This window comes from Blastopirellula marina, assembly GCF_002967765.1.
In the GTDB taxonomy this organism is placed as follows: domain Bacteria; phylum Planctomycetota; class Planctomycetia; order Pirellulales; family Pirellulaceae; genus Bremerella; species Bremerella marina_A.
Genome location: NZ_PUHY01000006.1, coordinates 1 through 56,607, shown reverse-complemented (window position 1 = coordinate 56,607; position 56,607 = coordinate 1). Strand labels below are relative to the sequence as shown.

The 56,607-nt window shown below is 54.3% G+C and carries 60 protein-coding genes and 1 tRNA gene (1 of these 61 only partly in view); 13 read left to right on the top strand and 48 right to left on the bottom strand.

Features of this window, described 5'->3' with window-relative positions:
• The 3 genes in view from C5Y83_RS08215 to mddA are tightly spaced (at most 43 nt apart) and all read right to left on the bottom strand, a layout consistent with a single transcriptional unit that may run on beyond the window.
• Positions 1–970 carry the 5' portion of a hypothetical protein gene (locus C5Y83_RS08215; RefSeq protein WP_105329200.1) on the bottom strand. It extends 191 nt beyond the left edge of the window, so the window shows 970 of its 1,161 coding nt (coding positions 1–970); its start codon is at positions 968–970; its stop codon lies off the left edge, out of view.
• 10 nt (positions 971–980) lie between these two features.
• On the bottom strand, positions 981–1,448 hold the full coding sequence (locus tag C5Y83_RS08210; protein WP_233207157.1) for a GNAT family N-acetyltransferase: 468 nt from the start codon (positions 1,446–1,448) through the stop codon (positions 981–983).
• A gap of 43 nt (positions 1,449–1,491) precedes the next feature.
• The gene (gene mddA / locus C5Y83_RS08205; RefSeq protein WP_105329686.1) at positions 1,492–2,244 is read right to left on the bottom strand and encodes a methanethiol S-methyltransferase; all 753 of its coding nucleotides are present in this window, start codon (positions 2,242–2,244) and stop codon (positions 1,492–1,494) included.
• 203 nt (positions 2,245–2,447) lie between these two features.
• On the opposite strand from mddA, the gene C5Y83_RS08200 reads away from it, so the two are divergent.
• A complete protein-coding gene (locus tag C5Y83_RS08200) occupies positions 2,448–3,035 on the top strand; it encodes a TetR/AcrR family transcriptional regulator (protein WP_158262287.1) in 588 nt (195 codons plus the stop codon).
• On the opposite strand, the gene C5Y83_RS08195 is transcribed toward C5Y83_RS08200, so the two are convergent.
• From C5Y83_RS08195 to C5Y83_RS08155, 9 genes are all read right to left on the bottom strand, one after another.
• Positions 3,032–3,997, bottom strand: coding sequence for an alpha/beta hydrolase (locus tag C5Y83_RS08195; protein ID WP_105329198.1), 966 nt, complete (start codon positions 3,995–3,997; stop codon positions 3,032–3,034). The genes C5Y83_RS08200 and C5Y83_RS08195 overlap by 4 nt on opposite strands.
• Positions 3,998–4,642 carry a hypothetical protein gene (locus C5Y83_RS08190; RefSeq protein ID WP_105329197.1) on the bottom strand — a complete coding sequence of 215 codons (645 nt, stop codon included), beginning with the start codon at positions 4,640–4,642 and terminating at the stop codon, positions 3,998–4,000.
• Between the two features lie 41 nt (positions 4,643–4,683).
• Complete coding sequence (mscL, locus tag C5Y83_RS08185; RefSeq protein WP_105329196.1) at positions 4,684–5,190, bottom strand: large conductance mechanosensitive channel protein MscL; 507 nt, start codon at positions 5,188–5,190, stop codon at positions 4,684–4,686.
• Between the two features lie 109 nt (positions 5,191–5,299).
• Positions 5,300–5,755: a hypothetical protein gene (locus C5Y83_RS08180; protein ID WP_105329195.1), complete on the bottom strand. Its 456-nt coding sequence runs from the start codon at positions 5,753–5,755 to the stop codon at positions 5,300–5,302.
• Between the two features lie 23 nt (positions 5,756–5,778).
• Complete coding sequence (locus C5Y83_RS08175; protein ID WP_105329194.1) at positions 5,779–6,207, bottom strand: hypothetical protein; 429 nt, start codon at positions 6,205–6,207, stop codon at positions 5,779–5,781.
• A complete protein-coding gene (locus C5Y83_RS08170) occupies positions 6,207–7,145 on the bottom strand; it encodes a glucosamine-6-phosphate isomerase (protein ID WP_105329193.1) in 939 nt (312 codons plus the stop codon). Before C5Y83_RS08170 ends, C5Y83_RS08175 begins: the two co-directional genes overlap by 1 nt.
• 47 nt (positions 7,146–7,192) lie before the next feature.
• Complete coding sequence (locus tag C5Y83_RS08165) at positions 7,193–7,942, bottom strand: PIG-L family deacetylase (RefSeq protein ID WP_315850487.1); 750 nt, start codon at positions 7,940–7,942, stop codon at positions 7,193–7,195.
• 132 nt (positions 7,943–8,074) lie between these two features.
• Positions 8,075–8,461 (bottom strand): zinc ribbon domain-containing protein, encoded by a 387-nt coding sequence (locus C5Y83_RS08160; RefSeq protein ID WP_105329191.1) that lies wholly within the window; start codon positions 8,459–8,461, stop codon positions 8,075–8,077.
• 160 nt (positions 8,462–8,621) lie between these two features.
• A complete protein-coding gene (locus tag C5Y83_RS08155) occupies positions 8,622–10,757 on the bottom strand; it encodes a carboxy terminal-processing peptidase (protein WP_105329190.1) in 2,136 nt (711 codons plus the stop codon).
• A gap of 356 nt (positions 10,758–11,113) precedes the next feature.
• Here C5Y83_RS08155 and C5Y83_RS08150 point away from each other — a divergent pair, with 356 nt between their 5' ends.
• Both C5Y83_RS08150 and C5Y83_RS08145 read left to right on the top strand, forming a co-directional pair.
• Positions 11,114–12,952, top strand: a complete 1,839-nt coding sequence (locus C5Y83_RS08150; RefSeq protein ID WP_199195008.1) for a sigma 54-interacting transcriptional regulator — start codon at positions 11,114–11,116, stop codon at positions 12,950–12,952.
• A gap of 308 nt (positions 12,953–13,260) precedes the next feature.
• Positions 13,261–14,100, top strand: a complete 840-nt coding sequence (locus tag C5Y83_RS08145) for a YheT family hydrolase (protein ID WP_158262286.1) — start codon at positions 13,261–13,263, stop codon at positions 14,098–14,100.
• Between the two features lie 29 nt (positions 14,101–14,129).
• Here C5Y83_RS08145 and C5Y83_RS08140 read toward each other — a convergent pair whose 3' ends face one another.
• The 6 genes from C5Y83_RS08140 to C5Y83_RS08115 all read right to left on the bottom strand — a co-directional run bounded on the left by C5Y83_RS08140 (position 14,130) and on the right by C5Y83_RS08115 (position 18,673).
• Positions 14,130–15,191 carry a hypothetical protein gene (locus tag C5Y83_RS08140; protein WP_105329188.1) on the bottom strand — a complete coding sequence of 354 codons (1,062 nt, stop codon included), beginning with the start codon at positions 15,189–15,191 and terminating at the stop codon, positions 14,130–14,132.
• A gap of 215 nt (positions 15,192–15,406) precedes the next feature.
• Complete coding sequence (gene mtnC / locus C5Y83_RS08135) at positions 15,407–16,138, bottom strand: acireductone synthase (RefSeq protein ID WP_105329187.1); 732 nt, start codon at positions 16,136–16,138, stop codon at positions 15,407–15,409.
• Complete coding sequence (locus tag C5Y83_RS08130; RefSeq protein WP_105329186.1) at positions 16,138–16,719, bottom strand: 1,2-dihydroxy-3-keto-5-methylthiopentene dioxygenase; 582 nt, start codon at positions 16,717–16,719, stop codon at positions 16,138–16,140. The genes mtnC and C5Y83_RS08130 overlap by 1 nt, the downstream gene beginning before the upstream one ends.
• A gap of 79 nt (positions 16,720–16,798) precedes the next feature.
• A complete protein-coding gene (gene mtnB, locus C5Y83_RS08125; protein ID WP_105329185.1) occupies positions 16,799–17,509 on the bottom strand; it encodes a methylthioribulose 1-phosphate dehydratase in 711 nt (236 codons plus the stop codon).
• Between the two features lie 133 nt (positions 17,510–17,642).
• Positions 17,643–18,218 carry a tRNA-(ms[2]io[6]A)-hydroxylase gene (locus C5Y83_RS08120; RefSeq protein ID WP_105329184.1) on the bottom strand — a complete coding sequence of 192 codons (576 nt, stop codon included), beginning with the start codon at positions 18,216–18,218 and terminating at the stop codon, positions 17,643–17,645.
• Between the two features lie 155 nt (positions 18,219–18,373).
• On the bottom strand, positions 18,374–18,673 hold the full coding sequence (locus tag C5Y83_RS08115) for a hypothetical protein (protein WP_105329183.1): 300 nt from the start codon (positions 18,671–18,673) through the stop codon (positions 18,374–18,376).
• Positions 18,674–19,274: 601 nt separating this feature from the next.
• On the opposite strand from C5Y83_RS08115, the gene C5Y83_RS08110 reads away from it, so the two are divergent.
• The 5 genes from C5Y83_RS08110 to C5Y83_RS08090 are packed head-to-tail and all read left to right on the top strand — an operon-like array spanning position 19,275 to position 23,822.
• Positions 19,275–20,249 (top strand): glycosyltransferase, encoded by a 975-nt coding sequence (locus C5Y83_RS08110; RefSeq protein ID WP_158262285.1) that lies wholly within the window; start codon positions 19,275–19,277, stop codon positions 20,247–20,249.
• A gap of 13 nt (positions 20,250–20,262) precedes the next feature.
• Entirely contained in the window at positions 20,263–21,063 is an 801-nt protein-coding gene (locus tag C5Y83_RS08105) for a hypothetical protein (protein ID WP_105329181.1), read from the top strand.
• A gap of 60 nt (positions 21,064–21,123) precedes the next feature.
• On the top strand, positions 21,124–21,951 hold the full coding sequence (locus C5Y83_RS08100; RefSeq protein WP_105329180.1) for a hypothetical protein: 828 nt from the start codon (positions 21,124–21,126) through the stop codon (positions 21,949–21,951).
• A complete protein-coding gene (locus C5Y83_RS08095; protein ID WP_105329179.1) occupies positions 21,948–22,913 on the top strand; it encodes a polysaccharide deacetylase family protein in 966 nt (321 codons plus the stop codon). Before C5Y83_RS08100 ends, C5Y83_RS08095 begins: the two co-directional genes overlap by 4 nt.
• 18 nt (positions 22,914–22,931) lie before the next feature.
• The gene (locus C5Y83_RS08090; protein WP_105329178.1) at positions 22,932–23,822 is read left to right on the top strand and encodes a glycosyltransferase; all 891 of its coding nucleotides are present in this window, start codon (positions 22,932–22,934) and stop codon (positions 23,820–23,822) included.
• Between the two features lie 5 nt (positions 23,823–23,827).
• On the opposite strand, the gene C5Y83_RS08085 is transcribed toward C5Y83_RS08090, so the two are convergent.
• From C5Y83_RS08085 to C5Y83_RS08045, 9 genes are all read right to left on the bottom strand, one after another.
• Complete coding sequence (locus C5Y83_RS08085; protein ID WP_105329177.1) at positions 23,828–25,321, bottom strand: pilus assembly protein TadG-related protein; 1,494 nt, start codon at positions 25,319–25,321, stop codon at positions 23,828–23,830.
• A 28-nt stretch (positions 25,322–25,349) separates the two neighbouring features.
• Entirely contained in the window at positions 25,350–25,604 is a 255-nt protein-coding gene (locus tag C5Y83_RS08080; RefSeq protein ID WP_105329176.1) for a hypothetical protein, read from the bottom strand.
• Between the two features lie 35 nt (positions 25,605–25,639).
• Complete coding sequence (locus tag C5Y83_RS08075) at positions 25,640–25,792, bottom strand: TadE/TadG family type IV pilus assembly protein (RefSeq protein ID WP_105329175.1); 153 nt, start codon at positions 25,790–25,792, stop codon at positions 25,640–25,642.
• A complete protein-coding gene (locus tag C5Y83_RS08070) occupies positions 25,789–26,199 on the bottom strand; it encodes a TadE/TadG family type IV pilus assembly protein (protein ID WP_105329174.1) in 411 nt (136 codons plus the stop codon). Before C5Y83_RS08070 ends, C5Y83_RS08075 begins: the two co-directional genes overlap by 4 nt.
• The gene (locus tag C5Y83_RS08065) at positions 26,196–27,173 is read right to left on the bottom strand and encodes a type II secretion system F family protein (protein WP_105329173.1); all 978 of its coding nucleotides are present in this window, start codon (positions 27,171–27,173) and stop codon (positions 26,196–26,198) included. Before C5Y83_RS08065 ends, C5Y83_RS08070 begins: the two co-directional genes overlap by 4 nt.
• A 31-nt stretch (positions 27,174–27,204) precedes the next feature.
• Positions 27,205–28,164, bottom strand: a complete 960-nt coding sequence (locus C5Y83_RS08060; RefSeq protein ID WP_105329172.1) for a type II secretion system F family protein — start codon at positions 28,162–28,164, stop codon at positions 27,205–27,207.
• A gap of 56 nt (positions 28,165–28,220) precedes the next feature.
• On the bottom strand, positions 28,221–29,492 hold the full coding sequence (locus tag C5Y83_RS08055; RefSeq protein WP_105329171.1) for a CpaF family protein: 1,272 nt from the start codon (positions 29,490–29,492) through the stop codon (positions 28,221–28,223).
• Positions 29,470–30,612: a CpaE family protein gene (locus C5Y83_RS08050; RefSeq protein ID WP_105329170.1), complete on the bottom strand. Its 1,143-nt coding sequence runs from the start codon at positions 30,610–30,612 to the stop codon at positions 29,470–29,472. Before C5Y83_RS08050 ends, C5Y83_RS08055 begins: the two co-directional genes overlap by 23 nt.
• Positions 30,613–31,117: 505 nt before the next feature.
• Positions 31,118–31,191, bottom strand: a tRNA-Asp gene (locus tag C5Y83_RS08045).
• 320 nt (positions 31,192–31,511) lie between these two features.
• Between C5Y83_RS08045 and C5Y83_RS30150 the strand changes: the two genes are divergently transcribed.
• The 5 genes from C5Y83_RS30150 (at position 31,512) to C5Y83_RS08020 (ending at position 37,870) form a co-directional block, all read left to right on the top strand.
• Positions 31,512–32,648, top strand: a complete 1,137-nt coding sequence (locus C5Y83_RS30150) for a DNA cytosine methyltransferase (RefSeq protein ID WP_105329169.1) — start codon at positions 31,512–31,514, stop codon at positions 32,646–32,648.
• Between the two features lie 12 nt (positions 32,649–32,660).
• Positions 32,661–34,139 (top strand): ATP-binding protein, encoded by a 1,479-nt coding sequence (locus C5Y83_RS08035; protein WP_105329168.1) that lies wholly within the window; start codon positions 32,661–32,663, stop codon positions 34,137–34,139.
• Positions 34,136–35,278: an O-methyltransferase gene (locus tag C5Y83_RS08030; RefSeq protein WP_105329167.1), complete on the top strand. Its 1,143-nt coding sequence runs from the start codon at positions 34,136–34,138 to the stop codon at positions 35,276–35,278. The genes C5Y83_RS08035 and C5Y83_RS08030 overlap by 4 nt, the downstream gene beginning before the upstream one ends.
• Positions 35,279–35,728: 450 nt before the next feature.
• A complete protein-coding gene (locus C5Y83_RS08025; RefSeq protein ID WP_146117707.1) occupies positions 35,729–36,127 on the top strand; it encodes a hypothetical protein in 399 nt (132 codons plus the stop codon).
• Between the two features lie 813 nt (positions 36,128–36,940).
• Complete coding sequence (locus C5Y83_RS08020; RefSeq protein WP_105329165.1) at positions 36,941–37,870, top strand: hypothetical protein; 930 nt, start codon at positions 36,941–36,943, stop codon at positions 37,868–37,870.
• 279 nt (positions 37,871–38,149) lie between these two features.
• On the opposite strand, the gene C5Y83_RS08015 is transcribed toward C5Y83_RS08020, so the two are convergent.
• The 21 genes from C5Y83_RS08015 to C5Y83_RS07920 all read right to left on the bottom strand — a co-directional run bounded on the left by C5Y83_RS08015 (position 38,150) and on the right by C5Y83_RS07920 (position 56,122).
• Positions 38,150–38,515, bottom strand: a complete 366-nt coding sequence (locus tag C5Y83_RS08015) for a hypothetical protein (protein WP_105329164.1) — start codon at positions 38,513–38,515, stop codon at positions 38,150–38,152.
• A gap of 13 nt (positions 38,516–38,528) precedes the next feature.
• Positions 38,529–38,765, bottom strand: coding sequence for a hypothetical protein (locus C5Y83_RS08010; RefSeq protein ID WP_105329163.1), 237 nt, complete (start codon positions 38,763–38,765; stop codon positions 38,529–38,531).
• Complete coding sequence (locus C5Y83_RS08005; protein WP_105329162.1) at positions 38,765–39,352, bottom strand: hypothetical protein; 588 nt, start codon at positions 39,350–39,352, stop codon at positions 38,765–38,767. The genes C5Y83_RS08010 and C5Y83_RS08005 overlap by 1 nt, the downstream gene beginning before the upstream one ends.
• Positions 39,353–42,208 (bottom strand): PKD domain-containing protein, encoded by a 2,856-nt coding sequence (locus C5Y83_RS08000; RefSeq protein WP_158262284.1) that lies wholly within the window; start codon positions 42,206–42,208, stop codon positions 39,353–39,355.
• On the bottom strand, positions 42,189–42,521 hold the full coding sequence (locus C5Y83_RS07995) for a hypothetical protein (protein ID WP_146117706.1): 333 nt from the start codon (positions 42,519–42,521) through the stop codon (positions 42,189–42,191). Before C5Y83_RS07995 ends, C5Y83_RS08000 begins: the two co-directional genes overlap by 20 nt.
• Positions 42,518–43,600 carry a hypothetical protein gene (locus C5Y83_RS07990; protein WP_146117705.1) on the bottom strand — a complete coding sequence of 361 codons (1,083 nt, stop codon included), beginning with the start codon at positions 43,598–43,600 and terminating at the stop codon, positions 42,518–42,520. The genes C5Y83_RS07995 and C5Y83_RS07990 overlap by 4 nt, the downstream gene beginning before the upstream one ends.
• A gap of 67 nt (positions 43,601–43,667) precedes the next feature.
• On the bottom strand, positions 43,668–44,486 hold the full coding sequence (locus C5Y83_RS07985; protein ID WP_105329158.1) for a hypothetical protein: 819 nt from the start codon (positions 44,484–44,486) through the stop codon (positions 43,668–43,670).
• A 10-nt stretch (positions 44,487–44,496) separates the two neighbouring features.
• Entirely contained in the window at positions 44,497–45,162 is a 666-nt protein-coding gene (locus C5Y83_RS07980) for a hypothetical protein (protein ID WP_105329157.1), read from the bottom strand.
• A gap of 130 nt (positions 45,163–45,292) precedes the next feature.
• On the bottom strand, positions 45,293–46,138 hold the full coding sequence (locus C5Y83_RS07975; RefSeq protein WP_105329156.1) for a hypothetical protein: 846 nt from the start codon (positions 46,136–46,138) through the stop codon (positions 45,293–45,295).
• Positions 46,139–46,217: 79 nt separating this feature from the next.
• Positions 46,218–48,200: a phage tail tape measure protein gene (locus C5Y83_RS07970; protein ID WP_105329155.1), complete on the bottom strand. Its 1,983-nt coding sequence runs from the start codon at positions 48,198–48,200 to the stop codon at positions 46,218–46,220.
• 85 nt (positions 48,201–48,285) lie between these two features.
• Positions 48,286–48,834 (bottom strand): hypothetical protein, encoded by a 549-nt coding sequence (locus tag C5Y83_RS07965; protein WP_105329154.1) that lies wholly within the window; start codon positions 48,832–48,834, stop codon positions 48,286–48,288.
• Positions 48,815–48,997, bottom strand: a complete 183-nt coding sequence (locus C5Y83_RS07960) for a hypothetical protein (RefSeq protein WP_146117704.1) — start codon at positions 48,995–48,997, stop codon at positions 48,815–48,817. Before C5Y83_RS07960 ends, C5Y83_RS07965 begins: the two co-directional genes overlap by 20 nt.
• A 104-nt stretch (positions 48,998–49,101) precedes the next feature.
• Positions 49,102–49,617, bottom strand: coding sequence for a hypothetical protein (locus C5Y83_RS07955; RefSeq protein WP_105329152.1), 516 nt, complete (start codon positions 49,615–49,617; stop codon positions 49,102–49,104).
• A gap of 103 nt (positions 49,618–49,720) precedes the next feature.
• The gene (locus C5Y83_RS29380; protein ID WP_158262283.1) at positions 49,721–49,888 is read right to left on the bottom strand and encodes a hypothetical protein; all 168 of its coding nucleotides are present in this window, start codon (positions 49,886–49,888) and stop codon (positions 49,721–49,723) included.
• Between the two features lie 104 nt (positions 49,889–49,992).
• Positions 49,993–50,472 carry a hypothetical protein gene (locus tag C5Y83_RS07950; protein WP_105329151.1) on the bottom strand — a complete coding sequence of 160 codons (480 nt, stop codon included), beginning with the start codon at positions 50,470–50,472 and terminating at the stop codon, positions 49,993–49,995.
• Between the two features lie 151 nt (positions 50,473–50,623).
• Positions 50,624–51,103, bottom strand: coding sequence for a hypothetical protein (locus C5Y83_RS07945; RefSeq protein WP_105329150.1), 480 nt, complete (start codon positions 51,101–51,103; stop codon positions 50,624–50,626).
• A complete protein-coding gene (locus C5Y83_RS07940) occupies positions 51,096–51,464 on the bottom strand; it encodes a hypothetical protein (protein ID WP_105329149.1) in 369 nt (122 codons plus the stop codon). The genes C5Y83_RS07945 and C5Y83_RS07940 overlap by 8 nt, the downstream gene beginning before the upstream one ends.
• Positions 51,465–51,588: 124 nt before the next feature.
• Positions 51,589–52,038, bottom strand: coding sequence for a DUF2190 family protein (locus C5Y83_RS07935; RefSeq protein ID WP_105329148.1), 450 nt, complete (start codon positions 52,036–52,038; stop codon positions 51,589–51,591).
• Positions 52,039–52,111: 73 nt separating this feature from the next.
• Positions 52,112–54,409: a hypothetical protein gene (locus tag C5Y83_RS07930; RefSeq protein ID WP_105329147.1), complete on the bottom strand. Its 2,298-nt coding sequence runs from the start codon at positions 54,407–54,409 to the stop codon at positions 52,112–52,114.
• Entirely contained in the window at positions 54,396–55,910 is a 1,515-nt protein-coding gene (locus tag C5Y83_RS07925) for a phage portal protein (RefSeq protein WP_105329146.1), read from the bottom strand. The genes C5Y83_RS07930 and C5Y83_RS07925 overlap by 14 nt, the downstream gene beginning before the upstream one ends.
• An 11-nt stretch (positions 55,911–55,921) precedes the next feature.
• Entirely contained in the window at positions 55,922–56,122 is a 201-nt protein-coding gene (locus tag C5Y83_RS07920; protein ID WP_105329145.1) for a hypothetical protein, read from the bottom strand.
• Positions 56,123–56,607: the final 485 nt, after the last annotated feature.

Sequence of the window (56,607 nt, the reverse complement as noted above, 5' to 3'; positions counted from 1 at the left end):
GATGGCGAAGTCCATCGTCAGTGACGTTGGTATCGTTGAACGCCAATCGTCGCACAGGATGGCTGACCGTGCCAAGCAGCTCTAGCGTGTCGTCTGAAATGTTGGTTCCGCTTAGGTCTAGATCATAATAGTTGTCCTGGAATAGCATCTTAGCGACGAATTGATCGCCGACGTTGGTATTTGCTAATCCGTAATCATGCGCACAGAATCTTGGTAGGTCTTCACGCCGCATTGATTCAGCGAGATGCGGTTTTAAGACGGACATGTATTGTGTGTACTGGTTGTTTGGAGGTAACTCTTCCAATCGGCCCAAGTCGATGTGGGAGTTGGACAAGTCGATTCGATACCACATTCCGTCTGTAAGTGTTTGAAGCTGTGCATGGCTTATGACGTAATGGTTAAAGTAGATTTTCCGAACGCGGCTCACGAAGCAGAGTTGATCGAGCCATCGGAAGGGTTCGTCGTTACATCCGTCGAATCGGAGATCTTGTAGGTTATCGAGCTGAGCGATTTCACCCATTTGAGCAGCGGTAACATTCGTGCGGCGAAGATGAATTCGCCATAGCCGAGGCATCCGTGAGAATGTTGGGCCTGACGTCGTAATCTGACAATCTTCCAAGACAAGTATCATGGGATCATCTAACTTGCCCATGGTTTCCCAAGCTTCGTCTCCGAGCTTGGCATTCTTAATCTCAATAGTCCGAATGGGCATGAAAAGCCGGCCAAACGAATAGGCCCAAGGACCAGTAATCGGCATGGACGGTCGGACGACAAAATCACGGTCGCCATACAAGCTTGTCGAGACGGTGGCTTTATAGTTTTCAATTAGTGCCTGGGCGTTCCTCACTTCGCGGCGATAGCCGTGCGTAAGCATGGAGGTTACCGCGAAGACGAACGATAGAACGACCAGCGAGATAAATGCCGTGCGGAGCGTAAATCGAGGAATGTTTTTCTTGATTTGATCGAACAAAACCGCCTGCCTAACTTCGCGGAATAATCCAGCACGAGTCGTGCTTCTCCAAGCCGACGTGCGGGTAGTAGCTGGCGGCCGCCGGAGCGGCGAGAAGTAGGAGGATCGTGTGCTTGCCGGCTGCTTCGTGGCTGCGGGCGATTAGTTCGCGACCGATGCCTTGTTTCTGGAAGTCGCGATCGACCGCCAAATCGGCCAGGTACGTGGCGTGAGCGAAATCGGTCATGCAACGTGAGATTCCGACCAGCTTGCCTGCACTGCGAGCCGTAAGCACGATGTCGGCGTTGCCAATCATTTTGGATAGCTTTTCTCGATCGTCGGCTGGGCGTCGTTCAGCCAGGCCGGAGCGGACGAGGATTTCATGGTATTCATCGACCGAGAGATCAGGTTCAAGTTGGTAGTCGATCATTCGCCGTACCGAAGGGAGTGCAAGAAACGGAGCCGCCGACTTGGACACGCGTTCCAGTCGGCGGTTCATGATAATCGCCAGGGACCTTGGCGAAAATGATCGAATTGTGGACTTAGCTCGTCCCCTCCGCTTCGAGGCGGCTTCCGAGACGAGGTACGAACATGGGAACGTCCTTCTGATACTTGCGGTATTGATCGCCATATACGCCAACCAAGTCACGTTCTTCGATGACGGCGGCGACGCCCATATAGATGGTCATTCCGACCGCCAAGAGCAGGTGCCCGGCGGTCATGGTGGGCGTAATCCAGAACGCAGCTCCCCAGGCCAGGTACAGCGGGTGACGAACAATCGCGTACAGCAAAGGAGTGCGAAACGGCAGCGGTTGGTATTCGCGATCTTTCAAGTGCAGCCAGGCCTGACGCAAGCCGAACAGGTCGAAATGATTGATCATTAAGCTCACGACCGGGACCATCAGAAAACCGAATACGTATAAAACCCAGATCGCAGTTCGTACGATCGGCTGTTGGATATCCCATAGCTTAATATCGATTCCCTGCCAGAAGACAATCAACACGATCAGGACCACATTCGATGCGTGAACATAGGTGGCTCGTTCCATTGACGGTGGGACAATCTTGGTCCACATCCGCTTAAACGCGGGACGGGCCATAACCGAATGTTGAACCGCAAAGAGCAGGATTAACGCGATGTCGATCGCAATTGCCACGGTCAAGGAATGTTGCGACGGCGAATCGACCGTGATCGGAACGACAGCGCCAGCCAAGAAGAACAAAAAATAGCCCATCGTCGCCAAGAAGATTAGGTAGGCGAGAAGTGCGTAAGGAAGCGTTAGAATACGTGTCATGTTCGATGCCGACTCTAAATTCAGAGAAATGGACGATGGGTCAAGTGGCTGCCCCGGCCATTCGACCACAAGACGATCCACGCTGATTTTCAATACGCTACGGATTATCGTGCCCCTTTGAAATTGGTTGCGTTGACTTTCGGTAAACTTTAGGTGTACTGTCGGTCAACAAGCCAAAACGCGTGAAAAACAAGGAGATAACTGTGGGCAAGACTCCAACGAAAGATCGCCTCGTCCAAGCAGCGATCACGCGTTTCTACAAAGAAGGCTTCCGCAACGTCGGTTTGGATCAGATTATCGCGGACGTCGGAATTAGTAAGACCGCGTTCTATAAGCACTTCGCATCGAAAGACGAATTGCTACTGGCCGCACTCGACGAGAAAGCACAGTGGCTTTCTGGTATTTGTCGTGAGATCGTTTGGCAGAAGGGTGGTCCAACCGCGGAAGGGCAACTACGAGCTGTGTTCGACTTGGTCGAGTTCATCCTTTCCCAGGACGAATTTCAAGGATGTATTTTCGTGCGAGCCGTCATGGAGTTTCCCAATCCGAACGAACCAATCTTCCAGGCGGCTGCCGCTAATCGTCATATTGTAGAGACCTTCGTCCTGCAGCTGGCGGAAAACTGCCGCATTGCTGATCCGCAGACATTGGCTCGCAAGTTGTGCCTGATCGCCGAAGGCGCGTACGTTATGCAACATGTGACTGGCAACAAGCAAACGATTGACTATGCACGCTCGCTCGCAAATCTCGCAATCGACGACGCGCTTGGTCAATCAAGGACCGCGGCCTAATCTGCAGTCGATAAGCTCGCCGACTTACTGGGATCGGACGAAGTTGGGTAAATGACTTCCGGTGGATTATCGGAGAATACCATCTCCCAAAATTCGAGCGCCCGTCGCTCGTATTCGTCGGGCAGCACATGCCAGCAGTTAGCATGGGCAGCGCCATGAACCTTCCAAAATTGCTTAGGCTCTTTCGCGGCGTCGTAAACCGTTCGGGCTGTTTCTGCTGGGAACAGCTGGTCATGCTCGGCGTCGATGATGTAAAGAGGCCGAGGAGAGATCTTCTCGACGGCGGCATACGGCTCAACGATTTGCAGTTTCGTGCCGATCGACCAGTCGATGACTCGCTGGACGATACCGCCAATTAGGAACGTTGGCAGTCGCGTTAACTTGTTGCCAATATGTCCCAGCATGAGCGGCATGCTGACAAATGGACTTTCGGCAAGTACGCCTCGAATAGACTGATCTTCAGCCGCAGCCATGATTACGCTGGCAGCACCCAGCGAAAGACCGTGCAAGCCAATGTTTTCGGGGGCGACATCAGGCCTGTCGCGCATCCACTTCACCGCATGCAACACGTCGCGCCATTCCAAAAATCCGAGCGTCGAGAATCCTCCACCACTTCGGCCGCGACCACGGTTGTCATACAAGAGCACGTGGTAACCAGCTCGGTAGAGGTAAGCCACATGCGGGAGCATTTCAATCGACGGACCGTCGATTCCATGCACGACCACGATGGCATAGTCACTCGATCCACGCCAATAGCGGCCACGCAATATCGTGCCCTGTTCGCCAACGAATTCGACCGGCGCTGGATCAGGTACATCAAAATTCCGCGGGCGGTAAGGATCGACAACCTCGCCAGCTTTGTAGGTGCCGGAAAGGAAGTAGCGGACCAACCACCGCGCGACCATTGCCAGTGCAATGATCGCGATCGTTGTGACGATCACGATTTGCCAAGTGATGCTCATTTATTTGATTTGCACCGGGGCTTTGCTGCCATCGGTTCGTTGGACGGGTTCAAATAACTCGTCGCATTCAAACAGTTCCTGTGGAGTGATCATGCCAGGACGATTCTCTAGCACTCCAATCCCGTCGTATTCTTTCTGCGACTTGAGGCAGTAGGCTCCCAGCGCGCTGCAAAGCCAACGGCTGTCGCTTTCAACCAAATAGTCGCCAGCGCGATTGACTTCGTCCGAAGTCAACCAATTGGTGATCCAGCCGAGGAAGTTTTTCTGGATCGCTAGGTTGGCCGTCGTTGCATAGTCGAAATCGGTTCCCAACTGCTCTTCGGCCGTTTCCGCAATGCGATCCGCCAGTTCAGGCGTCAGGCCCTTAGGCTTACGGAAGATCACATAACGGTCTTCCTTCGGCCAATATTCGTAACTTAACTTCGAGCGGACGACTCCCTTGGGGTAAGCGGCCTCGACGACTTCGTCTTCGCCAGTAACGACGAAAACGTGTGAAACGGTCACGTCGGAAACCTGTTTCCACTGTTCTACCTGGGCGATTCCCTTGGAAAACCAACTATCAGCGTGGTTGAAGCCAATCCACCCACGTTGGTAGTCCTCGCCATACTTAGCCGGAGTTGTGTTGAAAATCTTAATGGGTGCCATGATCCTAGGTTAAAGCTCAAACGAGGAAGTGATGTGGTTGTTTAGTTCGTTGTGCTGCCCTTCGTATCGACCGAAGGAAGTTCAGCCGTGCAGGAGGCGCACCGCGTGGCGCGAAAAGGAATAGTCGACAAACAGTACGGACACTTCTTGTTCTCGGGATCGCCCGGCTGTGGTTTGTCTCCACCGAAAGCATCCTCAAGACTTCTGTCCAACTGATTCACCATGCGGATGATGAGAAACATCGCCAAGGCAACGAGCAGAAACGAAATGATGTTGTTGATGAACAACCCATAGTTGATCGTTGTCAGCCCATCGGCTTGGGCCTGGGCGAGCGTGGCGTAGGTTTTGTCTGCTTCTTTCTTATTCAGAATGAAAAACAAATCCGAGAAGTCACTCTTCCCCAGGAGGAATCCTAAGGGGGGCATGATGATGTCTGTGACGAGTGACTTTGCCACTGAAGTAAATGCAGCGCCAACCGTGAAGCCAACGGCCATATCCAACAGGTTGCCGCGCAGCGCAAACTTCTTGAAATCCCCGATAAATCCCATCGAGCGCATCCTTATCCGCCAAGTGGTTGTTGTGAGTTACACTAGTGCAACTCTCATGCCATTTTGGCGCAAGATGCGAACGCAATTCCAGAGCAATCGGCGTTCGAGCTTATATTTTCGGGCGTTGGAAGATTCTCTTGACGCTTGGTCGAACGAGCACGAAAAACGTGGCAACACCCACGATGCCTGCGAGAGAACCAGATAGGCAACCAACCGCTGCCACCACAAGACAGAACATGTAGTTGTGGCGGTTTTTCAAAGAGTTTGCTGTTCCGAACTGGACGATGCCAAGAGCAATCGTCAATCCTAATGATAAAATTGCCACGACGGATATGTTTTCAATTTGCGGAGCCTGATAATTCGGTAGCAAGTTTTGGGATTGAATGCCTGTAAGCAAATTGGATATCTGTCGTTGAGCGACCTGAAGCTGATAAAGCTGGTACATCTTAACTAAGCCAGCCAAAAAACTGAGGACCGCGAGGATGTAGTAAAAGATTTCGAGGACGTACAAATAAGGTGAGTCGTTTTCGTTCTCGTATTGGATTTCGTTCTCTGCGATTGCCATGCGGTGTTTACATTCCTTGTTTGCTACTTTGCTCCGAACAAACTTCTCACTTCTGGGCGAATCAAGACTAAGAGCGTGAAGATCCCTAGTACCGTTCCGACGGGAAACGAAAAACAAATCATGACCGCCACTACTAGGCAGTACGTATGGTGCTTATGGGCTTGCAGGAATTTCCCCGAAAGAAACAAGCAAACTGCCATCGCTTGAAAGACCACAAACACCAGGCCACCGATTAAGGTGAATAACAGGCCACCGAGGATCGGCATCGGGCCAGCCCTTCCATCGGCGGCTCCGATGACGATCATGATAAAACCGACCACCACGTGAAGAATCGGAAAGCACCCGATGACTGCGGTCAGGCCGGCGAGGACGTAATGAAAGATCCCCAATAGTTTGAGGTTGTACTCATCGTCTCGCAGGCTCTCGGGGATTTCCGCCATGGGGGTTGTCATTAATGCATCTCGGTTTCGACGGTGCCGATCCCGCCGCGATAGTAACTAAACGTCACGCTGGGGTGATCGGCGAGCAGTGACATCGGAACGCTTGTGTCGGCAATGCCTTTACTAATCATCAATGCCGACAAACGCATACCGAAAGGATTGTCGTGGTGGCCTGGATGCCAGATCGAAACACGTTCCGCCTTCCAGGTCTCTTTCGGCCCGACAGTGCACGCCCGGACCGGAACTTGTGGCACGTAGCCACCGCCGCTGGTCCGTGCGTTTTGGATGACCGTCATCGGATGCAAGTCGGTGACGCGAGTTGCTAATTCCCGATAAACTTCCGGCGGTGGAGGCGCATCGACGTAATCTCCTTCGCGCTTCGGTGGATCGTTGAATGCCCAATGTTTGACTTCCCCCTGGCCACCTTGCATGACGACACAGCGAATATCGCTAAACGATTGCGAGAACGCGGCCAGGTCGCCAGTTGGAAAGTGCAAGTTCGTGGGAGTCATTGCCAGTTTCGGATCGATCCGATCAAAACACAGATCTTTGTCGGCCTTGGCGAACGACAGTGGAAACTCGACTGGCACCGGCTTATCATCCGCATCGACCCATTCGTCCATGCCCCAGAAGTGTGCATCATGTTTCTTCAAGTCGATTCCCAGTGCGTTCACCATGCGTGCGACCAACGGAAGTTGTTCGGTCGGACCAATCGGCCCGCAAATGCCACATGGGTTGTCTGGGGTGCTTTGCTGCCAAGCATTGATGTATTCGAGTGCTTCTGCACAATACAGTTCCTCCAGGGTGTCAAAGATGCGGACCTCGAAACCTGGGCGAGAAAGTTGCAACAAGTCTTCTGGCGTCAGCTTGGCGGCGTCCGCCAATAACTCTTCATCGAGCGTCGTGTAATCCCACCAGCCGGGTGCTACTTTGCTAATCGGTCGTGCCACGGTTTGTTTCCTTGCTACACGGTAAGTTGTTCGTCGTTGGAAGGTTTTTATTTGAGGAGTTCTGCCAGAAGGTCGTTCTCGGGGAACGCATGTCCCAGGTGTTGACGAAACGCTTCGGCATACTCGACGCCAATGAGCGAGCCTCGATGTGCACTGAATCGCGTCATTGCTTCGAGGTACTCGTCCATTCCATGGTGGGCTCGCAACCAATCTCGCTGCGAGGCATGACAGGCCAGCATTTCCGCCTTTTGATCGATCTGCTTGGAAATATCGATCACCGTTGTCGGAGTCACCATCTGACCCGAGTAGGGATCTTTGCCTTCCACGGGATCGGCATAGTACAAGTGCGGAATATGTGCGTCGGGATGACGCGCGATGCTGGATGCATTGGGGATGGGGAAACTGAATGCGGCGCTGCGCGCGAGGAGGTGGGTTTGCTCGTGATCGAGCATGTAGTCTTCGCGAGGATGCGTGATGACCAGCGTGGGATTAATCTGCCGGAATAGATCGATCGCTTTGCGGTTGGTCGCTTGATTGAAGACCACGTTCACATCGGGCTCAGCCAAGGTATGGTACGTGCCGCCAATGCTTTTAGCGGCTGCGATCCCTTCTTGTTTGCGAATTGTGGCAATCTCTTCACGGCTGAGTTTTTCTGATCCGCAATCTCCGTTGGCCGCCGTCGCGATGTGAACATCCCAGCCAAGTTGCCCAAGCCGAATTAACACACCACCACATAAGATCTCGGCATCGTCCGGATGAGCCATGAAACAAAGAACGACATTCTTCGTGTCAGACAAGGAACACTCCTGGCTAGTCGAATAGGGGAGGGGACCCGCAAAGCAGGCCGGAAGCGGGAGGGAATTCCGAAGAGTGTACCAGAAGAAAGCCCAACTGGCGAAAAGGTTTTTGGCGAGAATTCAACGGGCGAGCTAAAGATCGAAGAAGAAATCGGCAAGCGTCAATGCCCTAGCTTCCTGGTCGACAATGCTGGGGTCAAATTGTTGGATCAAGCCGCAATAGAGGCAACTGGCGACGATGAATTCGTGAACTTGCCAATCCATCATACGTGTAAGGCCTTTCCCCGTGGTGGCAATGCGCCGGACTTTCGCTCCATACGATCGGCATCGATCACAGCGATAAAGACGCGAGAGTTTTGCATCGTAGGACTCCACTACTTTGCCGTCACAACGTTCGCCTAAGTAACGAGGCTTGCCTTTATAAGGCTGCGGTTCAGGAGCAGGGGCTAAGCCATAGTTGCACCCAGGGCATCTGAATTGGGTTTCGGTGACCTCTGTCTTGCAGGCCGGGCATGGCATCACTGGCTCCTTAACACGAAGTTTTTTTGGATGTTATTCGTCACTGCGTGCCAAGTATGACGGAAGTTACGGTGAGCTTCCAGCAAAGTCACGGCAATAAAAAAGGGTCTGCCGAAGCAGACCCTTTCCTGTGATTTTTGAATGTGGTCACAATGCAAACTTAGTTGTTCGCCGCAACTTTCTGCTGTTCCAGCAGACGGACATAGTCCTTGGTGATGTCGATCACTTCATCGAAGTAGTAATCGTGTTCGACGATCTCGTTTGGATCTTCCTTGTCCTCGCTGACCAAGCTTTCAATCTCTTTTTCGCGTTCGCTCAGGGCTTCATAATCGGCCATGAACTTTCCTTTGTTGAGATTGACCTGCTTCTTGTCCTTTTGTTCAAGGTAGGTCGTGATCATCTTGTCCATCTTGGCGAACCCTTCCGAGGATTCACGACGTTTGGTCGACAAGCGATTCAGTTCCGCCACAATCGGAGCAGCGTTGGCGTTGCTCACAGGGAACTCAGTCGTTTTCACCGTATCGAACGGAACGGCATAGTCGAGGTCACCCTCGGCGATGTCCATGTTCGTGGTTAACGATGGCAACGAGACATCCGCTTCGACACCGTTGAGCTGCGTGCTCTTTCCACTAGGACGATAGAACTTTTGCAGCGTGATCTTCAACGCACCCAGCGACGGTGGATTGATCGGGTTCGCACCCATCAATTCTTCTCGGCCCAGGTCGAGAAGCGTTTGCACGGTTCCCTTACCATGAGTCTGCTTGTCGCCGACGATGATGCCGCGGCCGTAGTCTTGAATCGCACCTGCCAGAATTTCGCTGGCACTTGCGCTCATCTTGCTGGTCAGCACGACCAGTGGACCGTCCCACAGCATTGCTTTGTTGACGTCTTCGTACGCGTTCACATTGTTGTCAGAGTCTTTTACTTGAACAACCGGACCATGATCGATGAACAAACCGGTCAGGTCGATGGCTTCGGTGAGGCTGCCACCGCCGTTACGACGGAGGTCGAGCACGACCGCTTCGACGCCACTCTTCTGGAAATCGATCAGCAACTTCGCGACGTCAATCGTGCTTCGCTTGAAGTCACGCTTGCCGGCACGAGCTCCTTCCATGTCCATGTAGAACGAAGGAAGATCAATCCAACCGATCTTCAGGCTCTTACCGCTGCCGTCATTAAGCGGCTGGTCGATGATCTCGCCACGAGCTTCACTGTCGGAAAGTTCGACCTTGGCACGTGTGACATTGTAGATCTTCGTTTCGCCTTTACCCTTTTTCTTGACGCCCAGGCGGACAATCGTGTTGGCCTTACCTCGGATCATGTCGACGACATCGTTCAGCTTCATGTCGACCACGTCGACCATTTCACCATCGGTGCCTTGACCGACGCTAACGATCACGTCTTCTGGTTCGAGCTTTTCTTCCGGGTTCTTCTTGCCGAGCTTGTCGGCAGCACCACCAGGAATCACTTTGGAGACCTTGCAGAAGCCATCTTCCGATTGCAGGGCCGCCCCAATGCCTTCCAGGTTCAAACGCATCTGGATGTTGAAGTTCTCCAGCGTGCCTGGCGACATGTAGGTGGTGTGCGGATCGTACGAGGAAGTAATCGAAGTCAGGTAAACTTCGAGCAATTCGTCTTCACTGGTCTGACTGATTCGGCGAGCGTAGCTGTGGTAACGCTTGCGAATTCGTTCCTTGGCTTCGTCCAAGGTCTTGTCGTCGGCCATCTGAGTCAGAAGGTCGTATTTGATTCGCTTTCGCCAGCGATCGGTGGCTTCGGCCGCATTGGATGGGTAGTCAACCTTGTCGCCGTCGGTTACGAACACTTCGTCTTCATCAAAGTTGAATTCGTGATTTGCTAGCAGATCGTCCACGGTCTGCACGCGTTCGACAGTTCGTTTGACGAAACGATCGAACACTTTGTGCGCGAATTCCGTGTTACCGCTGCGGACCTGATCGTCCAGCAATTTACGATTGGCAGCGAATTCGTTGACGTCTTGCTGCGTGAAATACAGTTTCAGCGGATCCCAGAACTTCAGAAACTTGTCGAAAGCCCGTTCTGAGATGGTGTCATCCAAGGGATTGTTGGAGAGGTGGTCGCGAAGTAACAATCGCGAAACCATCCGCGAGATGTGACGCTCTGGTAAGGCATTCGCCTGGGGGCCGATCGGGGCTTGAGCAGGGGCAACCTGAGGAAGCAACGAGGCACCGACCAACGCCGCGAAGGTCGCAATTACCGTAAACAGAAAAATCGCCGGATGGCGCAAGTTAGTCCACTTCCGTCGAACGTTTGCCATGATGATTCCTTATCGCAAGGAGTATGCGTCGATTGTGAGATTAGTGGATTGGGGGTAGCAGGAAGGGTTTAGCCTTATCGTATCTGGGTCGGCAACTCCACTCAAGGCGAATGCATTCAAGCAGATACAGCGATCAAACCTGATTAATCCATGTAAACACCGATTCCTTACGCTGGCATCGGTATTAAGGTTGTTACCGCAGCGGCTTATTTCCTGTGTTTTCATCGCCGAATTTTGTGACCCGACTGGAAATTCCCTGCGTAAATTCCGTAAGATAAGGCAGTTCTTGAGTTTAGCGAATTCACTGATTAGGATTCGTACTAAGTAGGGAACCTGGGGGATACTCGATCGAGCTAATGGCGATCTATAGCTACCTAAAGATGCTTTCCGGCAACGGACCGGGGAAGACTTTCCCGTTAGATGCATCTCACGATAATCTCATTGGACGAGGACTGGAGTGTGATATCACCCTCACAGACCCCCTCTGTTCGCGCGTGCATGCGGCTATTTTTTCCAAAGAAGGAAAATGGTTCGTCCAGGATCGAGATAGCCGAAACGGCAGCTATTTGAACGATTCTCAGATCAAAGAAGCTGAACTTAAAGACGGTTATCGCTTGAGGTTAGGTGATACCGAGTTCACCTTTAACCACAGCGCACAGCCCCCAACATCGCACGACGAGCTGCCGCTAAGTATTACGCAGACGATTGTCCGGAATATGCCGGTCAATCCGCAAGATACGAACCTGATTGCACTTAGGGAACTCAAAGACTACCAACAAGCTCAGCGACTTTTGCTGCTGCACCAGTTTGCGATCCGTCTTTTAGGCGAAGACGATCCGAACACAATCATCCAGGTCACTTTGGAGATGGTCAAAGAACAGACCAAGGCCGTTGTGGTTGGATTCTTGTGGCTGAGCGACGATGGACAGTTGAAAGCGAAGCGAATCTATCCAGAAGACACAGAAGGGCCAGCTCCACTTAGCGAAGCCCTGACCGAGATCGTCACCAAAAAGGGAAACGCCGTTTGGATTGCTAACGAGACCCCCGGTGAGACTAGTCAAAAGTTGACACATTTTGCAGATGCGATCTGCGTTCCCCTGATCCACGCGAAAAAGACATTTGGGGCTTTGCATCTCTACCGCGAACGCGAGCGGTTCTGGCACAACGAGCTCGATTTCGCGATCTCGGTGGGGAACATCCTCACGATTGCCCTGCTGCGGGCCTGGCGAGTTACCCAACTGCAAGCCGGATACCAGCGACTGGTCGACAAATCAGCTGCATTTGACGAGTTGATCGGCAACAGCCCGGCAATGGGCGAGCTAAAGCAGAAAATCACGCGTATTTCCAAAGCGGCTGGCTGTGTGTTGGTGCGGGGCGAAAGCGGTTCGGGTAAAGAGCTTGTCGCTCGGGCCCTTCACAAGGCTTCAAATCGATCCGATCGGCCGATGCTCAGTGTGAACTGTGCCGCTTTGCCTGAAAACTTGATGGAAAGCCAGCTGTTTGGTCATAAGAAAGGCGCCTTCACCGGCGCCGATTCCGACCACATTGGATTCTTCCAGCAAGCCGATACCGGAACTTTGTTTTTGGACGAAGTTGGCGAACTAACGCTCGATGGCCAGGCAAAGCTACTGCGTATCTTGGAAGGGCATCCATTCTTGCCTTTGGGGGCGACTAAGGAGGTCAGCGTCGATGTTCGCGTGATAGCAGCCACGAATCGCGATCTGGCCGAATTTGTCCGAGAGAAGCGTTTTCGCGAAGATCTCTATTATCGCTTGAGTGTCTTTGAGTTATATATTCCTCCGCTGCGAGAACGGGGGGACGATATTTTTCTCCTGGCTGAACACTTCCTTGAGCATTTCCGCAAGTCGCACGGCAGGCCCCTGTTGACTCTTTCGGAAGGGGCGAAAAAGAAGCTGGCCGACTATGCTTGGCCCGGCAACGTGCGACAACTTCGCAATGTGATCGACAGCAGTGTGGTGCTCGCCGATGGCGAATCGATCCAGGCCCATGATTTAGGCCTGCGGGATGCTGGCCTGAACGGACCAGAGTCGTTAAGGTTTGACTATTGGGAAAAAAAATTGATCGAAGAAGCCCTCTCGAGAACTGGAGGGAACATTCCCGAGGCCGTAAAATTGCTGGGCACGAGCCGCGCAACTTTGTATCGAAAAATCGATGAGTACCAGATCGAACGTTAACAGCCTGTTGGTATTCCAAGGCCTTTAACGTGGCAACAAATAACCGATCCTGACACACACAACCGACTGCCTAATCGCCCGATGGCATGGAAGGCAGGGAAACACCCTGCGGCAGAATAATGTTGGCCCGCTCTCCCTTAGTCCTGACCTCCGTGAGGCCGTTTCGACCTCACCCTTTAATTAGGAACTCGCACGCGCAGACGATTGTCGCCGCGTACTGGTCGGGGCATAAGCTTAGCTACAGCGCACGCCAGCATTTTGTTGTGTTCGATGATGGCGATCAAATTGTTCTCCACGATGACTGCCCTTTGAACTGGAAAGCTGGCGATCGAGCTGTCGTCATGGTGCATGGTCTAGGGGGCTCTCATCGCAGCAGTTACCTGGTGCGAATCGCTCACAAGCTGAACTTGCTCGGTATTCGTACTTTCCGCGTCGATCTTCGCGGCTGTGGTGCTGGCAGCAACTTGGCGAAACGTCCCTTCCATGCTGGTTGCAGTGAGGATGTTGCCCAGGCCGTGGAAACGGTCAGTGCCCTCTGCCTCGGCTCGCCCATCACTTTGAACGGTTATTCGATGGGAGCCAACATCGTTTTGAAGTTGGCTGGCGAGATTGGTTCGGGACGCCTGGGAGGGGTCGACAGTGTAATGGCCGTTGCTCCCCCGATCGACTTGGCGTACTGCTGCCGCAACATGAACCGCGGATTTAATCGTTTGTACGATTGGGACTTCTCGCGACGACTGGTTCGCATGGTTCAAGGTCGACTTGCAACCGACGAGAACTTCTACGACGGGTTTCAATTTGAACAAAAGCCAGGGCGTCTGATCGAGTTCGATACGATCTTCACCGCTCCACAATGCGGTTTCGAGTCGGCTGAGGATTACTACAGCAAAGCGAGTTCGGCACCCGTTCTTCCCAAGATTCAAATTCCTGGTCTGATTCTCACGGCCAATGACGACAGTGTTGTGCCGATCGAGATTTTCAAGCAAAACCCGCGCTCGAGCAGTGTTGAACTGGAAGTCACCAAGGGTGGTGGCCATCTTGGTTTCATCGCTCCCACGAATCTCGTTCCTGATCGTCGCTGGATGGACCAACGCGTAGTGCATTGGATTGCCAAGCTCGATGGTCACAGCGCTTTGCGGGACGACTAAGCCCTTCGAGGCGGCTGGTCTACCGGCGTCTAGTTAACCGAGACTGCGGAGTTGGCGATAGCCGATTCATCGGTGACCCTGGCCTTGTTTAGTGGGCGAATCCCGCTGCATTGATCGAGATTGGCTCGCGCCTCTTGCAAGCGATAATAGGCGTCAACGACCGGTGGTGGAAGTTCGCGGGCCGCTTTCTCTGGCGAAGTGCGAAGCCACTTCTCGACGCTACCAGTTCGTTGCGAAGAATGGACAATCGAGGTGAGATAATCTAATGGCGAATCGATACGGCGATGTTGTATCTCGTTAGCGTAACGTTGGCGAACGTCTTGCCAGTTCACTTCTTCACGCACATAGCGACTTGCTGCATTGGCGGCATAGCGATCGCCCGTCAGGTACATTGCCACGGTGTAGCGAGATTCTGGCATGTCGGTTTCCTTAGACGGACCGCCAGGTACGATCGGCTGACGAACTTTCGCTCGGCAACTTACGGTCATCGTGTCGGCCGACCATCCTTCGGGAACTGCCAAGATTACACCCAGGACGGTTGTTCCTTCCAGGCTCGTTTGAGGCGTTCGGTTGAAGCGAAAGTAGACACCACGACCGCGATGAATCGTTCCGCTGGCAGAAACTAATTTCATTTCTGGGAGCACATCGACCTTCTCGACCGATGATTGCTTCCGGCTCACGCCTAGCGATCCCGTGGCGCCGAGATGGGGCGTGACGGTTTGATTCGCGTTGAGCTTGGCGTCGACGTTATATTCAACACGATTTTCTTTCGAGATGTTGCCGGCGTAAGGACTTTGTAGCGTGGTTTGCGGCGAGAAGTCCTCGATCTGAATGCTGGGATTGTGCGGTTCGATCAAGAAAGTCGTTTCCGTAAGATCCTTGGAAATCCGTGAGTCGACCATTGTGGAGATCATCACGTCCATCTGCATTAGTCGATACCCGGGACGTTGCAACTGGAACTCTGGTGTGGTGATGTCGGTGGCTGGGGTCAGGTAGCCGACATCGAACTGCACCGGCGAGCCTGCGAGAAGCAGGGCAGGAGAGGCGGTCAGAAATCCGATAGCGACTAATTGCCGGACGATGCGAACCATGTTTGCTGGCCTTTATGCGATTCCTAAGTAGTCTTCGCGGCGTCAAAGCAGGTCGCATTCCATGCGAAAGAGAAAGTCCTATCCTTCCGTGCTGGCCGAATCCATTTCGATCACGAGGTATCGTATGGTACGCATCGAGGTCGGCAAGTGTTGGCGAAAAGAGGGGGAAACTTCGCGGGAATTTGCCGATATTGTTGCGTGCTGGCGAAGCAACGCTAGCCGAGGGAAACCTGGGCGAAGCTCGCAATGGGTTCGTGCCCATGCCCTTCTTCTACTGGCTTGTTGCCAGGGCGAATGCTCAAGCGGGTGGCCATCCCGGCTTCGCGGGCGGCGTCCAGCTCAGCAGTTATATCGCTAATAAACAATATCTTTTCCGAGGCCTCGCCGATCGCGGAGGCAATCGTTACGTAACTCAGAACTTCCTTCTTCGGGCCAGTCGTTGTATCGAAGTGGCCCGAGAAATAATTCAGGAGATTGCCTACTTCACTATGTCCAAAGAAGAGTTTCTGCGCAGCGATGCTACCGGATGAATAGATGTAAACTCGCAGGCCAGCCGTGGTCCAAGCATCTAACGCCACCGGGACATCTTGGTAAACCTCGGCGACCAATTCTCCCCGCTCGAAGCCATCTTTCCAGATCATCCCTTGAAGCTGCTTCAGTCCTGTCGCTTTGATGTCGTTGGCCATCAGGCGACGAATCTCCGCCGCGACCCGTTCTCGGCGCGCTGATTCGACGGAGAGATCGGACGTCCAAGCCAAAAAAGTCTCGCTACCGGCGTCTTGAGCAATCTGATCAAGTACCGGAGCGAGCTCTGGCGAATTCCAGGCACACTCCAAGTACTTATCTAATTCGCGCAGGACAAAAGGAAACATCACGTCGTACACGAAGCTAACGCTTGACGTGGTTCCTTCGATGTCGAGAAGAATGCAGTTATATCGCGATGCCATTACAGTTTCACCACAGGATCGATGTCGTCGGCTTTCTGCAGGTAGTCAGGACCCCAGCAAAGTGGCGAATACTTGGTATGGACGCCTTCTTCCATGTAGTGTGGTGTCCAGCCGGATGGATCCTCGAACAATCGAATGCAGCGAATGTGACGGTCGCTACAGAGGTTGAACCAATGTTGCGTATCCCGCGGTACATTGATCAAATCGCCTGACTCGACGAGCACGGCAAAGACAGGGCCATTCTCAGGGTGAATATGAAAAACACCACGTCCTTCGACGGTAAAGCGAACTTCATCTTCGCTGTGCGTATGTTCTTTGTTGAACTTCTCGAGCATCGCGTCCAGGTTAGGCGTTTCGGGCGAGACGTTGATCACGTCGGCCGTAACGAAGCCTCCCTTTTCCTTCAAGCGATCGATCTCTGGCGCGTAAGCTTCTAAAATCTCTTCGTTGGTCGACTTCTCGCCGATACGACCAGCGACGTCCCACTTTTCGTACCAGATGCCGAACGGCTGGAGGAAGTCGCAAATCTCTTGGGTGTCGGTAATCGTGCGATTTTCGTCGGGAATGGAAATGCTGGCCATGTTACCGGGGACTCCATCGCCCTGAATGGGCGAGCTTGATGAACGGTGGACGTGTGCAGTTACGAAAAGGGAGAGATCGCTATGCGTTGTTGCACAGCTTTCCCTGTGCTGAAAGTTTACGGCCTAGGACCTCGAAGAGAAACTCATAAATCTCGATATGTCGGCGTGCTTCAGCCACATTTTCGCCCCACGTATAGAGTCCGTGGTTGCGAATCAAGAAGCCATGAATGGGAGGAAGGGATTCGTCGTGCAGACGCTTATCGACCTTCTCGGCAAGCTTTGGGATGTCTTGGGTGTTGTCGAAGATCGGTACCGATTCGACATGACGATGTGTTTTGACACCTGCCAAACCCTTGAGCATCTCGTAGTCTTCGATCTCGAAACCCCCTTCGGCGCTGAAGTGATCCGAGAGAAGCGTGCCCCATACTGAATGGGTATGAAGGACCGAGCCAACATCTTCCAGGCGTGCTAAAACCACGTGCAACAAGGTTTCCGCCGAAGAGCGAGGCTGATCAGTGGTTGGCTGATTGTCGGTATCGACTTGGACGCCGTCATAATTGCAGCGAACAAAGTCGTTTGGTTTCAAACGCCCTTTGTCCATGCCGCTGGCCGTGACGACCAACTGTAGCGGACTACGGTTAAGGACCGCGCTGTAGTTGCTGCTGGTACCTACCGACCATCCGCGTTGAAAGAAGTACTGACCAGTTTCCTGTAACTCGGCGATGGCACGTTCGGCCCCAGCCAATGCAGGGTGGGATGGGGAGGAAGTGACTTCGGTATCAGTAGTCATAAGGCTCGAAAGTATCTTCCGCGAGACCACAGCGACTTGGGGAACGCCATGATCATCGGCAAGCAGGGCGGGAAAAAGTGTGAGTTTAGCAAATCAGGGAAAGCGTTCAACGGAACAAGCCACCAGGGGGAGCTTAGCTGTGGATCCGAGCATTCTCGTCACCCGCTTCGATAATCGCTGCCTCGGCGGTGGCTAATTCCTCAAGGCGGGCCATAACGTCACTCTCCGGGGCGAAATGCTTCGCTAATCGAACGTAAACGGCGTGATGTCGCGCTTCGGACTCAAATAGGCTATCGTAGAAATCACGTAGTTCGGCGTCCGGCAGGTGCTTTCGTAGTAAGCCGAATCGCTCGCAGCTCCGGGCTTCAATCAGTCCAGCGATCAACAATCGGTCGACGGCCCGCTGCGGTTCCTGATTTCGGATCAGCTCGTGAAGTTGGTTGCCGTAGTTGCTTGGTTTCAAACGCTGAAACTTGATTCCGCGGTTCTTGAGCACGTCCAGCACCATGTGAAAATGCTCGAGTTCCTCGTTGACGATCGAAGTCATTTCTCGACAAAGCTCTTCATTTTCGACATAGGCGAAGAGGAGATTCAATGCGGTTCCTGCCGCCTTCTTCTCACAGTGTGCGTGATCGATCAAAACCAAGTCCGTATGTTTTTCGACTTGGTCGAGCCAGCGTTGGCCTGATTCGGACTTTAAATGCAGCATGAAATAATCTCTCGGAGTCGGTTTGATCCCGTCAATTTAGTGTGAATAACACGAAAGAACGAGGGGATACCGCGTCGACCGCGCGTGCAAAAGGCCCCACAGTCGCGATGAACTGCAAGGCCTTTAAATTGACTGACTGTAACTTCACACCGCAATTAGAAGCGGACGCCGAAGTTAAAACCGCGACCGTTGATCTGCAAACCGCTTCCGCCGTAGTAGTACGGATACGGGTTGTAGTAGCGGTAGCTCGGGCGATAGTAGCTACGACCGTAGTGCGAAGGTCCGTAATACGAACGGTAAACGTTTCCGTAACCATGATGGCCGTGGTAGTAATGAGCGTGGTGGCCATGATGACCACCGTGGTGGCCACCATGTGGTCCACCAGCTTCCGCACTCGAAGCGGCACCAAACATCAAACCAGTAGCAACAACAACGGCAAGAATTAACGACTTCATGACTCTACTCTCCTGAATGTGGTGGTATTTGAATGAGAGGCAGGAACAGGTTTGTTTGTGCCGTCTCTCCCGGGGTTATCTGCCTACGAAGTAACGCAGAACCGATGCCAAACTGGTTAGGAATTACGCAAGTTGTTTTGCTATAAGTGCTTGCATCATTTAGTTTGATTAGGGTGTTAGGAGAAGGGTGTTGTCTATTTGATAACTCTCATCTCATAAGTCGACAGAATGAGAACCACCTTGGTTTTTAACGGCCCGTTCTAGTTGCCGTTTTCTAGTAGCTGGTGAGCGGGGATTTGAGTTAAGAGCGGGCACTGGGGGCAGGAAGTCGTTTAGCCTACGAGAGGGGCATTGTGTCCGCTCTGAAATCACTTCTGAGCATTTGTATGTATGGCGTCAGGCGACCTACTCGGCTGAGGGGGAAAAATCGGTATATCTTTCCTAGTTGATACGATTCGCATAAAGCGCATAGGGTTCACTCTCCGATTCTATTTTCAGATTCCATTAGCTCAGTCGGGTGGGATCTAAATAAGGAAAGTGGTCTGGGGCAGGGAGGATCATTTTGTGACAGTCTTCGTCTTGAATGCCAGCCGAGATACGTATGACAAACACGGATGTCAGTATCATTGTCACGACGTTTGAGCGTCCTGGTCATCTGGCCAAGTGCCTGCGTTCTCTCGCGAACCAAGATTTCGAGCCTGCTTGTTGTGAAGTGGTCGTCGCCGACGATGGATCGCGCGGAGGCGAGACCGAGGCATGCGTCGCGGAATTCGCCCAGCGATGGACGGGATTATCGACCCGATTTCTCACACAAGTCAAAGAGGGATTCCGGCTCGCTACCTGCCGCAACAAAGCGGCCGCGATTGCTCGTGGTAAGGCGTTGATCTTTCTCGATGGCGACTGCATCGTCCCGCCCAACTTCGTACGGGTAATGCTAGACGAACTTCGCGCTAACGTGGTTGTCGCGGGTGATTGCTATCGCTTGACGCAAGAGGCGACGAAGCAGATCGATGCCAGCAAGGTCGATACCTGGGACCTCGAGAGTACAATTTCGAGAGAGGAATCGAAGCGACTTTCCCGTAAGGCACTGCGGGCCCGCATCTATTCGTTTCTTTCGATACCGATGCGACCTCGGCTTACCGGGTGTGCATTTGCCTGCTTTCGCGACGACTTGATCGGTATTAATGGATTCGACGAGAACTTTGTTGGCTGGGGCTTCGAGGATCGAGATATTCAGCGACGATTTTTGCTCAACGGAGTCCGTACTCGCACGGTGCTGCATCGAGTGAAGGCGGTGCATCTGTGGCATCCCTCAGATCCAACGTTCGCTCGCAATGGAGTTGGCACGGCGAATCGAACTTATTATCAAACCGCTCCGGTCAAGGCATTTTGTCAGCGCGGTGTGTCTCAGTATTTGGACGGATCGGTAGCCTTTCAAACATACGAGTCTGTGAATCCGGCGAAGCTGGCGACACGCGGAGAGGATCGGACGGCTAAATCTCCGTTCAATCGTGCCGTTGGTAACGGCGACTCGACTACGCCGGCTCCAGCATCGCTCTCGCTTTCGATCAGCTAGGGAGAACTTGTCGATGAAGATTCGATGTTTTAAGCACCGAGGGCCACTGACTCGAATCGAGCGTATCTGCTTACGATCTTTGGCGGTGCATCACGATGAAGTACAGCTCTTAAGCTACTTTCCAATCGACAATCTGCCAGACGGTGTGCGACTGGTGGATGCGAATGAGATTCTACCGATGTCGAACACGCTATTTCGCCGAAACTCGGGTGCCGGAATCGAGCCGATCATTCGTTGGAAAACCTTGCTCGAACATGGTGACTGCTTCGTATCGACCGATGTGCTTTGTCTCCGTCCATTTGACTTTGATCAGTCGATTGTCTTTGGGCGTAAGTCCGATATCGATGGCTACCGATGGGGGCATCAGGTGTTGATCATGCCGCCTGGGCATCCGTTGAGTCGATTCATGCTCAATCGATGCCTCCAGCCACACTTCCCGGTTGCTGGAGAGAAGCTTCGTCATCGTTGGAAGAAAGCATTTCGAAGGAACTTCACCAACAGCTTACGTCCGATCCGTTCGTGGATGATCGGTGGTGAAGGTGGTTTCCAGGTTGCTGTTCAAATACTAGAGATCGAACATCTGGCTCAGTCCATTCCTGTGTTCTTTCCCATTCACGAAGCGCGTTGGCGTAGTCCATACGACGAAACGTTTCGCGGGGACTGGCAAATGCTTGAATCGACCCGTGCCATTTACTTGAATTCTTTTGAGGCCGATCGAAATCATTTTGATTTTAATGCTCCGTTTCTCCCTGGTTCGCTAATGGACCATTACGAGCGGACTTACATGGGTGGTGGCGTACGGTTGGCAGCGTAATGGCGACAAGGTGAAAGTTCGCCTCACCAACTCGGCTCCGCAGGGAAGCGTGGTAATACGATGAGTGCAGTGCTAAGAATTCAAACGTTGTGGATTGGCGAGCGACTATCGCGGCTCGAGCGTCTTTGCCTGGCATCGTTTGTCCATCATGGGCATCCGGTCGACCTCTATACCTATGGCGAGATTTCCGGGGTACCGCCCGGGGTTTGTCTTAAAGATGCTAACGAGATCATTCCGCAGGATCAGGTCTTTACCTATTTCAATGGTTCGTTCGCTGGCTTTGCCGACTTGTTTCGGTGGAAACTGTTACTCGATCGGGGCGGTTGCTGGATCGATACCGATATGCTTTGCGTTCGCCCATTTGATTTCGACGAACCAATTGTGTTTGGCCGCGAGATTGACCTGGCCAAAAACATTCATTGGACGGCCGCCGTCGGAGTACTGATCTTCCCGCAACATCACGAAGTATGTGCTTACATGGTTGATCGGTGCCAACATCCGCATCGATTGGATTGGACCGACAACCCCAAACAAATGATGCAGAAGCTTTACCGCCGCCATGTTTCGGGTAATCCAGCCCCGGTCGGCTGGGGAAGTGCTGGGGGGCCGATTGGTTTCTGCCACGCTGTTCACAAGTTCCAACTCCAAAAGTACGAAGTTCCGTCCACGGTCTTCTACCCGGTATCCGGTGCACATTGGCGAAGTCCGTTCGATGCAACGTACGAACGGAACTACAAGCTCTTTAATGCCACACGCGGCATACATCTCTGGAACGAAATTTTGCGTCGTAGCGATTTCGATAAAGATGCCCCGTATGAACCTGGTTCGTTGATGGAACACTATCAACAGCTTTATCTGCCAGGCGAAGCGATGAGGGCAGTCGCATGAAATGGCCAACCTACCGCAAACTTGCCAAGCGAGCCGAGTCACTCGGCCTTAATCGACTCGTGCGGCTGATGGGGTCGTGGCGTGGCTTGCTTGTGCTAACCTACCATCGCGTGGGCGACGCGGAGTGTTGCGAGTTCGATCGCGGCGTGTACAGCACTGACGAAGCGTCGTTTGCTCAGCAAATGGAATTCATTCATCGTCACTTCGAGGTGGTCGGCATCGATGACGTGGTAAGACGCCCAGCCGATGATTGGAAGAAGCGACAAGCTGTAATGATCACGTTCGACGACGGCTATGTCGATAACTATGAGATTGCCTTTCCCATCCTTCAGCGACTTGGCATCTCTGCGTTATTCTTCGTGACCAGCGGTTTTATTGACCGGAGGTCGATTGCCTGGTGGGATGAAATTGCTTGGATGATGCGCAAACAGTATGCCGGATCGAGTCAGAACGAAATCGACGACGCGATCGTCCAAACGGTTGAAGGCTATTACGAGATCCCAGAAGCCGAATTCGAGGACTATTTGAACCGCGTCGGCGATGTTGCTCAGACGGGACGATTTGAAGGTGCGTCGCCCGTTTGGATGAATTGGGACATGCTGCGAGAGATGGCTGCCGCCGGGATGAGCTTCGGCGGCCATACTGTTTCACATCCGATTTTGACGAGAACACATAGTGGAAACTGGGAGCACGAATTGACTGAAGGACGTCGCCGCTTAGAGGAAGAACTGGACGTTGATGTCCAGGTCTTTAGCTATCCTGTAGGCAACCCCGATTGCTTTAGCGTTGATATTAAGCAGCAAACAGCGAAACACTATCGAGCAGCGTTCAGCTGTTACGGCGGGGTAAATCAAGGGAAGTCGGCTGGCAGTTGGGATCGATTCGATCTGCGACGCTGGCCTGTTTTCGGATCGATGAAGCAATTTCGCCTGACCACCACTTGGCCGCAATTTCTCAACTAAGGAGAAGGCGATCTCCCCATGCAAATTCAAACATTATGGATTGGCGAAAGTCTTTCGCGGCTGGAGCGACTTTGTCTTAGTTCGTTCCTATATCATCACCCAGATCAAGTCGATCTATACACCTATGCCCCCGTGGCCAATGTTCCGATCGGTATCCGCATTTGCGATGCGAACGAGATCGTTTCTCAGGAGCAAGTCTTCTCGTACTGCAAAGGATCGTATGCTGGTTTCGCCGACCTGTTTCGCTGGAAACTTCTTAATCAGCTAGGAGGTTACTGGATCGATACCGACATGCTGTGTATCCGACCGTTCGATTTCACGGAAGAGATTGTGTTCGGTAAAGAGACGGAAGCTTATGGGAAGACGTTTTGGAGTGCGGCGGTGGGCGTCCTGAAGTTTCCTTCCGGGCATGCGGTCACTGAGTACATGGTCGATCGTTGCTTGCATCCTAATCGTCCAGACAAACACGATCGTCCAAAGCATCGGATTCAGAAGTGGTATCGTCGTCACTTCGATAACTCGATTTCACCGGTTGTCTGGGGTGGGGCAGGGGGACCAAAAGGTTTTGCTTATGCGGTCGAAGAATTTAAACTGTACGAATTCATGCAAGATAACACGGTATTCTACCCCATTCATGGCACGCTGTGGCGAAGTCCGTTTGATTCCACGTATGAAGGGGACTACGAACTGTTCCAGAGAACCCGCGCTGTTCACCTTTGGAATGAAATGCTTCGCAGCAATGGGTTCGACAAAGACGAGCCCTATCGAAAAGGCTCACTGGCCGATCATTACGAACAAAAGTATGTAGTCCAGGAACATACTCGACCGAAGCTACGTATCTTTTGCGACGACGATGATGCTTGTCGATCTCCTTCGCTGCCAGTGAATCGCTTGGGAAAGGCGGCGTAGACGCTTCACTCTGCCAGGTAAACATCGTGAGCTGGCGGAAGTGTGATCGAAGGTTCGATCTCGATGTCGAGCAGTGCGATCAGACGCATTGTTCCAACGACAAAGCGGGCATCGAACATCCCTTTTCCGGCTAGAATCACGTGTCCCCATTTGGAATAGATGTTGCCTGCGAGCATCCCGTTGCCGAGCAGATCCTCCTGCACAAACACCATCGGCCGACGATCGTGACGACGTTGGTAGAACGCGAAGCCGTGAAAGGGACTACTGGTATCTTGAATGGGAGTGATCGTGCTACCGAGAAGGCCGATGTTGATTACGGTGCTCGGCACCAGGCCAACGACATCTGCCAATAGGCCACCCGCATCCGGACGGGTTTCTAGATCTAAGGAATCTGGGGCTCCGCTATTTGGGGAGTAACTCGCGTTGTTCGTGATATAGAACATCACCCCCTCGGCTTGAACTTCGCCAGCGATCATTGTCAGCGAGATCTGGGTGAGCGGATCTTTGTTGCGAATGATGTATACACCGGGCTCGAAATGAACTCGACCAGCAAGGATTGTGATCCATTCGTAAACGCCTGATTGTAACGTGACCGGCGGACCAATTAGGGGAACGCCGACAATCGTTCGCCCTCCATAAAAATCGGCTTTCACATTCGCGCCGTCCGCGCTAACCGTCGGCACTGGTAACGCGCGAAAAGGATCGGGAACCGGCCGACGATTGGCTTGCAGAACCACCTCCGCGCCGCCTCCGCCAACTTTTGAGTAGTTCGCCAATCGGTCGACACCACCCACAGTGCGGATATCGGTAGCACGCAGCTTCGAGAGGGGAAGGACTGGCATGCAGGCAATGCCCCAAGGTGCAGCAGAGCTCTCGCCGACTAGCTCGCCATGTTCGTCATAGCCACCCCAGTCAGTGTTTACCAACACAGCGCCGTCGACGGTGACATGACCAACGCCAAGTACCTCCAGCCCGCCCACCAATGCCGGGAGCGAAGGGATGATTGGTAGCACTGGCGTTAATGCGAAAGGTGGAGGATTCTCGTCGAGAACAATGATCGCGGATTCATCGGTGACCTGCTTGACGCCGGCCACGGCCCGCACGGTGATGCCCGTTTGATTGTTGCCCAACTGGTCAGAACCGAACGAGTTCTGTACAGTGCCGCGCAAAACGACTTCGACATGTTCGGATGAGCCTGCGAAAGGACCCGTAATCGGGGGCGAATATGTTTCGATGGTCGTCGTGGAATTGGCTGGGAGGTTCTTCGTGGCGAACTCGCGTGCGAGATTCTCCACGGTCGTCGACGACGAGCCGAGGTAGATCTCATCCGCACCTGAAAGGGCTGCAGTATCGGCGATCTGTTGTGCATCACGAAAGTGATGGGTCACGTTACTTCCATCCAGCACTAGGAGAAGAAACGTGAACAACGTCGGCAACATGATCGCCATCAGAACAAGGACTTTGCCTTGCCTTCGAGTGGAAGAATGGATTGTGTTCATGTGATTGCTCCCGACTTGAGCAAGATGGTTACTCGACACGTTCGACGGCTTGACTGGATAGGGGTATTGAATTCATGCCCCACAAATTTCCAAGCAGCAATGGTTGATCGCAACTTAGCATCACGGTCAGTTCTGAGTTGGTAGTCGCCATATCGTTTTGCCAAGTCATCACGACTTGAATCCGACTCGGATCGAACAGGTATGTTGCCGGTCCAATCTCAGCAAGTAGTTCAGGTGATTGATCAAGTGTGGTTTCAATCGAGGTCGGTCCCCAGGTATCCATGTGCGAATCTTCGCCCCGAAGTGCCGCAGCACGCGCTAGGCGGTCTCGTCTAACATGTTCTGACGTAACGCAGTCATTCCGAACTCGAAGATGCCGAACAAGATCACAAATAGGATCATCAGCACCATGCTGGTTTCGATCAGCGAGGAACCGTGACGTTCGATCGGTTGAGTTCGTTTAACAGTCATCGATATTGGCGAATCTGTAAGTTGCGGTGAACTTCAAAGTTTCCTGGCATTAAACGCAACGGATTGTCCACGATCAGGTCGAGTTGCAGTTCGATTTCAACGCGTTCATTGTTTGACGTCACGTTGACATTAAGCGAGAGGTTTTCCGCATCGAATTGAGCAAGCTGCGATAATTCGTCGACCGCTTGTGATGTGACGTCTGCTTTCCAGGCGTCAACTTCATCGTCGCGAACACGAGTTGTGCTGGCATAACGGATTGCTCGCCAAGCGGCTTGATCGGCGACTGATCGAATGTGATAACCTTGGGCTAACTGAACGCAGAACATTGTGAGGAGAAACAGAAGCGGCAAGCAAATCGCCAACTCGGTAGCGGCGATGCCTCGCGTTCGCAGTATGCGAGCTTTCATGGTTTCAGCTCCTGCGTGGTGTCCTTTTGCGAAACGTCTTGAAACGACTTCTGCATTTGCAGAGCAGCCGGACCAGCCAGGGCCACAAAAATCGTCGGGAAGATAAAGAGCAACGTTGGAATCAAGATTTTTACCGAGGCTTGCTGAGCGAGTTCTTCTGCGCGTTGTTCTCTCTGGAAACGCAGCATGTCCGACAGTTCACGCAAGGCAGAACCCATTTCTGAGCCAAAGCGTTGCGATTGTTCGATAAAGGTGGCTAGGGCCTTGGCTTCTTCGACTCCTGTGCGGTCACTCATCCGGGAAAACCCCTGCCCCAGGGTTTGTCCCAGATGAATGTCCCGCATCACGAAGTCAAGCTCCATGGATAGGGGGCCATGTGTCTGTCGCATTTCTCGGTGCACTTGCGAAACCGCTTCGCCAATCCCCATCCCTCCTTCTACGCAAGTGAGCGTTAGATCGAAAAAGTCAGGAAGAGCCTGGCGAAAGTACCTTTGTCGACTCCGCGTGATGCTGTTCAGCACGAAGTCAGGAACGACCATGCCAACAAAACCTAACAGGGCACCGACCATCAGGGTCCAATGCGAAGGCCACGGCAGTGCCCAACTAAATGAAGCACAAATAATAATTGGGGCGACCATCATGCCAATTTTGCAAAACATGAAGTAACCCAGCGACGCGGGCCAATAGTAGCCAGCGCGGATCAATCGGTTGGTGAGACGCGTACGCCGGGTCTCGTCGTCCGGAAGAAGACGCTGCATCAAATCTTTTGCGGTGTTGCTCACGGCAAGTTGACTTAATAGCGACTTGGCGATCGAAGGTGAGTCTCTCTCTTCAGAGCCAATAAGCCCCTCGACACGAGTTAAAGCCTTGTCAGGAACAGAAACCATCAACGAGAATGTTACCATCACCAGGCAAAACACGCAGGCAAACACGGAGACGGCGATCATCCAGGTGGTTAGGTCTTGCGTAATCATGGGTGGGGGCCCCTGCCAGTAAATGGCAACTCTAAAATGAGAAGTTGACGATCCGATAAATACAGAACGCACCAATGATCTGTGACACGGCACATGCGGCTAGGATGTCGTGACGCTCCAACAGAATCCCCACATACTGCGGTGCAATCAGGGTCATCACGAATAAGACAAGCGTTGGCATCGCAATCAACACGGTGGCTTGCATTCGCCCTTCGCCGGTGAGCGACTTGATGCGGCGTTTCATTTTCACACGCTTTTGCACTAAGACCGAAAGCTGTTGAAGCAGTTCCGCCAGATTGCCACCGGCACGCTTATGGACAATCATCGCGATCGTGAAGATTCGCAATTCCATCACGTTCACGCGGCGAGCCATGTCGCGCAATGCCACTTCAATCGGAACGCCTAGATGTTGCTGCTCGTAGAAGTAGTTGAACTCTTCAGATAGCGGTTTGGGAAAGTCATTCACCACCATTTGCACGGCGGAAGGAAGAGCTTGACCTGCCTTTAAAGCACGGCTCATCGCCGAGAATGCCGCCGGTAGTTGCGCGGATATCTGTTCACTTCGTGCATTATGTCTCGAATAAACAATGCACGCGGGGATGAACAGCGTGATCGGTGTACCAATCGCGAAGATCCACTTGGGGCCAAAGAAACAAAGAAAGAACGCTCCAAACATCACGGATGTAATCAATGATATCGCACAGAACTGCCACAAGTTGAGCCCGGTTGCGGCTTGATCTAACCAGGTTTGGATCCGGTCTTGTGTAACGCGCAGGATCGGCTTCTTGCCTCCATGCATTGGCCGCATCATGTCTTTGATGATGGGCGAATTCTCTTGATGCGACTCAACATGCTTGCGCATTGCTTCGTCCATCCGTTCGCTCACCCGCGATCGCACCCGAAAGAAGGTGTCGTACGCCAGCCAAACGATCGCCACCACGCCGACCGTCACGCCGAGAAAGGTATTAATCAAGATGAACGTTTGTGACATCGCTAGTTTGCCCCAGTTTATATACGCCGCAAGGAGAATTCGATCCGAATGTCGCGTTAATGTCGGTTGTTCATTTTTCTGGCCAGTTCGGCCGGGATATCGCTTCGCTCGAATTTGGCGGAGTTTCCGTCCTCGCTCGAGCGGCAAACAAAGATTGGCTGCGTTACAATGTTGTCGCCATCTTTAACGATATAGCCGATCTGTGTTACTTCGCGTTTGCCGCTGTTAAGTCGTTGGATGTGAACGACTAAGTCGATCGAACAAGCGATTTGCTTGCGGATGTACCACATCGGCAAATTGCCTTGCGCCAGTCCGACTAGCATTTCCAAACGGCTAATCGCGTCTTCCGCGCTATTCGCATGAATGGTAGTTAGGCTGCCATCGTGACCGGTGTTCATGGCCTGTAGCATGTCGAACACTTCCTCTCCCCGACATTCCCCGACGATGATTCGATCGGGTCGCATACGCAGGGCGTTACGAATAAGGTCACGGGTCGACAGACGTCCTTTTCCTTCGGAGTTCTCGCATCGTGTTTCCATCCGCGCGATGTGCGGTTGCCGAAGTTGAAGTTCGGCCGCATCTTCGATCGTGACGATACGCTCCTTCGGCGAGATGAAGCCGGAGAGCAGATTGAGTAGAGTCGTCTTTCCGCTGCCTGTTCCGCCAGCGATCACCATGTTCAGTCGGGTTTGAACGGCCGCTTGCAGAAAGGCCATCATTTCTTCCGACATGCCTCCGCCGGCTACGAACTGTTGTGGTGTGATTGAGTGCGAGGTAAAGCGACGAATCGAAACGAGCGATCCATCGAGTGCGATTGGAGAGATAACCGCATGAAACCGACTTCCATCGGGCAAGCGCGCATCGACGGTGGGGGAAGACTCGTCAATCCGTCGACCGACACGACCGGCGATTCGCTGAATGATCCGGACGAGCTGATCGTCATCGCTGAACTGAACTCTGGTTTCTTCAATTTGTCCGTTTCGCTCGACATAAACATGTCGTGGACCGTTTACCAAGATGTCTGATACCGTGGCATCGCGAAGTAAAGGTTCCAGCGGGCCAAAGCCGACCATTTCATCGACTAACTCTTGGGCGAGTCGATCCTTCTCGCGATAGCGAGCCAGATCGGGATGGGCCATGAACAACGTATCGATCGCTGCACGGAGTTCACGGCGAACGACCTTTTCGTCCAATTGAAGCATTGCCCGGACGTCGACCATTTCGATCAGCAGGCGGTGAAACTTCTCTTTGATCGTCTTGTCTTCGTGACCTCGAGGCGGCAGTTCGGTGCTGCGACCGAGCGTTTCAGAAGGCACTTGCTGGAACATTGGCTGCCTCCGGTTTAGTCGTGGTGAGTAGTAACTCGGTGAGCTTGCTAATGGCCTGGCTGAACTTGGAGCGAGGAAACTCTAAGACTGCTGGCTCGCCCATATTAATTCCGTTGAGTACACTGGCCGGCTCATGAGGAATTACAGCGCTGATCTGGCGTTTGAGAACCGATTCGACTTTATTTTCCGGAATGCTCGTTCCCTTGATGTAGTTGTTGGCAACCACGTACAGGTTGGACATCTCCTTTTTCTCGAAACGCTCGATCAGGCGTTTTGTACGAAGCACACAAGGAAAATCGAGCCTCATCACAATCACGACGAGGTCCGAGCATGCGATGGCCGCTTGTTGTTCGGCGTGATAGGCATCTTCAAGATCGAGCACGACAAATTCATGTTGTTGCGCCAGTAACGAAACCAACGCTTTCATCGACTTCGCTGGCACGATACCGTGGCTGCCTAGGTAGGCTGGTCCTGCAACCACCTTGAGACCTGACTTGTGTTGCTCCAGCAACGTGTTTACCAACACAGTGTGAATCTCGTCGGCGTGTTGAGGACAATCCGCGATGGTTTGCTTGGCGGATAAACCTAGTTGCTCGGCTGCATCACCGCCGCTCATCTTCAGGTCGGCAAGTACCGTCGAGCGTTGTTTCGTCTTAGCAAGATGAACCGCCAGATTGCTTGCGATCGCGGTTTGGCCAGCACCACCAACCGCAGAGACGATACTGATCACTTGACCGCTGCGCCGTGTCGACTTCTCGGAATCAAATAACCGACATAACGACTCGTCGAGCTCGAAGATGAAGTCGCCTGACATCTCGATGAAGTCAGCCGCACCAGATCGCATGATCTGTACGACTTCTGAAACAGAGCGAGCGACACCCAAGACCAGAATCGGTTTACCAAGTAAGATCTGCAGCCCACAGATCATTGACCTGGTTTCGTTGAAGTCTTCCGAAGCAAAGAGCAGCACAAGATCGGGCTTCGACTTTTGCTGCTCGAAAAAAGCATGGACCGACTGGGAGTTGTCGTCGACACGATCAATCACCGTTACGCCACGCTGTTCCAATACAGGGGCGAGAGTATCCGTGACCGCGCTTGGTCCGACGATGACCGCTTTCATAGCGTTCTATCTCTCGACATTATGTGGTTCTGCCCAAACGATCGGACGCAAGCTTTGCGCCATCGATAACCGACGGAAGCTTGTGGTGTACCGCAGTGTCGGGCAAATTTAGCCCCATCTTTTCCAACCAAATCCCTAGCTTTATCCGACGCGTTTTCCGCCTTTGCAGGTTGTGGGGGGGATTGTTCCCCTGGATAAAAGGGATGGAAAATGTAGGTTTTTAGGCCTTATTGACCGCTATGTAATGCTGATAAATATCACCTAAAGGGCGATTTCCCCACTATTAGCTGATGGGGTAAAGCAGAAGATAATTCAGGCGAGCAAGACGGTTTGACCGAACGCCAGTGAAGCATGTATCTGGCAATGGGATCGAAACCCACGAGAAAAGACGTCTGGCGACAGAGAAGCGGAGGAACCCTGTGGCAAATCGACAGTTGCCCAAGATCAGCGCATAAAAAAAGGCAGTCACTGAAGTCACAGCAACTGCCATTTTCGCTTTTAAAAGCGAGGCCGACGGGGATCGAACCCGCAACCACCGGATCGACAGTCCGGTACTCTAACCAATTGAGCTACGGCCCCAGGCCCCAACTGCTTCGGTGAGCGTCGCGCGATAGGCTATATCGAAAGCAGTCATGCACTGAATCTATGCCCTCTGAACGTGGAATTGAAAAGATACCTATCTCAGCCGCCACTTGGTTAATCCTTGTGGACAAGTGACTCTGAGATCGCTCTCTTCGGCACGATTATCTATACTCTTGAGCCGTACTATCTTAGAATTCTGAAAATCCGGAGTTGTCTGATATCACAACATGTATGTCTGAACATCTACTGAGCTACCCCTTCGGCATGGACCGACTCTCCCTCTTTAAGCACTTTTAAAACCCAATACTGAGAAGCGAATGTCACATCGTCGACCCACCGCCATTGACTTGTTTTGTGGTGTTGGAGGAATGTCACTTGGTTTTGAACAGGCGGGATTCGACGTCTTAGCGGCATTTGATAGCGAGCTCTTCAATATACGAACACATGCCTTGAATTTTCCTGACGTTCGAGCACGAGTTGCTGATCTTTCAAGAGGTACAGCACGAGAGCTTCGCAGCATTTCTAAACTTGGACGGAGGAAAATCGATGTCGTTTTTGGTGGACCTCCATGTCAAGGGTTTTCGGTTGGGGGGCGACACGATGTTAACGATGAGCGAAATCAGTTGATTTTCGATTTTGCCCGTTTGGTCTCCGAGTTCCGCCCAAATTACTTCGTGATGGAGAATGTCAAAGGGTTGATGCATGCAAGGTCTCGACCAACTCTTGATAAATTTCTTTCAAAGATTCGACGTTCCGGATATGAAATAGTCGAACCAATTAGGGTGCTTAATGCTGCTGACTTTGGCGTACCCCAGAGACGTCTAAGAACGATTATCTTGGGATTTATGAAGGGAGTAGACGAGCCGGAGTATCCAATGCCCAACGAATTCGCAAAGCAAACTGGGCAAGGAACATGGCCAGTAGTCCGAGATGCAATTGCAGATCTTCGTGGCATCGACGAAGACGACACGCTTTTCGAGAATGACATCTACGAATCCGAATTGCCAAAGGCGACAAGTGAATACGCCCGTATCATGAGAGGTGAGTTGTCATGTGAGTATGACCGCTCAAACAGAACGTCCGTAGTTCATCGTCGCCTAACGGGATGTCTTCGCACTCGGCACTCTGTAAATGTAGTTGATCGGTTCAGAGCCACCTTGCCCGGTGAGTCTGAACCGGTAAGTCGCTATATTCGACTCGCGTGGGATGAAGTCGCGCCCACGTTACGCGCTGGAACCGGTAAGGATCGAGGTAGTCACACTGCACCGCGTCCTATTCATCCTTTAAGCCCGCGTTGTATCACTTCACGTGAGGCCGCTCGACTGCACTCCTTTCCGGATTGGTTTCAATTTCACGGGACGCGTTGGCACGACTTCCGGCAGATTGGGAATTCAGTGCCGCCGCTACTTGCACGGGCCGTTGCGTCTAAGATCGCCCAAACCGCATCACGTTAAAGGATACCCGACATGGCGGACGCCAATAAAAGAATCAATGCTGGACCAACCAAAAGGTTCTTCGTTGAGATGTTGACCCGTGACATCGCATTGGTCGACGCGATCCTAGACCTATTGGACAATTGCGTTGATGGCGTGATACGTGATCTAAAAAGAAAAGGTATTGATCCGCTAGATTCCCAAAAACCGTACGAAGGATACAAAGCCAATATCACGGCAAACCAGAGTAAGTTTGAAATTACGGATAATTGTGGTGGGATCCCTGAAATAATCGCCGAGAAAAGTGCGTTTATGCTCGGACGCCCTGATCTCCAGAGGGATTCTGAACTTCAGACCGTCGGCATGTATGGGATCGGGATGAAGCGTGCAATGTTCAAGATGGGAAAGCACAGCGTAGTTATCTCCGATCCTGTAGATGAGAGTCCTTACAAAGTAGAAATCCCGCCTGAATGGCTTGATGACGATTATCCGAACGAGGCCCCCGATCCGATCAAAGAATACGATCCATGGAAGCTAGTATTACGACAGATTCGCAAGGGTCTCAAAGAACACGGTACTCAGATAACAGTAAAAAAACTGAATGAGGGCGTGGCAAGGCAGTTTAAGGTTGGTTCGACGTTTCTCGACGATTTGGCTTCCGAAATCTCTAAACACTACGCCATTATTATAGATAAGGGCTTTCAGGTTACATTGAATGGGATTCTTATTGAGCCAGCCCCATTGACGCTCCTCGTGCCCAATGAGATCGGCGCTGAAGATGCTCCTAAGATTGAACCATATATTTTCATGGGCACTATTGAAGGCGTCTCTGTTGAACTGGCCGTTGGGTTTTATAGGCCGCTTGTCACTGAAGATGAACTAGATGACGAAGCAAAGGTGAAAAAGTCAAGAGAGTACGCTGGATGGACGGTAGTCTGCAATGATCGCGTCGTTCTATATAATGACAAAACTTATAGGACAGGATGGGATACGAAGGGTGTTACTCCGGGGTATCATAATCAATTCATATCAATATCGGGTGTTGTGTTTTTTAAAAGTAACGACTCGATGAAGTTGCCGTTGAATACGACGAAACGCGGGTTGGATATGGACTCTTCTATTTACCATGTTGTGATCGAATACATGCGTGAAGGCCTGAAAAAGTTTACCTCGTTTACGAACGCGTGGAAGCGTCATGAGGAAGAGACATCGAAAGAGTTTCGAACGCTCTCGTCACGACGAATTACAGATGTCTCCTCCAAACTTAAGGCCGGCTCGCTCAAGAAAATACCACGGATCAAGTCACCCGTTGGGTCTGCGCAGCGGTATTCACCTGAACTGCCTCGCCCAATAACGCGTGACAGGCAACTCAGAATTTGTTTTGAAGCGGACCGTTTGGACATCGAAACGGTTGCCGAATTCTTGTTTCAGGATTCAACATTTGAACGTGCTAGAGTCGGAGAACGTTGTTTCAAGCTTTGTTTAGAGAAAGCAGAGGCGGCACAAAAATGAGCGGTCATGATGTCCCGTATCAGCTCAGAACAAACAAATACGTGGAGCGTCAGTTGTTTTTAGACGTGCTCGACTTTGTCCGCATTTGGAACGGGCCTTCACATTATGTTTATGCTTCAATGGGTGGTCGTTTCCTTGAAGACTTCAAGCAGATAAATCATCGTTTCGCGATAGAGCGAATGATTTCAATTGAATTGGATTCGACAACATGTGATCGGCAGAAATACAATCGGCTTGGGTTTATCGAATGCCTCAACAAACACAGCACGGAATTCGTTAATGATCTCGATCAGCTTGTGGGAGAGTACGAAGAGCATCGCTTTATAGTTTGGCTTGATTTTGCGTTGGCGAATAAACGGGGGGAACAGCTAGACGACTTCCGAAACTTGGTCTCCAAGCTTTCCAGTGGAGATGTTGTTAAGATTACGCTAAATGCGAACCCACAGTCATTTCGACGGCCAACGGATCCTCTAACCGTTAAAGACTTTGATAAATACTTAAAGGATCCCGACTCACCAACACACAGTAGCTTTGAGTCCTACGTAAGGTCGGTTTTGGGTACAGCTGAAGAGGAAGGTACAGAGGCAGCTCTCTCTCGTGTATTAAGACTTTCGGAGGAAGAGTATCAGGCCGTTTGCCTAGGTGAGCTAAAAAAACAGCTGGACGAGAACTGGCCAGCGAACGGAGCAACATCTGAAATTCTTAATCCCACTGATTTTGCTAAATTTCTCGGTGAGTCCATAGGACGAGCAGCTTCACGCGGCAACGCGAGTAATGACTTGGAACTGATTCCTTTGGCCCTGTTTCGATATCGCGACGGCGACCATCAAATGATGACCGCGACTGGAATTATTGCCGACGCAGCCTTGAGGCAAACGATTTCACAGGACGAGTCATTCGCGGAATGGCCTTTGCGTTCAAATGACTGGGGAACAGTGACTGAGATTACTGTCCCGGATCTTTCTGCGAAAGAAAGGCACCATATAGATGGCATGATCTCTGCCGATAATACCCCAAGCGTGATTCATGGAGAACTTCCCTTTCGGCTTGACAGAAATGACCAAAAGTCACTTAGACTTCTTGAAAAATATGTCATTCATTATAGACGTTATCCCGCATTCGGTCGGGTCTACACTTAACCCGAGTTGATTTCAGAGAAGTTTGTAGTAAGGGTTCGCAAGTTGCGAACCCTAGATTATCTCAGATGTCCCCTCTTGAATTGTATTGTCAGATTTATCTTTTCGCCGAGTTTCATGGATCAATACAGAGATCTTGCAGATTATCGGTTGATTCGCGGCTGTATCTACTGCGGTGCACGGGCAGGCACTCGTGACCATGTCCCATCACGCTGTCTTCTGGACCGCCCATTCCCCTTGAACCTACCTGTGGTCGGGTGCTGCGAAAGCTGTAATCAAAGCTTCTCCAAAGATGAAGAGTATTTTGTTTGCCTTATCGAGAGTGTGCTTTGTGGTTCAACCGACCCGACAAAATTTCGGCGTGATTCAGTCTCACGAATTATGAAGAACTCACCCGCTCTAAGGTTGCGAATAGAATCTGCCAGGACCGAAATCGACGGTAATTCTGTATTCATGCCGGAAGCGAAGTGTGTATCAAATGTATTGCTAAAGCTTGCCCGTGGGCATGCGGCTTTCGAGCTTAGCCAACTATGCAGAGATGAGCCTGATCACTTCTGGTGCGGTCCCATTGCTTCATTGTCGTCAAAGATTCGCGAAGATTTTGATTCCGCTCACGTTCAACAGCTATTCGGTGAAATAGGTTCGAGGAATTACCAACGACTGCAGGTCGCGCAAGTTACACTTCAATCCGAGGCAGGTGAGTTGCATCAAGTTGCAGTGCTCATCAATGATTGGATTAACGTGCAGGATGACCGATACCGCTATCTTGCAATAGATGATGTTGGTGAATTGGTAATCAGAATTGTTGTGTCAGAGTATCTAGCCTGCGAAGTCGTCTGGCGACTCGAATAGGGTTCGCGTCCGGCGGGTTGACTGGTGACCGACTTGCGGCGGCCGGACACAGAAAAAAACAATCTCCCCTTTTTCGACTGTTCCCGTCGGGGGCGAACCACCACTTGGTCTGGGAGAACCTATTGCCGGGGGGAGAATTGTCTTCAACGACACAGGTGGTCCTCAGGCAGCTTCTGGATCGATCGTCTGTGAATAACGTTCCGCGGTAGCTGTTTTGCTATCGTTAGTCTCGGACCCTGTTGTCGCAGATAACGCATGGTGGTTACTTGTAGTCGGTAGTGCGCGTATCTCTCGATTCTTTTTGGCTTCGAGAGATAGGCTGCCGAGTGAGATGATTGCTGATTCTCCTGTATCGCTCAAACACATTCTGAGCTTCACCTCCGATTGCCCGAAAATGCTGATTAAGTTTCTCTGCGTCCATGGACGCGGCAGACTCTTGTCGCCATCCTCGGATTGCTCACCAGGCCGACAGGCAGAGAACGAAGTCAGGCAGAATTGCAAGGACTCTTGCTTGACCACCACTAGAGCCATTTGCCCCGTCTGCCAAGGACACAAACAAGGCTGCCGCCATGGCTAGCCAGGCAACTATTAGGCTGGTTACCAAATTTCGAAACTTGAGCGCAGGCGAGATGCGTGATCGGTTGTTCGCGAAAGCTGATGCGGTTGGCGAAAGACCGCAACATAAGTCGAGGTTTTTTTGTCGATCAGAATGTAACTTTAAATAATTGACGCCAGACTTTTGCACGGTTACATTCGAGCCAATTGTAATGATAGATAGTTGGCATTTGGTTATGTAAATGGGGGATGGTGTCCGTGTATATTTCTAAGTATGTATTGCTAGTTTTGCCATTGGTGGTGTGTGGTATTGGTGTAGCCGAAGCCGCAGACGTTGTCGTTCCTGCGAACAAAGAGGAGCGTACTGGAATCCGGTTAGAACCGAATTCGGCCTACGCAATCGTCCCGAATCCGAACGATCGATGGACAGGGAACGTTAATGTAGCGGGTGACACGAACTATACGGGTACTAATTCGAGTGTCACAACGCCCTATCATGGCGCTAGACGAGGTGACATGCTTATCGTAGAAGTATTCAGAAGCCTTAACGCTGAACACACCCAATTCGCGCCTGCCTCAGCATTCGAATTCAAGCCCGGCACTCGGTATCTCCGTGTTCCAACCGGTCCTCATGGATCAGACGTCTATTTCTACATGACAGATCAGGCTGGCACATACGGCGATAACGGTGGTTCTGTATTGGTCCGCTACGAGAAAGAAGATCCAGATGGCTTGGCATATCGTCCCCACTTGCCGCTAACCACTAAACGTGAATCGGCCACTTGGTCGATTGCTTCTGACGGTAAGGTGAAATGCAAATTGGATTGGCATATTGGTGCTGGTGTTGGCGTTGAGAAAAAGTATGAGACGGCAATGTTTATTACTTATAAAGACGGAACATCGAAATCGTTCATTACCACGAAAACTTTGGTGAACGACAATCCAGTTTCGGGGGACGATGGAACACATGTAAAAGAATTTCAAATTCCGCCGGGGAAAGTAGGGGAAATTGGCTACGTCTTCGTAGATTACAAGTTGGACCAGCCGAATCTGTCGATAGTGGATTGGGCAGAGAAGCTCGCTGATGGGTTCTCAGCTCTTGATGAGAGCTGGAAGACCATTAAGAATACCGAGATCGCGAAGGATGGCGCAAAGCTGTTCGCAGGCGAGGCTCCGGCAGAGCAGTAATTTGCTCGCGCTGAATGATGTGTTTCGAAGGCTAGAGCGAAACACCTCTTGCTGTTTTCTGTCTTCGACGGAGCCTGAAGCTCGTCGAAGCGATGGAGTGTAAGAAGGATCTAAGAAACCCGTCATGTAGAAGCCATCACGGGTTTCAAACTCTACGTTCCAACCGGACTTGTCGGAATTGACTTAGAATCCAAAGAAGCGGAATAGTGATCGGATCAAGCCGTCGTGTTCCACGCCCTTGTTGTTGAGCAAGGACATAACACGCCTGCAACCACCTGGCTATCGAATCTCGAGAAGAACTTCGGCGTCCCGGCGTTGGCCGCCGCTGGTGGTGAACGGAATGGTTAGCTTCATCGGTTGCGACAACGAAGCATTGCCGCCGGCCACCAGGCCGACGAAACCGCGGCCGATCGGAATAGCTTCCATTCCCGGCGCGGTGATCGCTACGGTGTTGGCTTCCAGTCCGCTGATCGTCAGCTTATCCGGCCCCACGATCACCACGCCGTCGGCATCCCGTTGGATGATCTCGGCCGCCAACACGTCCAGCACGGTTTCCCCGCGGGCCATAACCGGCCCGCAATTCACGTGAACCGCGACCGTTTCGCCCGCGCTCTTGTAGTAGCTGCGCTGCTTTGCGTTCGTCATCGAATCGAATTCCTTATTGATTCACCACGCGGAAGCGTGCCAGGTTGTCGAGCAGGTCATATTGCAGCGATCCCGGCGGATGCTTGATCGGCCCCGCTTCGATCTCGCCGAAGTATTGGCCGAACTGCGAAGAGAAGTAAACGCCGAAGTATCCGTAGACCGTCGATCCGGCCGGCCGGTTGCTTTCCAGGCCTTCCCCGAAGTAGGTTCCGAAGAAGGCCCCGTTGTAGTCTCCGAAGTAGCCTGGCATTAGCTCACGTCCAAGTTAGAAACGGTACGGTTGCCGCTCGAAACGCTCGATTGGATCCGCGTCTTGTTGCCCGCCGGATTGGCGAACACGGTTCCGCCAACGGTCGAGTTGCCCGCGAACAGGGCCAACGCGATTCGGGCCAATTGTCGCAGCGTCCAATCGGTTTCGACGCCGTCGGTTCCATCCAACAGGCCGTTCAAAACCGTCGTGATCGCCGCCGCGTTGGGCTGGTCGATCAGGTCGACCTTGGCCGCCGCGCCGGCAGCTAACAAGGCATCGAAAACGGCCTCTTCCAACACCACGAATTTCGCGCGAACGGGAAGCGCCCCAGCGACCACCACGCTAACCAACAGCTCGCCCACGTTGGCCGTGTCGGTAGCGTTGAAGGTGATCGAGTACTCGCCATTGGCGCGATGGGTTGCCCCGCCGCTGTTCTTCACGGCCGCGGCCGCTCCGTTGGCCATGATCTGAATGTCAGTGTTGGCGATCGTCAAACCGGTTTCGGGTGTCTTGCCGTCGACGTCATCCAAGAACGGCCCAATCATCCGTGATTGGTCCGCGGTCGATTGTCGTAAGTATCCAAGCATTTATCGGGCTCCGATTAGTTGCAAATAGTGATTCATGAAGGCAAGCGGAAAGCTGTTACTGGTCACGGCCACCGCGCCCGCTTCGTCCGTGAAGGGATTCCCGAAAACGTCGTATTCGGGCCATTCACTCGGGAACGCGCCGCCGATCGTAGCGGCCGCCCCTTTGGGTGTCAGGTCCATCTTCTTGAACGATGCCGACTCGGGATCGTAGGTCGAAGGGGATAGATTCACGAACGTATCGGTTCGGGCAAGCTGGACGCCGTCAGTTACGTACTGGGCCGTCGTCCCGGTCAGGTCCGTGACGTAGGCGAAGGCGCGAGCCTCGCAGGCGTCATAGTTCGGGTTGGTTTCAAAGCTCACCCAACGGGAAATGTTGCGGGTTAGCATCACGTTTTTGAACGCGCAGCCCTGGCCATTGGAAAGGCGAATACTACAACCGGGAACAGTCACGCGATCGACCAGCAAGTGTTCAAACGATTTCTCCGCGTGATCGCTACCAAACGCCAACTGGACCGCCCGATCGGGATTGCTTTTGAGCAGCAACCGACTTAGCAGAATGTTTTTGTAACCAGGGTGATCGGCATACAAACCGGCCTGGTGACTTGTTTCGTAGGTGAACAGCTCGCCCACCACGCCGTCCAAGTAGGAATTATCAAACGGGGCCGAGGCCGGGTTCGTGCTGCTATAAACTTGCGTGATGTCGCCGTGGCCGTCGGGCCAGATGTCATGCGAATAGGTGTCGAGACACGCCCCCAAGCGGAACACGTAATCGGCCCCGATCTCGTACACTTCGCAGCTCCGCAAATATTGCGTTTGCGGAAACTTCCAAGGCAGGTCGTGATAGGCGACCCCGTCGCACAACGCGACCCAATTGGTACTTGCCACCACGCGGCGATCGAGCAACACCCGCCCGATCGTGATCTGGTCGGTGTGATCCTGGGTTAAGCCGGTGACGCCGGTTAGCGTGTTGCCGCTCTTGCCGGTCCAGCTAATCGTCTCCCGCTCGTTCGTCGCGTCGAAAATCGGATAGGATCCCGATTCGGGCAAGTGGCTGGCGTCGTAGGTTTCGATTTCCGTATCGGTGGAAAGGACCGGGATCTTGGCAACCGCCACCGAACCGATCCCCGTGGTGGCGAAGATCTCCGAACCGCGGAAGATATGTAAGCCGCCGTACAGTTGAGGCAACGCCCCCTGCAGGTTCGTCGCCGTCGTCGTGCTGGCGTCCGGTCCCAGGTCGAACGAAACGGTTGGCATAAACGTGAAGATTGCGTCCCGCTGGCGAATGTACCCCGAGGCGTCGTTGTTCAACGTCCCATCGAATTCGATCACGCAATGCGGGACGTAGTTGGTATCGGCCGACAGTTGGCAAGCGCCCGTCCAGAGGCCCGTTGTCACGTCGGTCCAATCGCCTAGCCAGCGAATCGACGCGTTACGAATACGCAGATCCCAGACTTCCGCCCGCGTGCTCGAGCTCGCCTTCTTGGCGGTAATCACGTCGGTGATCGATTTAAACGGTGTCCCGCTGCTACCGTCTCCCGATGTGTCGACCGTGTTGTCGAGATACTTCACCACCGCGCTACCGCCGTTAAAGGGGAACGCCCCATCGTGGTAATAGGTTTTCGTGGAATCTTGCAACACGCGGGGAACGCCCACCTTGGGATAAACGACGGCCCGAAGCTGAAAGTAGCCACTCGGGAAGTTGGCCGCGGTCAGGCGGAAGGGGTAAGCGGTCCGCCCCTTCACTTGCTTGGTGCTAGGAACTTTGATCGGCTTGATCGCAACGGCCGCGGTTCCGTTGTTGGCGAATAGTTCCACGCGGTCGATTCCCCGCGCGTGCTTCGCCGCAATGTAAACGGTTCGATCTTCCGATAGGGCCCCATAGAGCAGATCGAGATCGATGTCCAACGCGGCCATTGGTTTCGCGTCGACGAAGTCGCCACTTCCCACCGCGGAAGGTTGCGCCGTGGCGGTCCAATCGGCCGGCGCGGTTGCCCCAGGAACCACGCTGGCGATCGCGTCCTGGTCCGCGACAACCGTTAAGATCTGCGCTTCGCTGGTCGATTCGTCGTCGTTGTCGGTGACCGTGACGGTAACCGTGTAGGTTCCCGGCGCGTCGTAGGTGTGCGTGAACTCGGTCCCCGCTCCGGAATCGTCCGGCGATCCATCTCCCCAGGAAACCGATCGGCCCACGATTTCGCCGTCGACGTCTTCCGAAAAGTCGTTGACCGTGACTTGCAAATTATCGCGTGTCGTGCGGAACCGTGCCGTGGGTGGCATCGTGACGGCCAGCTCCTCGAGCGTGAAATCGTCCAGCGTCAAAAAGGTGGAATTGCCGCCGTCATTCACCGCAAACTTGACGATCCCATCGGTGTAGGTGCTATCGGCGACTTGCAGCTTTTGCACGCCGTCGATAAAGGCCTGAATGACACCCCCAACAATTCGGACCTTTCGAACGTGGTTGTCTGCCCAGGCCAGGCTGGTGATCGAACCAAGCAGCGTCGAAACGCCCTCGTCAACGCGGTAGATCTGAATCTGCGCGAACGGGTGGAAGTAAACGCGATAGCCGGAACTGGTCGCGTTGTCCCAGCGAAGGTAGTACGTTTGGTTTCCGTTGCGATCGCCCCGCGTGACGTGTCGCCAACTGATCTCGTAGTCGTCGGAACCAAGCGTGAAGCCAGGCGTGAACGTGGTGGTTCCGCTGTTGTAGGTGTGCCGAAGCTGATTGCTTTGAATCGTCAAATAGGTCGGGTTATCGCTCACCCAAGGCCACCCTTGCAGTGTGCCCCCGATCGAAGCTTCCCGCCCGTTCAGTTGAACGCCGTCAGTCCCGCCAAAATCATCGCCGTGGGTTGTCATCGGTTCCATCCTTCGTTTGTTGGTCCGCCTTCATCGTGAAGGGGGCTAATTTGTTCCACTTCGCTTTGCGTTGTTCGCATCCGCAGCTTCCCCGCTTGATCTTCTGATAGATCCTGGAAAGCATCGCCAGGCCGGAAACGGTTGCCGCTACTTCGACCAGGTCGCCCAGGCCGCGATGCCGCTGCTTCGGTTCCGCATCGCCCAAGCATTCCCGCCGAACTGGAAACGCGACTTTGGAAGCAGGGATCCACCAGCCGCAACGCCGACACTTGGCAAACCGCCCCGATTTGTAGATATCGCAAAGCATCATCACAGCACCAGGTCCAGGGTTGCGGTTGCCGCGGAAAAGTCCGCGGCCGAAGGATTCCAAACTTCGTAACTAGCCCCTGGCGGCGTGTAGATGTCCCCCAGGGTCTTAGGCCAATCGGTGTAGCAATTAAGAACCTCGAAGTCGTCCAGAATGGGAAAAGTCGAGCGATGCGCACCAAGGGAAGGATCGACGCCGATGATGTCCACGCCGATTGGGTGAGGTGAATACGAATTCAGCCGGACAACGACCCAAACGTCGCGATTGGAAGGCGTGCAATTCACACCGTTGTAGTAAATTCCTGAATTACAGGCGTTGCAGTTTATCATGTGCGTGCCGTTGATAATGCTCGCGCAAGATCCGGTCACGCCGGCAATGGTAACGGCCCACTGTCCTTCGCCGCTTCGTGGCGCCCAGGCGATGCACTTATCGCAGCGGATGCTTTCAGGGTTGACCAGGCAGCCAGGCTTCGCGATGTCGCTCCGGACGTTGTACGTGTCATAGCCAAACGGGAGCGACGTATCAGCAACGGCCGCGTCGACCGTGTTGTTGCATTGAAGAGCGCGAAGCGGTTCCGTCAGGGATCCGTAAGGCGTCGACCGAACGCCAAACCGCGTCCCGCCATATTGCGGCAGCTCATCATAGAAGGCGCTCGCCGGGCCGTTGGTCGTCATCGCCCAGGTTGGCGAACTGTTCCGGACGAACGTGTAGAACGTGGCAAACGCGGAAGGTGCCGCGGCCGTGAAGAGATCGGTTTCGACTCCCGCTTCCACGCGGGCGAACGTAGGCGGCGCAGCCGTGCCACCGCTTCGCCACTTCACGACCTGGTAGTTGCTCGAATCGATGTAATCAAACACCAGGTCATAGCGTTTGAAGTCGTTGAGCTCAACGAAGATCATCTCGGTCCCGGCGCCGTCGGTGTTCGCTCGCGCAAGCGCAATGCCCGACCTGGTCGTTTCGTAAATGCCCGCGCCTGATCCGGTCCAGGTTCCCGAAACGTAATCGAACTTTCCGAGATCGCCTCCCGAAAACGTGAAGATCTCGCAAGCGGCGCCGCAGCATTCGCAGGGTTTCTTCGTACTCATTTGCATGGAACGCTACCGCGTTCGCTCCCTGTTGGTTAATCGTCAATCTGTTAGGCGGGGCACCGCCTCATGAAACCGTGTAGCCGTCGCAATTGTTGATGCCCATGATTTCCATCTTCCCGTCGATGAATGTGGCGTGCCCTTTCATGGGGCTATCGAGGGCCGCGTATTCTCCCCAGCGATCGAAGGCGACACCGCTTCCCCCTTGCTGATCTTGCCACGCTACGTTGATCTCGTTCGCCGGGAGGCCCCCTTCGCCCATCGGCCCCGATGCTTGAAACGGTCGGCAGCTTTGCCGCGGTGCCCCTGGCCAACGCACCATGGCCCATACCGGAACATATTCCGACGCGTTGGCCGTGTAGGTGTCGTGCCAGATCACGTCGATCGATCCCATCGGATGCTCGCTTCCGGTCAGCATCCGCGGATTGGTGCCGGCCGCGTCGTCATCGTAAAACGCGGTGATCAAAGTCTTGGCCGATGCACTAGGCGGGGCGAAGATCTTGGTTCGGGCGATGCCAGCGATCTGAAACACGCCCACGCGGCCGTTAGGAACCTTTTCCATTGCCATCGCGAACACGGGTAACACGATCGAAGTGGTGGTCAGATACGCGGCCTTGGCTTCCGTCTCGAATGGCCAGCGATCTTCCCGGTCCGTTACGTCGAACGTGGTTCCGCTTATGGCCATCCACTCGCCACGTTCCATCGTGGCGGGAACGCTGTTGCTTGCTTGGATGAACAGGCCAGGCCCCGCGGCCAGCTCGATCGCCTGGCCACCCCTGGACAGCTTGGCCGCGTTGCGTTCCTGGATCATCTTCCCCAGCTCGTTCATCGCGCTGGCAGAAATGTTGCCGTTGATCCGTTGCCCCGCCGAGACTCGTTTTTGCATCGCTTCCCCCTTAGCCCGCTTCCCGCATATCGCGAAGGGTTTGGTGAACGATCGGGTTGGCTTTGCCGCCGGCCAGCTTGCATAGCTTCGCCGCTTCGGCCAACGCCAGGTCGTGGAACTCGGGGGCGTTGTCCATGTATTGATGATCGTAGCGCAACACCTTCTGCAGGTGGATGAACGCGCCGCCACCTTGGCCGCCGCTGATCAGCTTGTGGCCGCTCGGTCGGTTTTGCGTTTGGTGGAAGGAATAAACCTCGCGAACGTTGTCAGGGATCCGGATCACTGGTTCGCCGATCAGTGGCAAGCACCAATTCCGCAAAGCTCGCCAGGGGGCAAACGGGTGATGATAAACCGGATCCGACAACACCATCACGCGAATGCTGAGCCCCCGGCGTTTCAGTTGCTTGGCCAGTTGAATCGCCCCGCGGCCAGCTCCCCAGCTATACGCATAAACGCCCAGGATCGGGCGAACGCCGTACTTCTCACCAATTGCCCAGTAGTATTCGGCCACGTGGGCAAAGTTGGCGTGCCAGGGGTAATAGTGGACGCGGCTTCGGACGCCGTCGCAGTTCTTTTCCCGTAGCTTCTCAGTCAATTCCAAGATGCCGTTCCACTGGCCGACGCTTTGGGTAAAGCCGCTTATCGCGGTGTGAATCAACAGGTTTGGACGATCCATCGTTTTTCCATGCAACGCTACCGCGTCGCTCCTGATTGTTGACCTGATAACTAATAGGCGGGTAACCGCCTGGCCAAAAGCAACGCTTCCGCGTCGCCTCCTTTAGTTCGCTTCCCTGCGAACGTGTTGCTTAGGAACCAATACCCAATTCGGTGAACGTCGACTTCTCGTAAAGTCGCTCGACGTAAGCGGCAGCCGGCCGCGCGACGATCTCTTCCGCCGATGTGTCTTGAAACGTCTTGAAGTAGAACCAGAGGTGATCGTGGGCCCCTTTTTTCAAGTCGTCGACCATGTTGATATCCGCCGCGGAAAGTGTGATTTTCTTCCCGGCCGCGAAGATGAAGCGGGCCGTGATGTCTCCCTTCGACGATTGGCGGCCGTTGGATCCCAGGAACAACAGATCGCCGATCGCCCATCCGCGCCAGATCGCGTCGTTCGTGGTGCCGGTCAGGTCGCGCAGCTTCCGGATATAGGCATCCGTAACCGACGCGTTGGGGAACGTGTATTCATATTCCAGTTGCAAGATCGGAACGGTTACGTCTGTTCCATTCACGCCGCTGGTGGTGACCTCGATCGCCTTCTTAAAATCGGGGGCGTCGTAGGAAGCGGAATAGGCGGTCGAAGCCAACGTTTCCAAACTGGCCGTAATGTGTTGCGTTCCGCCGGTCGTGTCCCAGCTCGCGACCAGGCTTCCAGTATCGGGCCGTTCCTTCTCTTGTTGCCTTTGCGGATCGATGTAAGACGCTTCGACCGCCCAGAAACCGGGGGCGACTTGCGACTTGCTGAAACCGTCCAGGTTCAACGCGCCGGTGTAACCGGTGACCGTTGCCGGGGCCAATCCCGCAGCCGCGGCGATGATCGTGGCGTCGTCGTCCGATCCCAACACGTGGAAAAGCAGTTTCCGGCTTGAACCTTTGCCGGTCATGGCATCCTTGCCACCTTGCGATTGGAAAACTTCGTAAATTTCAACGGCCATCTTCTTTGGTAGAACGCTTCCGCGTTCCCTCCTATGGTTTGCGTGTTCTAATGGATTACGTGCGGAAGCATGTCACCAATTAGCTCCCGAACTCGAGTTGATCTTCGCCCTGGTCGATCAGCTTGGCCAACTTGTCGTTAACGCTCTGCAGTTCGTTTTCGACCTTCTCCATCGGTCGGGCTTGTTGACCGATACGCCCCGCGGCGAAGCTGTTGGTTGTGCCCACTGCCATGTCCCAGGTTTTCGCGACCTGGTTCCCCACGTCTCCGAGATCGTCTAAGCCGTAGGCCTTCGCGCCGGCCAGGTCGCCTAAGGGATCCGTTTCCGTTTTCAGATCGTCCAGGCCGTAGGCGGTCACGGTTGGCAGATCGGCCAACATGGCATCGATCGCCGCTTCCTTCCGAACCTTCTCGACTTGGACCAGGTTCTTTTGCATTTCCTGTTTCGCGAACAGTCCCTGCCGTTGCATCTCCAAGCCCCAGCCGCGGGCGATCTCGCCCATCGTGTGGCTAATCTGGCCGACCCAGTCTTGAAGCTCTTTGAGAATCGCGGCCATGCTCTCGAAGAAAACCGTTTTGATCGAAGACCACAGCAGTTGGGCGGCCAGCTCCCATTCGCCCGCGTTCAAGGCATCACGCAAAGCCGACAGCACAGGGCCGACGGTTTCCTTCAACGATTGGAACGCCCCGCCTACCGCGCGGGCCGCCGCGGATCCTGCCCCGCTGAAATACAGGAAGGCCGCCACGCCCAGCCCTAGCGCCGCAACCACCAGGCCGATCGGTGAAGCCAGGAAGGTGATTACCGCGGTAAGCACACCCCACAAGCCGATCAGCGCGGTGACCGCTCCCGCCACGATATTGATCACCAACGCCAAGCCCAGGAAACCGGCAGCCGCGGCAGCCAGGGCGACGACGATAGCGCCGAACACTTGCACGATATAGCCGTTTTCTTCTATGAACTTGGCCACGATCGACGCCGCTTCGGCCGCCCCGTCGATAAAGCTACGAAGCGGGCCTTCGACCGACTTACCGATCGAGATCTGGACCGCTTCGATCGCCGATAAGAACTTCCGGAAGCTTCCGCCCAGATTGTCGTCCATCATTTCGGCCATCTTGGCCGCGGCCCCTTCCGAGTTTTCGATCTTCTCCCGTAGAACGTCGATCGAATCGCCCGCGTCCGCCATGATGATCGCCGACTTGGCCGCCCGATCGAAGTTCGCGGAAAAGAACGCCAGGCGGTCCGCTTGGGTCATGTCCTTGGTTGCCTCGCCCACTTCCTTCATCACGTCGATCACGCTTCGGATGTTCCCTTCCGCGTCGACCGTTTCCACGCCTACCGCGGCCAGGCCTTCGCGGGCATCGCCTCCCAGGTTTTTAAGAATCAACGCCAGGTCGGTACCGGCCATGCTGGCCTTGATGCCGCTGTTTCCCATCCAGCCGATCGCCGTGGCCGTGTCCTCGATCGACTGGCCGGCCGCCTTCGCCAGGGGCGCGGCATACTTGAACGTTTCGCCCATCATGCCGACGCTGGTGTTGGCGCTGGAAGCCGTCGCCGCGATCACGTCCGCCACGCGTCCCAATTCGTCGGCCGTCATGCCGAACGCGGAACCAACGTCGGACGCGATGTCGGAAGCCACGCCCAGGTCGATCGCTCCGGCCCGGGCCAGGTTCAACACGGCCGGAATTCCGGAAATGATTTGTTCGGTCGAGTAGCCGGCCTGCCCCAAGTACTTCATGCCTTCCGCGACCTGGCTTGCGGAAAAGCTGGTCGACCCGCCCAACGCTCGGGCCGTCTTTTCCAGTTGGGCGAACTGGGCCTCGGTCGCCCCGCTAACCGCTCGGACCGCGGACATCTTGTCGGCGAAGTCTGAGAAGGTGCCGATCGCCAACGCCAGTGGGGCAGCTCCCACAGCCGCGAAGCTAAATAGATTTCGGCCCATGCCGTTCATCGAACTGGCGAACGATGTCAGCTTGGCGCGTGCCGATCGCAGACCCTTATCGAGCCCATCCTTAACGAATAGCTCAATAAACGCCCCGCCCGCTCGTACTCCCCCGGTCGACATCTTTTCGTGGAACGCTTCCGCGTTCGCTCCCTTGGTTAGCGGCGATTAGAAAAGGGGGCGTTTCTAATCTCCGGTTTCGTTCTCGCTAAAATCCGTTTTGAATGTTGGCCCAATCGCCTTCCCAATCTTCGCGGGCTATCTTTTCGGCCGGTTCCATGAATGGCCGCGCCCGAACGAAAACCGTCTTGATCAAACGCCGTCGGTTCTTCCGCCCCATGTAAATGGGAACGCGGCCGCCCTTCTCTAGTGACTTCACCGCGTTGTGCCGCGAATTGGTCCGGACCGGACCGACAACCACAACGTCCCGGTTGGGGTCGTAACCGAAGAGAATAAACTTCGGGTTGAAGTTTCCCTCGGTGTGGATCTTGGGCGGGTGACCTGGTCGACTAACCGTTGGATCGCGGAAAGCTCGATCGCCGCGATCCATCGCTTCTTTGCGTTTGAGCGCCGCCTTCCTGGCCGCCGCTTTGCTAACCCGTCGCATCGATCGACGGGCGATCGTGCGAATACGGCCGGCCTGGTGTTTCAATGCGGCCAGCTTGCCCTTTGAGATCGATCGATAGACATACGGTCGATCTAAAAACATGCGTTTGATCCGCATATCGACGCCGAAGCTACTCGATCCCGATGGCATGTTTCGCCCTCTCGGTAAACAGTTTTTTGAGAACCGCCTGGTTCTGTTTGCAGATCCGCAGGCCGCCCGATGATTGCTTGGATTTCACGTAGGGGTTGATTTCATCCGGACTGATCGGCCGCTTCTTCGGGTCACGGTTCGCGTTGATCAGGATCGAAGCCAACAAGGCCGTTTGTTGCCATTCGTGTTTTCCCCGCTGGTTGCTCATCCAGACGATTTCGCGAAGCGTCTGGCCGCGTCGGTTGGGGTCGACCTGGCAAACGGCCGCTAGTTCGTGGACGATTTGCCACCAGCCGCCAACTGGTCGACCTCGTGGAACCACTTCTCCATCGCCTGGTCGACTTGCTTGTCCATCGCCTGGGTCAGCTTGTCCGACTTCAACGCTTCCAGCGTCTTGTTCGTGATTCGGGCCTGCGATTCGGTCAGCTTCTCGATCACGCCGAGAACGATTCGACGCCGGCCGTAGGGGAAAAAATCAGCAAGGCCCACCATGAAAGCGCTGGCCGCGTTGTCGATTCCTTCGCCCACCAGGCCGCGGCCGAAGTCGATATCGGTGACCTTGACCTTTTCGCATTGTTCGCGGCAGATGATATACAACGCGTCGACGAACAAGACCGGGTTATCGATTAGCTTCTGCAGAACGTCCGCCTTGCCGTCCAGCAGCTCCAGCAGATCGACGCCCAGCTCGGCCTTCAATTCCTTGACGGTCGGAACGTCGATCGACGCGACCCACTTACGCCCTTTGGAATCGGTGAACTTCGTGGTTGGGGTTTCTTGTTTCATGGCTTGAAACGCGGAAGCGTCCCTCGGTTGTCAGGTGGTGGATGAATGGCGGGGGCTTGCCGCGGGCCGTCAGGCGGCCGGCGGCGAAGGCCCCTTTAGTGGATTACTTTGCGTCGACCTTGACGGTTGACGTTGCCCCTGATTGGGCAGCCGCGGCCAGGCGGCAGATCGTCGCGATGTCGCCGGCCTGAACGTGGACCAGGCTTTTCGGGTTGGCGTCCTTGGTCGCGTTGGTCAGGACGTCCAGGATTCTCTTTTCTTCGTTGTTCATGGTTCCGATTTCCTCGGGGTAAATGTTTTCGGTTAGGCGGTTCCCCGCCTGGTTACGATCAGGCAAACAACCAGGAGCGACGCGTTAGCGTTGCACCAACAAAATTACGCGGCCGGTACGGTGTACCAGTCTGGTTCGACGACGCTTCCCCCTTCGGTAACGCGGGTGATCTCGGCCGAGATCTCAACACTGGCCGGGTTGTCGAGCTCTTGCCCTAATGGACACTCGAACACTTCGCAGACCATCCGCGGGCCTTGCGTGCCCTCCGTCGACGCGTCGCCGTCGGCCGCGAAGAACTCGATCGGGGTGTTGTTCAGGAAGGAATCCAACAGCACAGGGAACACGGTGTCGCCGTCGCCTGGTTCGTAGTCGTAGCCGAAGCTGAGGCCCATTTCGATGTGGGTTCCCCGCTTGAAATTGAACTTCGACAGGCGGGCCTTCTGTTCCGCTTTGCCCTTGCTCAGTGGATCGACCTTGACGTCTTTCGCGTGTGGGATCGGAACCCAAACGGGCGTGGCGTGGGTGCCGGTGTTGTAGTAAAGAATGCAGTCCTTCCCCAGGACACTATCACGTTCAAAAGGCATTTTCTCCGAACGCTTCCGCGTTCCCTCCTTGGTTGGCGTGTACTAACAAAGCACGTGCGGAAGCATGTCGTTAAAAACGCTACCGCGTCCGCTCCCTGGTTGAATGAAGCGGTTGGCCGCTTGTGTCGTGTGGCGATCCTTCGCCTATGGTTTAACGCGTGCCGGAATACGCTAGGCCGACAACGCTGGTCATCTGGTTGTGGTAATACAATCGATCTTGATCGAAGAGCTGGTCGTTGCTGATCTTTCCGGACCAGGCCAGGCCGGCCAGCTTCTTGTGGCGAAGTACTCCCGCATTGTCGCCTAGTTCGTCGGTCGCTTCGGGGTTTTCCCAGAACGCTTTGATCTCTTCCACCGTGCGGGCGAAGCCGTCGAACTCGGACACGTCTTGCGGGGCTTTAATGTTCTTCACGATCAGGATCGAAACGGTTACTTCGTGCCGGTTGCTGTTTCGGTTGTGGGCCGTCGCCACGTCCCCATCGGGTCGAACGAAAATGTGTAATGTTTCGACGTCGTTCAGGCGAATGATCGGGTAATAATTCCGGGAAGCAGGATAGCCCAGCTCCGTTAGCTGATCGGCCAACGCTTGGGCGAGATCTTCCGACGGTCCAATTGCTTCGGGGTTAGTCATCGCCCACCTGTTTCGTGTGGATCCGCATCATCTTGCGGGTTTGCCCTGCCCATTCCCAGGCATTCACACCAGGCTCGGGCACAATGCGATAGGTCGCAATCTTGTTGCCCCCTTCCGCGTCCAGTTCGTCGATCTCATCCCCGGCAGCCGGCCGCCGCGGAAGCAGGTCCGGATCGACCAGGAAGTCGATCGTATTGGTTTCGCTGGCGTAGCCTTCCATCTGATCGGATTCGAAGTCGGTTCCTCCCTTGGTTGCCGTTAGCGCTTTCGATTCGCCGTCGACCGTGCGGAACACGATGTAGGAAGGCGCGGCCTTCTCGATCTGTTCTCGCAACCATTGAATTTCCGTTTCGAATCCCATCTTCGTGCAACGCTTCCGCGTCGATCCTGTTAGCTGGCCGTGATTCAATTAGGCGGAGAATCGCCTCAAAAAAAGCCGCGGCGGCCATCCCCCAAAATCGCCGCGGCCCCGTCGTGATCGCGTGTTATGCGGTCGGGCAGTGTTCGACCAGTTGGTCGGTATCGGCATCGACCGACGCGCCCACCGTGTAGCCGATCGGCGTGTTGCCGCTGGCCGTGGTGGTGATCACGTTGGTGGAGTTGTTCCAATACACCTTCTTGCGGTCAGCGATCGCGGACGAACCGCCGGCCGCTTTGGGTACGCGATAAACGCCCCCGCGGGCAGCCAACGCGCCCTTTTCATCCGCGGCAATGGCGCGGTGTGCGATGTGGGTTAGATCGCCGATCACAACCACCTCGCCAGCCGCAACAGCGGACGCCGGGACGTGGTCGATCATCAGCGGGTCACCGTGAACGAATTCAGCTTCGAAACTCATTTTGGCCTCGCGTTGCCACGCGAAGCGGAAGCTTCCCGTAGCTTGAAAATATGTGAACGATTGGTCGGTTAGTGTGCCGCGGCCGGATCGCCGCGGCATGGTTGATTGGCTAGGCGGCTGGCCGCCCGATCGCTACCAGGCCAGCCATCACAGCCGACGCGGTAGCGTTGCATTAAGCCACGCCGGTGAATTGCATCACGGCTTCTGGTTCTTCGTTGCCGAAGCCGAAGTCGTGGAAACCACGCCATTGCATTCCCAGCGTGTTGAAGGCCGACTCGTCCGACTCGATCGTCGGCTTGTCGTTGCCGTTCAAGCTGGCGACGACGAACGCGGCGCGAACGCGTGGATCGGCTAACAGCATCCACTTGGTAGTCGATTGGCCGCTAATCGCCTTGCCGGCTCGGTCGCGGATCGCCGTGTTGTTCATGTAGCTGGACGAAACCGGCGTATAGTTCCCGGCGTGCGGGTTGCTGGCGAACTGGGCCTTGTTGGCCGTGGTCGAAACGTTGACCTTCGTTTCGTCGTACAGTTCGCGGGCGGTCGTCTTTAGCGTGCTACCGGTGACCAAGTACTTCGGACTGATCAGAATGGGCGTGCCGTCCGATTTAACGCGATCACTGAAAGCGGCCTCGCCCTTGGTCAGGCCGTCGATCGACAAAGCGTAATCGGTTCCCTCGGTCAGGTTCTTATTGCCAGCGCTGAAGAACGAATTCGGATCGGCCAAAACCAGTTTCCAGAATTCTTCCTCCATCACGGTTCCGGCCATGATGCCAAGCTGGGTCACGATCTGGTTGAACGCGTCCAGGTCATCGTTGATCATGTCCTGGCGGGTCAGGGTCAGCATCGTGCCGAAGGTTTCCAGCTTGTTGCTGTACGAAGCTTCCGACATCTTGGAATGCTTGAGCTGACCATCGGGGCCAACCTTCTGGTAGCCGCCGTTGATGTCCAACCGCAAGCGGGTGTGGCTCTTGAAGTCGGAATGCGTCGACCGTCGGCAAAGCATCTGATAGACGGTTTCCACCGATTCAAACGCGGCGATCAGCGACTTGTTGGCCACGTTGCCAAGTACCCCGGTCAAGCTGATCGTGGTATTGCCCGACGCGTTCAAGCTTGAGAAGCCATCGGCGCAAAGCATCCGGTCGGCATTGGCGGCCGCGCGGATGAACTCGGTCGACTTGCGGTTGCCAGTGAAGCCGTAGCCGTTGGCTTGCAAAATCACGATGTCCATCAAGGCGTGGAGGGTCAGGTTACGGTTGGCCGCCTGGTTGGCGGTGTTCATATCCTTCTCGCTCACACCGCGGGCAGCGATCTCTTCCGGAACGCCCAACGATTGCGACAGCGAAGCGACCATCGCCCCAGCGGTCAGGTTCTTGTTGACCGAATGAATGGCAAACTGGCCGCCGTTGTTGACGTCGGCGCGGCTTGCTCGCAAGATCTCGAGCTCGACTTTGTCGGCGTTCCAGTTCTCGCGAACCGCTTGGGCGTGTAGCTCAGTTCGGCGATCGTCGCCAAGCTGGGCCTGCGCGAACAATCCGCGAAGGCGTCCCTGGCGTTCGACTTCGGCCGCGCCTTCGGCCCGCAATTGATCAGCCGGCGACAGCTCGTCTTGGCCGTCTTCCTGGTTGGCCTGGCCGCCGGCATTCAGGTTGCCGCCGGTGTTGGTTGGTTCGGTGTCGGTTTCGCTTCCGGAACCGTTTCCGCTCGCTTGCATTTCCGCCTGGTAGGCAGCTCGCAGCGACTTGTGCTGTTTCGCGGTTAGCGTTTCGATATCCCAACCGGCAGCTTCCAGCCATTGTTCAAAATTCATCGTGTTTGATCCCTCCCTGGATCGATTGGCTTTCACGGCCGCGCTGGACGTGTCATCGCCTGCGATCGTGACAAAAGAAACCTCGTGTACTAGCGCGGCCCCGACGTAGATAAACGGGCCGCGTTGAACCTTCCCATTGACGTGGCGGGAGTCACCCGCCTCGATGTATTCCACCTTGGACCAATCGGGCGCCGCTCCGATCGACGACTTCCAGGGGAAGCCGTCGCGGCTCGATTGGATGATCTTCCTTTGGTCGTCCGATTCGACCGACAACACGCCCGCGGCCTTGATCACCTTCCCGGTGTTCTGGATCCCGCCGTCGTCGAAGTGGCCGACAGGGTTCTTGGCGTCGTGATTCAATAACGCGGGCCGCTTCCCTTTGGCGATCTTGGTTCCGGCCAGGTCCAGGACGACGTCGCCGCCCCAGCCGGCCGGCCGCATCTTGCCGCCGCGGTAGGCGATCATCGAAAACTTGGGAACCGTCGACCCGCCTTCGCCTTCCCCATCGCCGGCCGATTCCAGGAATTCAACGCTTCCCTCGGCTTCCATGGTGAACGATTCCGGAAGATGATCCGGAACGCCAGGCAATGCGGCCGCGGTCGCTCCGCTGGCGTGAAGTGTGGGCAGCAGCCCAAACAGGTTGGCAAAATTACGCGTCTTCATTGGCGGCCTCTTCCTGGTCCGTGGTTTCGGTGGTTTGGTTGTTGGCCGCGTCGCCCATCTGTTGATAGCCTGGCAGCGGTGCCCCGATTGCGGCGCGTCGCTTGTACATGCGTTCCAAGCTTTCGTAATGTTCTTCCGGATCGTTGCCGTTCTCGAGTTGGTATTCCTCATCTGTGAGAAGGCCGGCGTTCCAAAGCGCGATGTCGGCCGCGGCTTGCTTTTGCGGGTCGATGTGCCGATGCTTCGGCCAACGCCAGGTGTAGTCGAGATCGTCCAGCGGGCCTAAGCCTTGGGGAATCTGGCCAGGAATGAAAATCGCTTCGTCGATCCACCACTGAAAGATTCGGTCCAGGAACAACAGCTCCAAGTTGCTTCGCTCGATGTCGACGAACTCAAAATAGGTTTGATGATCCAAGCGACCGCTGGCGAAGTTGTAACCGCTGCTGTTGCCGCTCGCCTTGTTGAATGGCATGTGAAGGCAGCGGCTAATTTCGCAAAGCAGCGCGTCGCGAAACATTTGATAGGTGGTGGTTGGGTGTTCGGCCTTCAGTTGGCCCATCTTCCAACCGATCGGTAGCGTTAGCATCGATCGCATCTCGAACTCGATCGAGTCCATCGGATCGACGTCTTCATCGGGGGCAACCTGGTTGCCGTCGGCATACATGACGCCCGCGAAGTTGGCGGCCGTTTCCGCGGCCATCGTGACGGCCAGCGTATAGCGACGCATCAGCGCGAACAGTGGCAACGCGGGGGCGACCCAGGGAACGCCGCGGCGCTGGCCTGGTCGATCGACTCGGTAGTAGTGGATCACCTGGTCGGCAACCACACGCTTCGGCCGGCCGTACATCGATTGACCGTAGTGATCGCCGGGGTGGTGTTGCTGGAAATTGTAGGCGATCGGGTAACCGTTGGGGTCGTACTCGATCCCATCGTCGAACGTTTCGGTTTGTTGCCCCGTCAGATCGGTGCAATAGTCCGCCTCCATCAGCTTGATATCGAGCTGGACCGCGTTCCGAATCGCGGGGTTGTTGGCGGTCACGGCAAAGACTTCACCATCGCCAACCAGGCTGGTGATCGACGTCCGCAGTTTGGCGGCCAGGCCGGTTCGCTTCATCCATCGCCGGAAGTTCCGCTCCAACCGCTTGGCCGCCGCCTGGTTGGGGTGGTGGATTTGCAGATTCGGCCCGCGTCCCACGATGTCGTTGGCCATCGTGTTGATCATGCCGTTGGCGAAGCTGTTGTTTTCCCGGCATTCGTACCGGGAACGCGATCGCAACCGCTGGCGAATGGCAGGGTTGGCAGCCGACACCGCGGAAAGATTGTCGGCGTTCGACCAGTGCTTCATGTTCTCGAAGTTGGTCACGGCCGCGTCATACTTGGCGCGTAGTTCCTGGATCCGGTTCCGTTGCCGTGCGACAATCGCCGCGTCCGGATCCCGCCGCAGCGGTTCGCCGTTAGCGCCCAAGATCGGGCTTAGCGTTTTGTTGGCCAGTTTCACCACGTTGGCAGCTCCTAAGCAGTAGCCGGCGGGATGATCTTCTGAAAACGCATCCCGCCCTTCTTGGCGGCGCGTTTGTTGGCCAGGTGCTTATCCATGGCGATCAGATCAGGCAGCGAATGAGCTTGGGCGGTCACGCCGTCGACGGTAACTTGCTTCGGCTTGCTCATCGCCGTTTCTAGCTGTTCCGTCGCCGCCTGGTTTTCGTTTGCCATGTTGCCCCCCTGGGTTAGAACTTTTGGTCAGGCGGTTCCCCGCCTCGTTGCTTTCCAGTCGACCAGCGAAGCCGACGCGGAAGCGTTGCGCCAAAATGCGCGGCGATCAGGGGGCAAGATCGATAGCCGCGGCTTGGAAGTTTCCGTTATTACGAACTCGATCGACCAATTGCCAGGCGAAAACGGTCCATTTTCGAATTAGGTTCCAGATGTGGAATCTTCAGACGAGAAGTGATACTTTATTGACACAAGAAATAATTACGTCGAAGTGCAAGCACGGCGGTCATCTTGCATCGAATGTTAATGGTGTGTTAGCACACGAGTAATGTTTATTAGGCAGTGCATTGCTCGTCATCTTAGAACCTGTCTGAAAAGCTCTTGATCGGAACCGGCGTTTGATTGTAAACCTTGGGTCCGTGAATGATCTGTGATCGATTGTCTCTTGCGGAGCAGTGGCATGGAAGCCCGATATCCGACCGATTTAA

Coding starts and splice junctions, on each gene's coding strand:
- C5Y83_RS08210 (WP_233207157.1), bottom strand. CDS start 1,448: ATGAACCGCCGACTGGAACGCGTGTCCAAGTCGGCGGCTCCGTTTCTT.
- mddA (WP_105329686.1), bottom strand. CDS start 2,244: ATGACACGTATTCTAACGCTTCCTTACGCACTTCTCGCCTACCTAATC.
- C5Y83_RS08195 (WP_105329198.1), bottom strand. CDS start 3,997: ATGAGCATCACTTGGCAAATCGTGATCGTCACAACGATCGCGATCATT.
- C5Y83_RS08190 (WP_105329197.1), bottom strand. CDS start 4,642: ATGGCACCCATTAAGATTTTCAACACAACTCCGGCTAAGTATGGCGAG.
- mscL (WP_105329196.1), bottom strand. CDS start 5,190: ATGGGATTTATCGGGGATTTCAAGAAGTTTGCGCTGCGCGGCAACCTG.
- C5Y83_RS08180 (WP_105329195.1), bottom strand. CDS start 5,755: ATGGCAATCGCAGAGAACGAAATCCAATACGAGAACGAAAACGACTCA.
- C5Y83_RS08175 (WP_105329194.1), bottom strand. CDS start 6,207: ATGACAACCCCCATGGCGGAAATCCCCGAGAGCCTGCGAGACGATGAG.
- C5Y83_RS08160 (WP_105329191.1), bottom strand. CDS start 8,461: ATGCCATGCCCGGCCTGCAAGACAGAGGTCACCGAAACCCAATTCAGA.
- C5Y83_RS08155 (WP_105329190.1), bottom strand. CDS start 10,757: ATGGCAAACGTTCGACGGAAGTGGACTAACTTGCGCCATCCGGCGATT.
- C5Y83_RS08150 (WP_199195008.1), top strand. CDS start 11,114: ATGGCGATCTATAGCTACCTAAAGATGCTTTCCGGCAACGGACCGGGG.
- C5Y83_RS08140 (WP_105329188.1), bottom strand. CDS start 15,191: ATGGTTCGCATCGTCCGGCAATTAGTCGCTATCGGATTTCTGACCGCC.
- mtnC (WP_105329187.1), bottom strand. CDS start 16,138: ATGGCATCGCGATATAACTGCATTCTTCTCGACATCGAAGGAACCACG.
- C5Y83_RS08130 (WP_105329186.1), bottom strand. CDS start 16,719: ATGGCCAGCATTTCCATTCCCGACGAAAATCGCACGATTACCGACACC.
- mtnB (WP_105329185.1), bottom strand. CDS start 17,509: ATGACTACTGATACCGAAGTCACTTCCTCCCCATCCCACCCTGCATTG.
- C5Y83_RS08120 (WP_105329184.1), bottom strand. CDS start 18,218: ATGCTGCATTTAAAGTCCGAATCAGGCCAACGCTGGCTCGACCAAGTC.
- C5Y83_RS08115 (WP_105329183.1), bottom strand. CDS start 18,673: ATGAAGTCGTTAATTCTTGCCGTTGTTGTTGCTACTGGTTTGATGTTT.
- C5Y83_RS08110 (WP_158262285.1), top strand. CDS start 19,275: ATGACAAACACGGATGTCAGTATCATTGTCACGACGTTTGAGCGTCCT.
- C5Y83_RS08105 (WP_105329181.1), top strand. CDS start 20,263: ATGAAGATTCGATGTTTTAAGCACCGAGGGCCACTGACTCGAATCGAG.
- C5Y83_RS08100 (WP_105329180.1), top strand. CDS start 21,124: ATGAGTGCAGTGCTAAGAATTCAAACGTTGTGGATTGGCGAGCGACTA.
- C5Y83_RS08095 (WP_105329179.1), top strand. CDS start 21,948: ATGAAATGGCCAACCTACCGCAAACTTGCCAAGCGAGCCGAGTCACTC.
- C5Y83_RS08090 (WP_105329178.1), top strand. CDS start 22,932: ATGCAAATTCAAACATTATGGATTGGCGAAAGTCTTTCGCGGCTGGAG.
- C5Y83_RS08085 (WP_105329177.1), bottom strand. CDS start 25,321: ATGAACACAATCCATTCTTCCACTCGAAGGCAAGGCAAAGTCCTTGTT.
- C5Y83_RS08080 (WP_105329176.1), bottom strand. CDS start 25,604: ATGGATACCTGGGGACCGACCTCGATTGAAACCACACTTGATCAATCA.
- C5Y83_RS08075 (WP_105329175.1), bottom strand. CDS start 25,792: ATGACTGTTAAACGAACTCAACCGATCGAACGTCACGGTTCCTCGCTG.
- C5Y83_RS08070 (WP_105329174.1), bottom strand. CDS start 26,199: ATGAAAGCTCGCATACTGCGAACGCGAGGCATCGCCGCTACCGAGTTG.
- C5Y83_RS08065 (WP_105329173.1), bottom strand. CDS start 27,173: ATGATTACGCAAGACCTAACCACCTGGATGATCGCCGTCTCCGTGTTT.
- C5Y83_RS08060 (WP_105329172.1), bottom strand. CDS start 28,164: ATGTCACAAACGTTCATCTTGATTAATACCTTTCTCGGCGTGACGGTC.
- C5Y83_RS08055 (WP_105329171.1), bottom strand. CDS start 29,492: ATGTTCCAGCAAGTGCCTTCTGAAACGCTCGGTCGCAGCACCGAACTG.
- C5Y83_RS08050 (WP_105329170.1), bottom strand. CDS start 30,612: ATGAAAGCGGTCATCGTCGGACCAAGCGCGGTCACGGATACTCTCGCC.
- C5Y83_RS30150 (WP_105329169.1), top strand. CDS start 31,512: ATGTCACATCGTCGACCCACCGCCATTGACTTGTTTTGTGGTGTTGGA.
- C5Y83_RS08035 (WP_105329168.1), top strand. CDS start 32,661: ATGGCGGACGCCAATAAAAGAATCAATGCTGGACCAACCAAAAGGTTC.
- C5Y83_RS08030 (WP_105329167.1), top strand. CDS start 34,136: ATGAGCGGTCATGATGTCCCGTATCAGCTCAGAACAAACAAATACGTG.
- C5Y83_RS08025 (WP_146117707.1), top strand. CDS start 35,729: ATGCCGGAAGCGAAGTGTGTATCAAATGTATTGCTAAAGCTTGCCCGT.
- C5Y83_RS08015 (WP_105329164.1), bottom strand. CDS start 38,515: ATGACGAACGCAAAGCAGCGCAGCTACTACAAGAGCGCGGGCGAAACG.
- C5Y83_RS08010 (WP_105329163.1), bottom strand. CDS start 38,765: ATGCCAGGCTACTTCGGAGACTACAACGGGGCCTTCTTCGGAACCTAC.
- C5Y83_RS08005 (WP_105329162.1), bottom strand. CDS start 39,352: ATGCTTGGATACTTACGACAATCGACCGCGGACCAATCACGGATGATT.
- C5Y83_RS08000 (WP_158262284.1), bottom strand. CDS start 42,208: ATGACAACCCACGGCGATGATTTTGGCGGGACTGACGGCGTTCAACTG.
- C5Y83_RS07990 (WP_146117705.1), bottom strand. CDS start 43,600: ATGAGTACGAAGAAACCCTGCGAATGCTGCGGCGCCGCTTGCGAGATC.
- C5Y83_RS07985 (WP_105329158.1), bottom strand. CDS start 44,486: ATGCAAAAACGAGTCTCGGCGGGGCAACGGATCAACGGCAACATTTCT.
- C5Y83_RS07980 (WP_105329157.1), bottom strand. CDS start 45,162: ATGGATCGTCCAAACCTGTTGATTCACACCGCGATAAGCGGCTTTACC.
- C5Y83_RS07975 (WP_105329156.1), bottom strand. CDS start 46,138: ATGGCCGTTGAAATTTACGAAGTTTTCCAATCGCAAGGTGGCAAGGAT.
- C5Y83_RS07970 (WP_105329155.1), bottom strand. CDS start 48,200: ATGTCGACCGGGGGAGTACGAGCGGGCGGGGCGTTTATTGAGCTATTC.
- C5Y83_RS07965 (WP_105329154.1), bottom strand. CDS start 48,834: ATGCCATCGGGATCGAGTAGCTTCGGCGTCGATATGCGGATCAAACGC.
- C5Y83_RS07955 (WP_105329152.1), bottom strand. CDS start 49,617: ATGAAACAAGAAACCCCAACCACGAAGTTCACCGATTCCAAAGGGCGT.
- C5Y83_RS29380 (WP_158262283.1), bottom strand. CDS start 49,888: ATGAACAACGAAGAAAAGAGAATCCTGGACGTCCTGACCAACGCGACC.
- C5Y83_RS07950 (WP_105329151.1), bottom strand. CDS start 50,472: ATGCCTTTTGAACGTGATAGTGTCCTGGGGAAGGACTGCATTCTTTAC.
- C5Y83_RS07945 (WP_105329150.1), bottom strand. CDS start 51,103: ATGACTAACCCCGAAGCAATTGGACCGTCGGAAGATCTCGCCCAAGCG.
- C5Y83_RS07940 (WP_105329149.1), bottom strand. CDS start 51,464: ATGGGATTCGAAACGGAAATTCAATGGTTGCGAGAACAGATCGAGAAG.
- C5Y83_RS07935 (WP_105329148.1), bottom strand. CDS start 52,038: ATGCCGCGGCGATCCGGCCGCGGCACACTAACCGACCAATCGTTCACA.
- C5Y83_RS07930 (WP_105329147.1), bottom strand. CDS start 54,409: ATGAAGACGCGTAATTTTGCCAACCTGTTTGGGCTGCTGCCCACACTT.
- C5Y83_RS07920 (WP_105329145.1), bottom strand. CDS start 56,122: ATGGCAAACGAAAACCAGGCGGCGACGGAACAGCTAGAAACGGCGATG.